Genomic DNA, 55944 nt, shown 5'->3' with positions numbered 1-55944 from the left:
CCCGTGCCCGAAGGCGTGCCGCCCGTGGTGCGCTTCTGCAACCCGGTCGAAGGCGACGTGAGCTGGGACGATCTGGTCAAGGGCGAGATCACCATCAACAACCGCGAGATCGACGACCTGATCATCCAGCGGCCCGATGGTGTGCCCACCTACAACTTCGCCGTGGTGGTCGACGACTGGGACATGACGATCACGCACGTTTTCCGCGGCGACGAACACATCAACAACACGCCGTGGCAGATCAACATCTTCCGCGCGCTCGGCGCGCCGCTGCCTGCGTTCGGCCATGTGCCCGTGATCCTTGGCGACGACGGCCAGAAGCTGTCGAAGCGCCGCGGCGCGGTCAGCGTCACGGCCTACGAGGAGAACGGCTACCTGCCCGAAGCCATGCTCAACTACCTTGCGCGTCTCGGATGGAGCCATGGCGACGAGGAGCTGTTCTCGCGCGAGCAGTTGGTGCAGTGGTTCGACGGCACGCACCTGTCGAAGAGCCCCGCGCAATGGGATGCGGCCAAGCTGAGCTGGGTCAACGCCCACTACATCAAGCAGATGGACAACGCGGCGCTGGCCGAACTGGTGGCGGTTCAGTTGCAAAAGCGCGGCATCGCGGCCGATGCGCGTCTGCCCGAGATCTGCGCGCTGTTCAAGGATCGTTGCGACACCACCGTCGCGCTCGCCGGCTGGGCCGCAGGCTTCTACGCCGACGTCACGGCGAGCGAGGCCGACCGCACGCAGCACCTCACCGATGCCGTGCGCCCCGCCGTGGCTGCACTGGCCGACAAGCTGGCCGACGTGGCATGGGACAAGCCCGCGATTGCCGCCGGCATCAAGGAAGTGCTGGCCGCGCAGGGCATCAAGATGCCCGTGCTCGCCATGCCGGTCCGCGTGCTGGTGCTCGGCACGCCCCAGACACCCTCGCTCGATGCGGTGCTCGCGCTGTTTTCTCGCGAAACTGTGTTGGCGCGCTTGAGAACGCTCTGAATTTCGGGCTATAATTCGAGGCTCGACGCGTAGGGCACTAGCTCAACGCATGGGGGTATAGCTCAGCTGGGAGAGCGCTTGCATGGCATGCAAGAGGTCATCGGTTCGATCCCGTTTACCTCCACCATCGAGTCGAGTCGGAAGTTTGTTCCAAGGTTTTGACCCTATCGTCTAGAGGCCTAGGACACCACCCTTTCACGGTGGCTACCGGGGTTCGAATCCCCGTAGGGTCGCCAAATTGGCTTCGGTCAACAAGGCACAAGTCGTCAGCACTTGGCTCCACAAGAGCGAACGTTGTCTACCAGGAGTGGTAGTTCAGTTGGTTAGAATACCGGCCTGTCACGCCGGGGGTCGCGGGTTCGAGTCCCGTCCACTCCGCCAATAAAATCAACGGGTTGCAGCAGAAATGCCGCAACCCGTTTTTCGTTGTCCGTGACGTGGGAACACTTATGGGAACACTTGACCTTGGGTGGCGGTGTCCAATGTCTACGTGCGTCATCTAGTGCGGGCGTGGCCGCCACCGCACCACATCTGACATTTTGAGAGGAGCTACCGTGGAAATTGAGCGAGTCGTCGATAGCAACGGTCGTATGGAGATGTGGGCCTATGAATGGGATATGGCACACACCCCTGCTCGCAAGGCGGATCGCCGTTTCATCGGATATGAGCAACCCGTGCGGTCGGCTCTTGAGGAGTCTGCCGTGGTGCGGGAGGCCATCTGTTGGTCGTATGGACGCACGCTCGGCAACATCACGGTTTCGAATGAGCAACTGCTCGGCACCTTCCCGGGAGCGGAAGGTGACGACGCTGAATTGCGTTGCGACATCGTGGGCGCGGGAAAGATGCGAAACGGCAAGGACCGCTGGTGGTGCCGCACGCATCAACGTCACTGGGGCACGAAGGCCGACATCACCGACGCTGCGGCGAATGGTGGGACGCGGTGCTCGAACCATTCCCAGCCCATGTCCTATATCGTCGATCCCCCACATCTGAATATCCAGGACCATGCGGAAGTCGGAATCTGGTGTTCGATGCCGCCCGCGCTCTCACATGTCGGAGCCGCGCAGAAGCGCCGCCCGAAAATTCATGTTCACGTGCGAAACGAACCGGGCAAGGACAAGGTGATTGACCGTGACTTCAAGGCGCTCTCTCTGCATTACAACTCGTCCACCAGCCTGTTCGGCAGCACCGAGATCACCAAGGTTCACCTGACACCGCCATCAGCGCTTGAATTCGTGCTGGCCCTTGAGGCAGGCAGGAGCATGGGGTGTATTAGCTGCAGGGACTGCGGCTACCCACACCTTGACCTTGGTACGTTCGCGCGAACGGAGCATTCGAAACATCTGTGCGGAAACTGCGGCCGCGACAACACGTGGAGCAAGGTCCCCATTGCTTCGACGCCGCTTAAGCCGCTGCACGATCAGTTCAGCAAAGCCGACCAGTACGATGACGTGACATCGACGATCAGCTTGGATGACTACGCCGGGCTTCCTTTTCAAATCTGGGCATCGACTCCAGCCGTCCTTTGGACGGCGCAACGCGCTCAAGAGCGCGGCATCCATGTGCATGTGTACAAGGACGGTAAATACCTTATCGATAACACCTTCGGCACTGTCATCTACCAAGGCAAGCCGCTCGAGCGAAAGATGCTGCTTGAGATGATGGTAGCCAACACCATGAATTAAGTCGCCACGGGAACGCCGCCAGCATGCTGCGTCAACGCCCGACAGGGCAATGGGGACAGGAGCGCGGCGGGTCAAAGAGGCGGGTAACTTGCCCAAGCGGAAGGCAAAGCAAAAAACCTGTCATGCAGCCTGGATGAAGGGCGAGTCCGCACTCTCGGCGTAAGCAATGGGATGGACGCCCCCACCCGTGACGGCATCAACGTGCCAAAGTGGAAGTGTCACCAACCACTTGAACCGAGAGGGGCGTCCACCATGAAGATTACGACTGTTGGCATCGACTTGGCAAAGAACGTGTTCCAGGTCCACGGGGTCGATGAGCATGACAAGGCCGTGCTGAGAAAGCAGCTCCGGCGCGATCAGATGGCCACGTTCTTCGTCAATCTGCCGCCGTGCGTCATCGGCATCGAAGCGTGCAGCAGCGCCCACCACTGGGCGCGCAAGCTCGTGGCGATGGGCCATACCGTGCGGCTGAAGGCGCCGCAGTTCGTCAAGCCTTACGTCAAGACCAACAAGAACGATGCCGCCGATGCGGAAGCCATCTGCGAGGCTGTGGGTCGGCCCAACATGCGCTTTGTGCCGGTGAAGAATGTCGAGCAGCAAGCGGTGCTCGCCCTCCACCGTGTACGCCAGGGCTTCGTCAGGGCGCGCACGGCTCAAGCCAATCAGATCCGCGGCCTGCTCGGCGAGTTCGGCGTCATCATCCCGCAGGGCATCGGCTACATCGCCGCGCGTGTTCCGGGGTTGATCGAAGACGCTGCCAATGAACTGCCTGGCGCGTTCCGGCTGCTGGTGCAACGCCTGCTCGATCACCTCAAGGAGCTGGACCGTCAGGTCGACGAACTCGAGGCGAAGATCCAGGCTTGGCACCGCGGCAGTGAGCTCAGTCGCAAGCTTGCTCAGGTTCCGGGGATCGGGCCGATCACTGCCAGCGCGCTGGTCGCGTCGATCGGCGACGCCAAGAACTTCGACAGCGGTCGCCAGGTGGCAGCGTGGCTAGGCCTCGTGCCGAAGCAGCATTCCTCGGGCGGCAAAGCCAACCTGCTGGGCATGAGCAAGCGAGGCGACACCTACCTTCGAACGCTGCTGATACATGGCGCGCGCTCGGTGATCTATCGAGTCAGCCAGAAGGCTGAGTCGTGCGGCTGGATCGCCTCCGTGGTGAACCGGCGCAACAAGAATGTGGCAGCAGTGGCGTTGGCGAACAAGAATGCCCGGATCGTATGGGCGCTTCTGGCGCACGATCGGCACTTCGACGCCGGCTATGTGCGCCAGGTGGCACCGGTCTAGAACGTAACACCGACATCAACACTCAGGGAGAACAACCACCGATTGCTCAGGCGATCATGAAGTGATGGCAAGACAGGTCAGACCGTGGTTGGCAAAGCCCGCGCCGGACGAGGCACACAAAGTGCGTGTAAGCGATCGAGGCGTCAACCAGCTCATCCCATCAGGGACCGCGGCCCAAAGCTGCAACCAGAGTCCGAATGTACGGGTGCAATCTTTACCTTCGAGTCGTCACCATTGAGAGCTTGGCAAAGGGGGCGTCCATGTACGTCCGGTGGTCCCGTCTTGACGGGAGCGGCGATGAGGTGTTCGCTGCGGCGATCGCCCAACGGCGCGGTAGGAGTTCTTCGATCAAACTGGTCGGCTGCGTCTGGTTCCGCTCGAGCAGGTCGCGCAAATAGGCGTGCGGCTCCGCGCGCTTGAAATGGCGAGCCACAGCCGCACCTGTCCTATGGATGAACCACATTGCCCTTTCTGATTGGACTGAGTTCGAGCCCACCCTGCGCCGGGAGCTCGCAGGCATGGGCCACCACTGGCTTGTCACTGTGCGCAACTTCGAGCGGGTGGGTTTCGAGGGCGGCAGGGACGTCGACCGCTTCAAACGAGCGTTGAAGAACGGCACCGATCGGACCAAGAAGAGCGACTTGTGGAATGAACCCGAGCACGACTTCGACCATGACCGCAACCGAAGTGGGAAGAAGCCGGACGAGGTGATCTATGCCTTCACGATCGATCTCGCGCAGACGCCCTACAAGGTGCTGCATAAGTCCGGAATCCAAGATGTGGCGGACTCGAACACCCTCAACGAGGGAAGCGCGATCATCGTTTACGATTTCTCTCAGCTTGAGCGTAAGTCCGAGAACGAGTATTGGTTCAAGACTTCGCCGAAGCAGGCCGCACTGTTGATCTTCACAGTCGAGGAGCGCGAATCCGACGAAGATGCAGAAGCCCGCGAAGAGGATCGCGATGAGTGATGAGGCCGGCATCGATCACGCTGGCGATAAGGCGGCTCTCCAGAGGGGTCAGACGGCTCGCGCGAGGCGATCGCCGTGAGCCAAGCCTTGCCCGGCCGATTGCCGACAGCAAATGTCGGCTATGCCTCATACGTCTTCACCCTGGTCGAAAAGGCCGCCACCAACAACCGAGCGAATCGCCGGCCAAATTCGGGCTGCCTTGTCTGACCCTTGCCAAACGTGCCCATGGACCTCCAGCCCTACACCACCCGCCTTGAAAAATTCTTCAACGAAGTCGCCGTCGTCCAGCACTACCAACGACTCTCCGCGAACGTCGCCAAACAGACCATTGTCGACCTGCAGGCGCGAGATGAAGATTTGGCTGGGCTAGACGCCGAGGCCCGAGAGATCCTTGGGAGCAGCGCGCACCTGTTCTCCTTTTACAGCCCATACACGGGAGCTATCCATCCCTATTCCCACAAGAGGCTGAACCTCAAAGACACGGCAAGGCTCGTTCACCTTCATAAAAACAAGCAATATCAATGGCTGCTAGTCGAGGCCTACGAGCTGTTTGAGGACTTCGTGGTCTCGCTGTATGAACTCGTCCGAGGCGAGTCCGCCTACTTCCGGCTGAGCAAGGATGGGAACGCGACCATGCCCCCGGCCGAGCTTAAGAAGAAAGTGCCTCAGATCATCGACATGTTTCGGAAGAAACTTTCCGAACTCGCCAAGATCGAAATCGAAAACCGGAGTAGCACCAACCTTCGGCTGCACACCTGCATGTCTGAGAAATTTCGGCATGTCATCGTCCATAAGAACGGGAAGGCCGGCGATGCTGAAGCGATGGCCGATGAAATTCTCAAGCGGGCGAATTTGGCGAGCGACAAGGCGCGGGAGCCCGCGGCCAGGGCCAAGATTGCCAACTACGTCGGTATCGGCGACGTGGCGGGCGTGATCGTTTTAGTCGAGCAGCCAGTCTTCAGAGGAGGCGGGGTAGCCATGGACATTAACAGGCACGAGAACCTGGTGAATTCGTTGATGGCGCATGCCCTAGTCATGTCGCAATGCCTGGTCAACCACATCGGGAAGGCATAGTTCCGTACCTCTCAGCCCGTCGTCTTCCCAACGTGTCGCATAGACGGGCGTGTGGCGCTCCTGTCTCTTTGACCTGCTGGCCGAGCCCGGAAGGGAAGACGACGCCTCGCACGTCCGCGCTCGTCTGATGGAGTGTCGCGCCGCGGCGGCTTAAAAAGGTAAGAACGCGAGAAGGTCGCGATCAAGCGGCTCGAAGCTGGACCGGCAAGGCTCATGGCGAAATCGGCCGCACGAACTTTCACGCCGCGGAGCGCTTGACCGCCGCGATGCCAGCAAGTGGAACCCGCCTACGGCGCCACAGGGGCCACCAAGGCAACCTCAACCGGTTCCAGGTGGTCTAGCAGAGCCGACGGGCCGTGGTTTGCGTATTTGTCCCAGAACATATCGGGCTGCAGGTACCTGAGTCCTGCAAAGACAAACGAAGAGGGATCCACAAACACATCCGCGGACTTGTGCTCGGGATGGGCTTCGCGAAACGCGCAGTAATATGAGACGCGCGCCTCTACGTCTGCGTAGCGGGCCGGTAGGCCGAGCGACGATATATGCGTAAAGTGTTCGTCGTACAAGATGGCGAGCGAAGAGAGCCCCGCGCGCGAATACCAATTACCTCGCAAGATCAGGCGGTCAATTGTCTTGGCGTCAATACGAGGTCCATGCCGGCGAACCATGGCGAACAGCTGGTCAGCAATCAAGTTTCCCTCATGCGTCCCTCGCATCAGGTTGCCAAGCTTGATGGCTTCGTCGATAACCGCGTTTAGGCCAGCTTGCCCAAGTCCATCAGCGCAAGACGCAAGTGCATCCGCTAGAAGCAGCATCATCCGCCTGTCGCCAACGGCGGTAGCCGCGTGCATCGCATCACGCAAACTCAGCGCAAGCTGCGAGCTTCCCTCCCAGCGGGCGATGCTTTTTAGCTCCCCCTCGAGTCCAGCCCTGATAGTCTGCACCTCCGACACCCATTCGGTCCAGACTTCCTGATCTGTCAGCAACGGGCTACCGGTCACCCTTTGCGCAAGCAACCAGTCCTGCAACCACAGGTACCAAGCCTCCTTGGTGGCGACATCGACTCGAACCATGATGAACGGGTACCTGCAAGCGTCCGCGTACTCCAGGTACTTCCGCTCGATGATGAACTTGACTGCTCCATCGCGTCTCTCAACTTGGTCCGAAGACTTGATCTGGACCTTCAAGATATCCCCAGTCAAACCGTGTTCGGTCATCTCGAACTCGGCGTCGATGCCGAAATCTTCGCTTAACTCTCGCGACAGCCAATGCGGGTGCTCTTCGACATGGGCTAGCAGCCACTTGTGTCCTTGCGATCCGGTCTTTTGACTCGAGCTTCTGTTAGCCATGCCAAGACTTTAGCGCGGTGACCAGAAAGCCGTCCAAGGTTTTCGCCTTGCAAGGCGTCCGGTGAAACTGCGAGGCGTTCGACGTGCCGCTAGATGCTTTCACTTTGCCGATGGACAATTTTTCCAATCGTGAAGCAATGCTTCTGAATGAACTGCTTTTTGGGAAAGCGTTGCGAGTCGGGGTTGTCGCACTGTAGCCACCAGGCGCCGGCGTCGCGGAAGATGCGGCGTATAAGTAGCTGGCCTTCGTAGTTCACCGCATAGGCCTGTGCATCGACCAAGTCCTGGTCGGACACGTTGATAACCACGAGATCCCCCTTGGAGATCGTGGGCTGCATGCCATCGTCCGGACATTCGATCGCGAGCAGCTTCTCGCTGCTGTACCTCCGTGACGCAAGCCAGTCTCGCCTGAAGGCGATGAAGCTGGCTGCAGGCAGGAGGGGTTTGATCGAAAATCCCTTGTTGTTCGCTCGTAGTTCCAACTCTACGCAGGGAATGCGGACGTAGTCCTGCTGGGGTGATTCAACGTTTCCAAGGGAGCTCGAAGCCTCCAGCACCTCCTGCAATTCTGTCGCAAGCCGAGGGCTGAACTGGGACAGGTCCACCCCAAGACCGCGTGCGAACCGACATCCCGCCTTGAGGTTTATTGCGCGACGACCGTGCAGGTATTGCCAAACCATCGAACCGGAACCCAGCTTGTGTTTTTCGCCGAACGCGCGTTGGGACATGAGTGCGCGCTGGTTGAATAGCGCACTCAGGAGTTCCGCTTCATGTTCCTCTACTGCCATGAAGCAATGCTATTGCATTTCACATAGTTTTGGCAAATTGAAAAGCAGTGCTATTATGCGGGTATGGTCACCTCTGCACGTGGATCTCGCTGCCGCACTTGGCATCGTGCGCTGAGTGCCACTGTGCGCCCACGGCCTAGCAATCTTGAGCGTCGCGATGGCACCGTCTGATCGACGCATCGAACTCAGCGCGCTCGAGGCCGCACTCAAGTCGATCGCGCCTTCGACGGAACAAGTCGTCTGGTTGAATCCGGCGGACGGGGTTACCGGTCGCAACTTCGAATACGCCGATCTGCTCAAGGGGAGCGAGCTGGGGCGGCGCGTGGGTGCCGTTGTTGAAAAAGACGGTAGTCCGCTTGTCTACGTTGCTAGCGTGCCCGAGAACGCACAGAACGTGGGTCGCGAGCTGGCCCAGTTGCTCGGCAACCGTGGCGAAACAGCCGTCCTGCTTGATGTTCACCATGCGGCTGACAGCCGGAAGGTGATTGCGAGGGCGTGGCCATGCATGCTTGATGCCCAAAAGCCATTGCAGCTTGATCTGAGCAATCCCATTGATGCGCGGTCGGTGCTGGGTGATCTGCAGGAAGGGCTCTGGGGCGCGGGAAATGCCTATCAGGAACAGCGACTTCGCGATTTGCTAGTTGATAGCGTCGACACGGTGTCGAAGGCGTTCTTGAACGCTACCACTGCCGCTTGGCGCTCAAAGGGACGTGGACAAGAGGTTCTTGCGCTCGTTGGTCGTGCCTTGTTCACCCGTTTCTTGTTGGATAGGGGAATCCTGGCGCAGAACACGGCCCCGGCGCTTTGGAAGCTTCTTGGACAAGACGGCGCGGCAGCGTTCAACTCTGCCGAGCAGGCGGCGGCTATGTGCCAATGGCTGGACCAGACGTTCAATGGCGAGTTCATGCCACTGCCCGCGAAGGCGGGCTATCAATCCTATTTTTCCGAACTCCTTCGGCAGTCGCCAAAGGCACTGGCTCCCTTGGGGTGGATCGTCGGGCGAACGGACGCCGGCGGGCAGTTGCCACTATGGGAAAAGTTGGACTTCTCACACATTCCAGCAGGGACGCTGAGCGAGGTCTATGAAGACTACGCGCATCGAAAGGCGCCTAGGAACGCAAAGGAAACCAGCGTCCACTTCACGCCGCGTCACATTGCTCGGATGATGGTTCGGCAAGCTCTGGCAGGTCTGCCGCCGGACACGGCAGCCAATGCAAAGGTGTTGGACCCGGCGGTGGGAGCGGCCGTCTTTTTGTCTCTGACCTACCGGGAGCTGGCTCGCCACCGCGCGTTGCGTGACAACGGTGTTTGGCCCGACACGGAAGCACTTCGCGGGATTCTGTACAAGCAATTGCGCGGCATGGACATTAACGCAGATGCGTTGAACCTCGCGGCCTTGACGTTGTATCTCACCGCGATCGAGCTCGATGCCAATCCCGTTCCACCGGAGAAGCTGAAGTTCAAGAAGCGGCTGATTGGTTCCGTTCTTATCGATGTGGGTGCGCCCGACTCCAAAGACCCCGCTGCCGCGGACCTGGGAAGCCTGCGCAAGAAGTCGGGGATCGGATCCGACTTCGACATCGTGATTGGCAATCCTCCTTGGACTTCACTGGGTCGGAGGGACGAGGAAGACGGCGCCGACTCGGCAAATGGTGCTGCCGTCTCCGATGCGTTCGCTCTCGAAGTCGCGTCGGTGGCATCGAAGTGTGCTGCGCTTCGCGGCGTTGTGTTGGAGGAGCCGTATGCGCACCCTGATAAGGTGCCCGATATCGCTTTCGTATGGAAGGCCTCCGAATGGGCCAAGGAAGGCGGGATCATCTCGCTCATCGTTCACCAGCGGCTTTTGATCAAGCAGAGCAAGCCTTGGAGGCTTGCGCGTCGGGCCTTGTTCTCCAGCATCGAAGTTGACGGCATTCTGAATGCGGGGGAGTTCGCCAATCACGACAAGCTGATTTGGCCAGGCATTGAGTCGCCTTTCTGTGTTCTATTCGCACGAAACCGCAGGCCTCCGGTAGATCACCGCGCCCTGCTGCTCACGCTGGCCGTAGAGCCGACCCTTACGAAGCGGCGCCAGATCAGGATCGATCCACTGGCAACGATGCATGTCTCCATGGCGGATTTCGATGAGCATCCCGGCGGACTGGTGGTGCGAACGAAGGGCTGTGAACTTGATCGCGCCCTCCTGCAGCGTTGGGCTGCTCGGATGGCAATACCGCGGAATGCTCCTATCGATAACGACGCCCCCCGACGGCTGCCATTGACGACGATAGGAGCCTGCGTTGATCAGGTCGCAATCGGCCGGCCGAAGCGGGGATTCAAGACGGGCATCAAAGGAACCGCGCTGCCGGCTTGGTTCGCGGATCTTCCGCAAGGAACAAAGGAGATTGCGGGGAGAGGTGCCGAGCGAATCGCTGGCGCTGTCAACGCTTCGGATATTCATCTGAGCTTTGAACGTCGACCGGTCAAGTCTTCGCCGACTCTCCAGTGGTATCAGCCACCACTTCTGCTGCTGCGGCAAGCCGTCGGAACTCTCGGTTCGCTGGAGCGCTCGGCACTAGTCTTGCCATCTCCCGATGACATGCCAGTGATGTACCCCTTCGCATTCGTGGGCACCCCGCTCAAGCGCGACCTCGATGCACTTCTCTATGCGAAATACATCGCGGTGTGGGTCAACAGCTCTCTCTATAGCTACTTCCATACGTTGACGTCCACGCAGTTCTCCTTCGGCATCAAGGCTCTTCTCAGTGAGGAGATACTGGGAACGCCCGTCATGGACATGCATCAGGCCATCAAGGCGCGGTTAACGAGCAAATCGGAGATCAATCGCCTGTTCGATGGTTTGGCGCATCCTGCTGCCTCTCTACAGGCGGACATCGATGCATGGGTGCATGGAATCATCGGTTCTGACGCGAGCGAGCGTCAGCTGATCGAAGACACGTTGTCGGTCTGCTATCCAATCGGCAGGCCGCGGCAAAGTGGCAAGAGTTGGGTAAGTCCGTCCGGTGTTGAACGCTACGTCTCTCAACTCAAAAGGGAGTTGGAAAGCGCCGCCGACGTGATCGACGCGAATTCGCTGTGCGTCGTGCCCACCGGTGCCGCTTTGGCTGGCTGGCGATTTGTGACTTGGCGGCTCAATGAAGCTGTGTCGATTCGGGATGACGCTGTTCAACTCGCTGAGCTTGATGATGAATCGTTGCTTCAATTGATTCGCGAGAAGTATCCGCAGGGCGAGCTTTGGGCCCAGGCGCCAGGCGGCCGATTCGTCTACGGCCAGCTGGCGCTAAATCGCCTCTGGTTGCCGTCCAGGGCATGCCTGGCCGCTCAAGTGATGGTCGCGTGGGCCGATCAGTCCACCGAGTGAGCCCGGACTTCTGCTTCTTCCATCCACGGGATCCTCAGAAGGGCCCGATCAAATCGACGTTGAACAAGCGAGCGATCAGAGTGGTCATCGCGGCAATCCAGGATGCCTGGAATGACATCGAGACCTTCAATTACTGGAAGTCCAGTCCATTCGAGCTCAAGCACTACTTCGATGAAGATGAGCTCACTACGAAGCTGGCGGAGATCCTCAATGACAAACTGTCCAATGAAGGCGTTGGTGGTTTCCGCAAGGAGCTATTCCAGACAGTAGTACGTGATGGGAAGCAGTCCACCGCTACGCTCAGTAGCATCGATCAAATGCCCGACCTGACTTTTCGCATGATTCAGACTGCACCAGGCGAGGATCGAGACGAGTCGGCGCTCTTTGTCGAGGCGAAGTTGATTGACGCAACCAGCGGATGCCGACAGTATGTCGTGAATGGTTTACATCGATTTGTCTCGGGAAAATACGCGCCACGGATGACATTTGGTCTGATGCTGGGCTACGCCACCCCGGACTTCAAGGATATCTGTACGCATCTTTCCGACTACTACGTAAACGCTACCTCTTCTGAGGCTCTGCTTTGTGCCGCGGACGTAGCACCGAGCGATGTCCACGCCGACTGCTTCGCTACGGAACATTGCCGCGCAGTGCCTTGTGCTCCTGATTTTAAGGCGCTTCATCTCTGGGTGCTCAGAGCAACTCATTGATGACGGCGGATTCATCGAGCGGCTCTCAGCCTGCAGACGAATGCCGAAGCAAATCCGCCATTGAATTTTTGGATTCGTTCACTTCATTGAACCGCCGATTGAGTTCTTCGACTTGAGGGTGTGACTTGATCCCCTGAACGTTCAAGTAGGCAATCACAATGCCGTACTCGGCGCATGCCAGCAAGGCGTGCTTGACCTCATGGCTGTCTTCACCGTACATGCAAGTGAAATCGACTTTCCAGTGGTCGCTGCCATCGTCGCCTTGCACCTCGAGATGCCGGAAGACTGAAAGCGGATTTGGATGCGCACCGAAAGTGATGGAAGCGTCATACAGCCCTTGAACGTAGTCACCCATGTCCGCCTGAATGCTCTGCAGCTGCTTCGCGGTGTCCTTTACCGCGGAAGTGAAGGCCCTTCTGCAGGCGGTCCTTTCGGCATCTCCTTTGTCACGATCCATCCAGACTGACTGCAAGGTATCGTCTTTGGTGAGCAGGAACGCGTAGCACGCCGATTCCAGTGCAGCTCGTGCGAGGGGAAAGACGGACGACACGTGGCCGGAGATCGCCATCCGTACGGCGGCGAGGAAAGAAAAGTAGGCGTTCATGTTTAGAAACGCCGGAACCGTTTGCGCGTCCAGTGTGCCGGTCCACACCTCTCGAATCAACGTGTCCACGTCCTTTATGAGCTCGAAGAACTGCGGTGGCGATTGCTGGAACGTGCGTGTGCGTTCATCTGAGAACGCTAGGTAGTCGTCGATGCTCTTATCGATGAGAAATTGCATCTGGACCTTCCGATGTTCAATGCTTGAAGGAGCACATTTTCAGCCAATGCGCACGCGAGACGCTTGGGCCTCTCGATGGGCGTCACGGCGTACCGCCGTCGGGCTCGCGGGCGTTGCCCCGCGCCTCGTGCCGAGTCGCGGCCATGCGGCTTTGATCCCTGACGCCTCCGGCCGTCTCTGCGTTCCCGGCCTGCGCGCTCCGCTTGCCGATGGGGCAGGGGAGTGGGGGGGGCAGGCTTGCTGTTCCCTTTACCGTATCACGCCGTTCTCGTCGTCAAGGTCTGCGCGCACCTTGTGCGCTTGCGTCCTGGCGGCCGTCTTCGAACCCTGACCACTGCGTTGCGCCGTGCTGGTGCCGGTCTCGGGCAATCCCGCCCGATTCACGGAGCCGACCATGGCGCACGATTTCTTCTCTTTCGATTCTTCCGTTCTTCTGGTTCGCGATGTCGCGGGCGACTACCGGCCGGCCGAAGCCGGCGAGGTGCTGCAGGCCGCGCAGCGGCTTCTGGGGCAGCAGTTGCAGGGGCGCGAGGTGTTGTCATCGCCACAGGTGGTGCGCGATTTTCTTCGGGTCAAGCTCGGAGCGCTGGAGCACGAGGTGTTCGCGGTGCTGATGCTCGATGCGCAGAACCGGCTGATCGAATACGTCGAACTCTTCCGCGGCACAGTTAGCCAGGCATCGGTCTATCCACGGGAGGTGGTCAAGGAATCGCTGGCGCGCAATGCGGCGGCTCTGGTCCTGGTGCACAACCACCCCTCGGGGGTCACCGAGCCATCGCGGGCTGATGAACACCTGACGCAAATGCTGAAGGCTGCGCTAGCGCTGGTGGACGTGCGGGTGCTCGATCACCTGATCGTTGCTGGCAGCGACGTGCTGAGTTTTGCGGAGCGAGGGCTGCTGTGATGAAACGGGGGAGAAAGCCCCCGCTTGTTTGACGCGTCGCGCGCCGTTCCCTGTCTATGCAACTTGCTTCTGAAGCGTCTTCGCTGTGTAGGCAAGCCAAGCGCCGACGAGTCCGACAAAGACCCAAGCCGCGAACCCCTCAGGGCTCTCTGGTATCCACCATGTCGGCCAATCCGGATACAGCTTTGCGAGCGTGAGTTCTTGATCGATGCCCGCACGATTGAACGCACGCGTGGCGCGGTTGAAGGCACGTCCCAGTCGCAGTCCCAAGCCTATGGCTCCGCCCGCGGCGCTGAACATGGCCCATCCCAGCCATCGAGCAGCGCTCAAGTTTCGCAGTAGCAGACCCATCAACCAATCCATCCCCTGATGCTACCAAGACCATTCCCAGCGCCGTGCGCCAATGAAGGGTGTCGTCAAGGAAGGAGCGTGCTTTCGGCGGTCTTCTTTCCCGCTGTGATCACGTGATCGGTTGCATGTCGATGACGCCTTAGAAAAGGTCGCCCTGCGCTGGGGGCGGCTTTGCTGAAGGCGGCGGCTTCGGCAGCTTGGGCGGAGCAGGAGGCTTGGCAACCTTTGGCACTCGCGGAGCCTTCGGCGCCGGGAAGCCTTTGAACGGCCCCGGCCACTGACGGAAGTATGCGGGTGCTTCGCTTAAGGGGCACGACATCCACCGGTCATACTCTTCCGGCTCCAAGAACACCGGCATCCGCTTCTCTTTGCCCCGCGCATGAAACTGCCTGTAGAACGGATGGTCATCGTCACGCTGCGCCAGCAGCCGGAGACTGCGAATGGCACGATCTTCGTGTCGCTGGAGGACGAAACCGGCGTGGTGCAGGTCATCTGCTGGAAAAGCCTGCGCGAGCGTCAGCGCAACGAGTTACTGCGTTCGCGGCTGCTGGCGGTCAAAGGCGTGTGGCAACGCGAAGGCGAGGTCCGCAATCTCATTGCCAGTCACCTCGAAGACCTGACGCCTCTGTTGGGCCGTCTTGCCAACTCTGCGCCAAGCAGAGACTTCAGATAGCCATCAGCGTCGAACATCACGCTAGACATGTCCCGTTCCATGCACCGTTTCAGAATCGCCACGGTTCCGCAAAGCATTCGAACATGCTCGATGCAAGCCCGGGCTCAGCCGCCGTGGCACTTCTTGAACTTGAGACCCGAGCCGCAGGGGCATGGGTCGTTGCGCCCCACCTTCGCAGTCTGGCGGGCGATGGGCGCACCTTTGGCTGCGAACGGATTGGCTCTGGCGCCCTCACGCAGCCTGCGTTGAGGGGGAGGTCCCTTCTGACGAATTTCGGCGATGAGGCGGTTCTGATCGGCGAGTTGGGCCTGCATAGGCGGTGGCGCCCCCTCGATGAGGGGCTCGAGCCGCCGCATCTGCAATTCCGCCTCGTCGAACTCACCGCTATAGGCCAGTATCACTGCGTACAAGCTGCGCGCATCAAGCAGCTTGCCGACCATGGAATGCCGCTGGATGAACGGCAGGACAAAGTCCTCCATGATGTTGCGAGCGCCCAGGAAATCCTTCACCCATACGAAGTCATCAGCCACGTCGAGTCCCGCTCGCACGTAGGAATCGATGGCGCCAGCGATCTCGTAGAACCGCATCGCTTGAGTCCGCGCGTGCGGCATTCTCCGCTTGGTCTCTTTACCAATCATCGCCAGGAGCTCCAGTGCATCCGCGAGATGTTTAACGTCATCAATGTCGAGTGATGGCGTTTTTATCGCCTTCCAGAGTTCTGGCTGCTTGAGGCCGATCACCTCATCCGGGGAAATGCCGAGCACCCCGTAATACTCATCGATGACGCCGGAAACGACCGCCTCGGCGATACGGTGGGAGCCTATAAAAAAGAGAGCCGCTGCGGCGTTGTATGCCAGTATGCGTTGGTGGCCCTTTAGATCGGGCATGTCGCGGGACGCTTGCTCAAGCGCGGCCATCACGCCGTCTTCGTCGCGTAGCACGCCCGCGAGGTTCATGCGCTTCATCCAGAGCCGGGCTCTGTGCGTGGGAGAGAAGCCGAACTGTTCAACGACGCGCTCACATGCCGCAAGCCACTCCGCCACCTTGTCGGCTCGCTCCCGCACTCCGTGCTTGAGCGCCGAGAAGATCAAACCGTCGTAGGCCCAGAACTGCTGCTCGGGCTCCAAAGCACCCGAGGCCAACGCTTGCTCCAGGGCCAACGAAACTTCAGGGATGACGCCCATCTCATGGAAGATCTCCTCCCCGATCAGCTCTATCAGAGGCTCAAGATGATTGAGTGCGGACAGCAGCCTCGCCCAGAAGACGATTCGACCGAAATCGCGATGCTCCTGCAGGGATTGCAAGATGATCTCGGACAACTCTCGCAGCGCCCGTGCCTTGAACTCTGGCACTTCGTTGGATCGCAACTTGCCGAGGGTACGAACAGCATCGTGAATGCGCGCACGATCGCCTCCGACACTTTGTGCCAAACCCAGTGTCTTGAGCTGCCTCACTATGCTGGCGGCGCTCGCTTCATCCATGTCCAGGCACCGCGTCAGAAGCGTGAGCATCTCCGCTCGGGATAGCGGAACGTCAGAGAAGCAAAGGGCGCAGGCTGCCTGCTGCTGTTGAAGCGGCAAGCCATCGAAGGCTCGCTCCAGGATCACCTCCTGGGCAGTGACTGCGCCGTGGAGGCCTGCTTCTAGCGACTGCACGAACTCGTCAATGCTGCCGTCGTGCTCCAACGCGGCCAAGCGCGCAGCGCTTTGCACGAACAACGGATAGCCTCCCGTCAGGACCCGCAGGCGCTCCATTCCTTCGATCGTGCCGGTGCAACCGAGCGCCGCGGCTTCGGCAGCCACATCCTCGACAGACCAGCCGCGAAGGTCCTCGCGCTGAATGCCCTGCAATGCTTCCAGCTCGGCAACCGTGCGCCCGGGGTGGCAGAGCAGCACCAGACGGATACTCGATGTATTCCTTGCGACCTGGTCCAAAGCGGTCGATGGCAAGGCGTGGGCGTTGTCGATCACCAGGATGGGGGAGCTGCCTTTCTCCTGCAATGCCTGGTCCAAGGCGCGAAGCGATTCAAGGCCGCTGGCGCCGGGAAGCAGAACCTTCTCCAGAGCCACTGCGCCTGCTAGTTGGGCGGCGCATTCCCGCACCAGAGCCGATGGCAGGGCTGCGGGAGCAGTGTCTCCCGCGTCGTAGTAGGCGCATGCACTTCCGGAATGCGCGGCAGTCTGTGCCGCCCATGACGTCTTGCCTGCCCCCGAAAAGCCGCAGACGACCCGCACGTGCTCCGTCGCTTCAATCGCCGGCTCACCCTGGTGCGGCCTGTAGTGAAGCAACAGCTCGGGGAAGTCGTGCAACTGGCGTGCGAACTGCTCGAAGAGGGCCGGCAGGCTTTCCGCGAGAAACTGATGATCGCCGTAGGGCTCGGTGCCGCTGGACGCAAGCGCGACGTTTGCAGCCAGCTTCCAAACCAGCGTCTCGGCCGCGATTGTTCGCAGCGGCAACTGTTCTGCAGCTGCCGTGCACCAAGCGACCGCACTCGTGATGTCTCGCCACGCAGGCGGTAGGCCTGGAGCTTGAGGTCCGATGCGGCCCCCGGGCCATTCCAACGAAACGTAGCTCAGGTCGCGCTCGGCAAGCGCGCGCGCCAACGCTTCACCGGGTGGTTGGTTCGAGACAACGACAAACTGTGCATCACCGGCTCTTCGGCCCGAGCTGTGCTCCTGTCGCAACGTGGCAAATCGCTCCAATGCGCCCTCAATGTCGGATTGGATCAATGGACGGTTCCGCGTCTTGACTTGCACATAGACCGTCAGAGATGGGAACTGCAGTTCGATGTCTTCGTCCAGCTCGACTCTGATAGCCCTGAGGTCCGAGCCTTGAGCGGCAAGCAGGCAACCAGCGGCGAAGAGGTGCTGGTACATGAAGCCTCGATGAACGGCTTCGATCCTGACAAGCTGGGCTGGATCCAGAATGACCATAGGGGAGAGGCGGGAAGTGAAGTTGAAACTTGTAACAGTATTTCATGTTCCGACCTTGCCAATGCGTGCCAATTTCTAGGGAAGGCCGAGGCGTCCCGGCGCAAGGCGCCGTCAGGCTCTTGTGCGCGGCACCACGCCGGGCATACCCGTCCTGGCCATTTGGCTTCGATCCTTGACGCACTCCAGGGGACTGGCTAAAGCCAGTCCCCGCCGCGCAGGCTTGGCGCCCCTCGATACCGCCGACCAGGCGACACCTGATCGGCCAGCGCATGTCGTCGATGCGCGCTGCGCGCGCTTGTTCACTTCAAGCTAGGCGTGCCTGCGGCACGCAGGGGCGCTCGCCGCGCGGCGGTGGGTTCGTCGCTCCCCTGGCCGTTGGCTGGGTTTCCGTCTTTCCTCTCCTTCATCGCTGATGCCGCGACCGTAGCCGCCGGTGCCTGGCCGTCAAGGCGCGCAGGGCCGTGTCCTCGCCTGCGGCTGCGGGCCGCACCAACCCTGCGCTTTCTTCCTTGACGGCCAGTCCCCGCCGGCCCGGTTTTTTCGCGGGCGATGAACTCAGGAAAGACGGCGGCAACGGCGACCAGCCCAGGTCACTGCGCCGAACCCACCGAAGCCAACGCCGGGCTCCGAATCTTGGAATCCGGCTGGAGTGGGAAACCACAGGAGAGCCGCGCATGCAGACACCGACACCTTGAACCCCTTCTCTTTTTCTTCCTTTTTCACTTTCAACGTCCCGGCAAGGGACAGGAGATTTCAATATGAACACCGCTACCCTTCACGAAACCACCGCCATCGCCGCTGCTGTCGCAGCCGTCACGGCTTCGCAGGAACTGCTGCTGATTCCGCTGTCTAAGCTGCGGCCTTCCAGCCGCAACGTGCGCAAGAGCGGCGGCACGTCGATTCCCGAACTCGCTGCCAGCATCGCCCGTGTGGGCTTGCTGCAAAACCTCAACGTGGTGCTGGCCGCCGATGGCGAGCACTACGAGGTCGTCGCCGGTCGCCGCCGCCTCGCCGCGCTCAAGCTGCTGGTCAAGCGGCGCAAGCTCGCCAAGGACTTCGAGGTGGCCTGCTTGCTGGGGTCTGATGCGGCGGCGCGCACCGTCAGCCTGACCGAGAACGTGCAGCGCGAGGCCATGCACCCGGCCGACCAGTTCGAAGCCTTCGCCGATCTGGTGGCCGAGGGACGGCCCATCGAGGACATTGCCGCCGACTTCGGCGTGACCCCTTTGGTGGTGCAGCGACGGTTGAAGCTCGCCAACGTCTCGCCGCGCCTGTTGGCCGACTACCGGGGTGACGCCGTCACGCTGGAGCAGTTGATGGCGCTTGCCATCACCGACGACCATGCGGCGCAGGAGGCGGCTTATTACGAGTCACCGCAGTGGCAGCGCAGCCCGGAGGCGCTGCGCGACCACCTTACGCATGAAGAGATCGACGCAGGCCGTGATGCGCTGGCGAAGTTTGTCAGCGTTCAGGCTTACGAACAGGCTGGCGGCGATGTGCGGCGCGACTTGTTCGCGGATGAGCAGAACGGCATCTTTCTCACGGACGGGGCGCTGCTGGACTCGCTGGCGAAAGACAGGCTCGCGCCGATGGCCGAGCAGGTGCAGGCAGAGGGCTGGGGTTGGGTGGACGTGGCCCCGCGAGCCACTTACGCCGACCTGCACCAGTTCCAGCGCATGCGCAGCAAGCGGCGAGAGCCGAGCAAGGCCGAGGCCAAGCGCATCGCCAAGCTGGAGGCACAGCAACGCAAGCTGCAAGACCGCCTCGACGACGAGAACGAAGACATGACGGACGTGCAGGCGCAGGCCATGCAGGACGAGATGGACGGCCTGGGCAACGAAGTCGAAGCCATCGAACGCACGCTGGTGGTCTATCCCCCGCGCACGATGGCGACGGCGGGGGCCGTGGTATCGCTCGACCACATGGGTGGTGTGATCGTGCATCGCGGGCTGCTGCGCGAGGAACAGGCCAAGGCGTTGCGGGAGCAGGAACGCGGCGGGAGCGGTGCGAATGACGATACGGAGAGCAGCGGTGCAGCCGAAGCGCAAGGCAAGCTGACCATTTCGGAGAAGCTGGTCAAGCGCCTGAGTGCCCATCGCACCGCCGCCCTGCAGGCCGAAGTTGCCCGGCATCCGCAAGTCGCGCTGGTCGCGGTGGCGCATCGCCTTGCATTGCGCGTCATTCATGACGCGCACTACGGATCGCCCCTCAACATCACCGCCAATCCACAAGACCGGCTGGAGCAGTACGCCCCGGACGTGGCCGAGGCACCGGCTGCGGTGGGCATGCGGCAGGTGCGGGAGGCTTGGGCGGAACGCCTGCCCAATGATTCGGATGCGCTGTTCACCGAGTTGCTGGCAATGCCACAGCAGGAGCTTCTGTCGCTGCTGGCGGTATGCGTGGGCTTCACGGTGACAGCCCTCGCTTCGCGTGAGGACGAAGCCCCAGCTGCTGCGCTGGCGCAAGCTGTGGGGCTGGACATGCATGCGTGGTGGACGCCGACGAGTGCAGGCTACTTCGATCACGTTTCCAAGGCCAAGGCACTGGAAGGAGTGCAGGTCTTCGCATCCGGTGAAGTGAACCGGCTCGGCAAGCTCAAGAAGGCGGATATCGCCAGCGAGGCCGAGCGGCTCGCGGCGGGTACGGGTTGGCTGCCTGCGATGTTCCGCGCCCAGGAGGCAACGGCGGTTGACGTTGCAGGCGCTGAACCGCTTGCCGAGGGGCAGGCTGATGCCGAAGCCCAAGAGGACGCGCACGCAGCGGCGTGATCCTCATGATTCCCCGGCCGCGAGGCCGGGGATCGAGAAATCGGCGCGACGCGCGCGGCAGGTCTGCCGCGCGCGCTTTGACTTCCGGAACACCATCCGATGCACAGCGTGGTGCTTTACGCCAGCGTTCGCTGCGGCGGGTTGGGGATGCCTGCCGGACACGGGAGCATCGAACAGCACCGGTCGCCCGCAATCCAGCGCGCTGATCGAGCTACATAACTCCACCCGGATACCCCATGAACCACCAAGGCGTCAGCGAGATATTCTTCGAAGAGTCCTACACCGTGCCGGCGGACCAGACAGCGAAGTCGCTCTTCTCGCGGCTTACTCACGGAAGCGGATATGCGGAGCGACTGATCGAGTGTCTTGCCACCGGGTACCTGGTGGCCGTGGTCGAATCCATTTGCATTCGCGAGATGCAGCAGCACGTCGATGCCGAAGCTGAAGTGGTGGTCGGCCGAACCATCCGCATCGACCACCGAGGGCCGATCCCGCCCGGGTCGCCCCTGCGGCTACGCGGATGGCTTGAGCGGCTGGGGGACCGGAGCGCGACGTTCCGCGTCCAGGCGCACGATGCGCACGAGGTCGTCTGCGAGGCCACCGTCACGCTGGTGGCGGTCCAGCGGGCACAGATGGAGTCGCGCATTGCGGAAAAGGTCTTGGCACTCCAGTGCCCTGGAAGCTAGGAAAGCGCGCCAAGCCGTATGGCGGATCGCGAGACAAGGCCCCAGCTTGCTGCACTCGTAGGTCGTGCGAGCCGTCCTGAGTGAGGTGGGCTACCGGTCCGCCATGACGACAGTCGCTCACAGAGAGCGCTCCGATGCGCATCTCCGTCCACGCCGCAAATGCCGATCCGCTGGCCAGCGCCAATGCGGTGGGATCGTTCTTCATTGTTGCGTTGTCGACCGACATGGACTTGGGCTGCGTCTGGGGTCCTGCCGAGAACGCTTTTGCAGCGGTGACCGCGCTGGGGCCATGCGTCCTTTCGCTACAGGATCACACCCACAGCGGCCTTGTATTTGTCGTGAATCCTGGCGAGGGCGCAGCGGCGCTGCACTTCGTTTCGCGCCGCCTCGGGCTTCTTCGCCGCAACCGTCCGGCCCGACAAATTTCCCCGACCTGCGGTCTTCCTCGCGAGGCAAATTTCTCGGCCCTCCCGGTCCTTCACTGCGTTGCGGCCCCTTCGCTTCGCTATGGGATGCGGCGCGCCCGGACCCTCACCCATCGGATCACGCCAAGGCCGCGATGGGCGCGACCTGGTCAACTTCAAAAGGACTTCATCATGGCCAACATCGGCACCTTCACCGCACAGAACGACAGCTACACCGGCACGGTTCGCACCCTGACGCTCAACGTCAAGGTCAAGATCGTGCCCAACGACAAGGAAAGCGAGAACGCTCCCGACTACCGCATCGTCGCCGGCAACTTCGAGATCGGCGCGGCGTGGAAGAAGCTCAGCCGGGCGGAGCGCCCCTACCTCTCGGTGACCCTGGATGACCCGTCGTTCCCGGCAACGATCTATGCCCGCCTGGTCGAAGCCGACGACGGCGCGCACAACCTGATCTGGTCGCGCAGCAAGGGCGACTGAGCGTCGCCCTCGGCGCCCCGCTTCGGCGGGGCGCTATTCCCTTGCGAGGCCGCTACTTCAACAGGTCGGGCAGGCAGTCGGCGAAGGTGGGCTGGATCTTGCGCATCGGCCTGGCGACGGCTTCGTCCCACGTCAGGACCGCCAGGGCCATGGCGGTCATCGTGAGAAGGCCATTGGAATTGCGCAGGATCTGCAGGGCCAGGTGGACCGGGAAACCCTCGGGCTGTCGGCGCAGCGGGTGGATGCCGCCATGCACGAAAGAGTTCAGGGAATGCCAGGACACGTCCTTGAAATGCGCCAGCATCTGATGCGCGGCCGCGGGCACGTTGGGTCCGACACGCTTGCCGATCTGCTCGATCATCTCGCTGGCCGAGGGGAGATTCTTCGCGGCCTGCTCGCTCTGGAGGGTCAGCGGCGCGCTGAGCTTTTCGATGGCCAGATCGCTGGCCGCGTATTGCAGCCACATGGCGCGGGTCAAGGCCTCGAACTGCAGCCGCATCAGGCCGACCGCCGACGAGGGCAGTCCCATCGCCATCAAGGCGCGCAGGCTGAGCCCATGTTCGAGCGCAACGGAACACATGCCGAAGGCAGCCTCGCCACGAGGAGAGGGATCGAACTCGGCGCCGTCGAGCAGGTGCAGAAGCGCTTCGTGCAGCTCGTCGGACCGACGGAGCATGACTTCCAGGGGATCGTCCGAGGTTTCTTGTTGGGGAGCTTCCATGCAGTCATCGTATTCGCTCGGTGCTGCTATTGAGCGTCAGCAGATCGGCACAGGCAGGCACCTGACTGGCGGCATTGCGGATGTCCCCAAATAAGCACACCCGAATCTGCGTCTGCTCGCCATTCCGCTTTTGCGACTTTGCGCTTTTACGGTTCGACGGCAAATCATGAAGGCGGGTTTGCGCTTCTACGGCTTTGTTGAATGCCGTATCGCCGGCTCTACGATTTTCCGCGCATCCGTCATTGAGGGTCCACGTCTTCGTGCGTCGCCGGCGACGCCGGCCGCGCTATCGTGCTGCGCATCGAGCCGCCTTGAGGCGTCTCGCCCCTTCGGGCTTTCATCGCTGACGCCCTTCGCGCCTGTCGGCGCTGCGCACTGCGTTTGCAGAAGCAGGGGCGAGGGGAGGGCTGGCTTGCTGTTCCCTGCACCGTATCACGCCGTTCTCGCCGTCAAGGTCTGCGCGTGCTGTGCACGCTGGCGTCCTGGCGGCCGTCTGTCGAACCCTGACGGCTGCGCTGCGACGTGCTGCTTCCGGTCTCGGGCAATCCCGCCCTGATTCCTTCCAAGGAGAAGACCATGACGAAGCTCATCACCGACGAACAACGCGTTCAGCTCTTGGCCAATGGCCGGCAGTCCCTCGAACAAGAAAACTTCGATCCCGCCCCGGTGGTCAAGCTGTTCACCCCGGACGCCGGGGCGACCTGGCTGCTGACCGAGACCGACCCGGACGATCACGACCATGCGTTCGGCCTTTGCGACCTGGGATTGGGGTTTCCCGAGCTGGGGTGGGTTAGCTTGGCAGAGATCGCGACTCTGCGCGGCCGGCTCGGACTTCCCGTTGAACGGGATCTGCACTTCGAAGCGCAGAAACCGTTGAGTGCGTTCGCGCGAGAGGCACGTCTCGCCGGGCGCATCGTGGTCTAGCAGCGGTGCATTGGCCGCCGGCGACGTTCGGCGGCCAATCTCGTCTTAACCTTCCTCCTTGGGCAGACGTGCTTCGGTTTCCAGCATCAGTTCGCCAGCGCTACGGCCCAACGCCCGCGCGATCTTCAGGATCATCGCCAAGGTCGGCATGTGCTCGCCGCGCTCGATCTTGCCCATGTGCGAACGCTCGATGCCGGCCCGGTGCGCCAGGGTTTCCTGGGCAACGCCATCCTCGGTGCGCAGGGCGCGCACCGTATCTCCAAAGGCCCGTGCCGGGCCTGCCTCAAACGTCGTCGCGCCGGTCGGCCGCCCGCGCTGTATTTCCTGCTTCTGCATGAACAGAAGCGTCTTGTTTCCAAGAAATTAAAACCACGTTATCTTTAACTCATGAGATAGTGCGCGGCTCGTGGCGCCGGATTTTCACTTGAATGAACGGTTTCATACCGCTCGGTAGCAAGCGTCTGTAGCGTCGCTGCTGGGACTTGCTTTATGCCCGCTGCGAATTAGTATTCAACTACCTCATGCAGAGACCATGACTTTCTTCACCGAAGAACAGCGAAACCAGCTGCTGGCCAATGGCGCGGCGCGGGCGCGCGGGGACGCCATTGATCCGCTACCGGTGGTCAAGCTCTACACCCTGGACGCTGGGGCCGCCTGGCTGCTGACTGAGCTCGATGCCGACGGGGACAAGGCTTTTGGCCTGTGCGATGCCGGTACCGGGAGTCCTGAGCTCGGGCAGGTGAGCCTTTCGGCCCTCGAAGGAGTCCGTGGGCCGCGGGGCATGCGCATCGTGGCCGATCCCCACTTCAAACCGCGCCAGACGCTCTCCGGCTACCTGGCCGACGCACAGCGCGACGGTTCGATCAACGATTGACGCGCTGTTGCAACGTCGCCGATCGCGCGACGAAGGGTCGCCGCGAAGGCGACCCTGCCTTCCCTCGCCTATGGCAGCTTTCCTCCTTTAAAGGAGGATTGCATGTTGAAACCCGACCCCGAAGACCTGCCCCGCGCGCCGTGGGGCGTGTCGGCCGCCTATCTCTACGTGTTGGACCTGGACGACTCGGGCGTTGCATGGGAGTACTTGCGCCGCCATCCGGACTACCGCGCGGATTGGGTGCGCCGCAAGCGCGTGGTGTCGTTTGCCCGCTGGGGGTTGCGATGTCGCCGAAGATCCCGACCTGGATGTGCGCCGTGCGCATCCGCTGTGGCTGTCGTCCCCTGACGGGTTGCTGCATGTGCGTGCTGCGCACGCGAACGATGCAGCGGCCCGCCGTTTCGATCTGTGGCGAATCCCCGGCCGCAAGCGCTTGGCGCTTGGCGGCCCCGACTTGTCGCTAACGGTCGACCTCAGTGCCCAGCGCATGCGCTTGTCGCTGTCAGGTGTCCTGGCTGACGGCACCGCCTACGCCAGTGCCGTACCGCTGACGCCGCAGCTACGCGGCCAACTCGACACGTTCAACGTGCAGGCGCTGGCCCTGGAAGGCCATGCGCCGCAGGTGGATCCCGCGCGGACTGTGACCCGCGCGGCGCTGCTGCATCTGCGCGCTTTGCAGGCGCTCGACGCCGCGCAGGCGGGCGCGTCGCATCGCGATACCGCTCAAGCCCTGTTCGGCCTCGAAGCCGTCGTCCTGCGCTGGCACGAGGATGGTGAATTACGCGCGCAGATACGTCACCTCCTGCGGCGTGCCGAGGCGCTCATGAACGGCGGCTACCTGGCGATGGCCGGTGTGCTGCATCTCCCAGCGAAGCAACCCGGAGACGACCCGGTGCGCTGAATCTCTCCCTGCCTTGATCGGGCTTGGTTCCCGAGACTGCCTCCATCAGGCCGCGAACGGTTTGCGGCCCATCGACAGCGATGGAGTGCGTCATGACAGTTGGCAGTTCTCTCCCTTCCCGCACGGCCGCTGCGGCTGCGCCGCAGCCTGCTGCGGTTCCGCCTGCGCCGGCCAATCCCGAGTTTCTGACCACCGACGAAGCCGGCGCGTTCCTGCGGCTGTCGCCGCGCACGCTGGAGAAGCAGCGCGTACTGGGCGGAGGCCCACGCTTCCGCAAGTTCGGCGCGCGGGTGGTCTACGCGGCCGCCGACCTGCGTGCCTGGGCCGACAGCCACACCTACGGCATGACCTCGGACCCTGGCTACGTGCAGCGCGACTCTGTTCGGTGAATGGCCGCACAGGGGACTCACGGCATGTCGAAGCGCCTAAGCGAACGCGAACAGCTCACACTGTTCCGCGCGCTGCCGCACGGTGACATGGCGCTGCGCGATTCGCAGGATCTGATGGCTTACCCGTTCTTCTCCCTGGCGAAGTCGCCGCGCATCGTGCCGATCCGCTTCGAGGCGGGCGGCATCTCGCTCACCGTCGAAGGCGTTCCCGAGCACGGCATCGCCACCATCTGGGATGCCGACGTGCTGATCTGGGCTGCCAGCCAGATCATCCAGGCGAAGAAAGAAGGCATCGCACCTTCGCGCCTGATGGTGGCCACGCCCTACGAGATCCTGCGCTTTGCGCAGCGGGGTACCGGCCGCAGCGACTACCTCGCACTGCGCGCCGCGTTGGACCGGCTGCAGTCCACCACCGTCGCCACGACGCTGCGCCAGCGCGAGCGCCCGAATGGCGGCAAGCGGGTGCATCGCTTCTCCTGGATCAACGAGTGGAAGGAATTCATCCGGCCCGATGGCCGCTCCGATGGCATCGAATTGATTCTGGCCGACTGGTTCTTCACCGGCGTGATGGACGAGGCGCTCGTGCTCACACTGGATCCCACGTATTTCCGGCTTTCCGGTGGCATCGAGCGCTGGCTGTACCGGCTGGTGCGCAAGCATGGCGGCCGGCAGCCCGGTGGATGGCGCTTCGAAATGCGCCACTTGTATTTGAAATCCGGCGCGCTCCAGCGCTCACGCGACTTCGCGGCGCACGTGCGCGCCCTCGCACTGCGCCAGGCGCTGCCGGGCTACCGGCTGTCCATCGAACGCAGCGGCGGCATTGAGTGGTTGGCCTTCCGCCCGTGCACAAGGAACGCATCGACCACCGACTTATCCACAGCTTCTGTTGAAGAACCTGTGGATGTCATGGGGACGGGCTCGGTGGATCACCGGCGCGGAACTCGGTGGATCACCGGCGCAACCATCGGTGGATCACCGGCGCCAAACACCCCGCAAGCCGCGCCCAGCAACGGTTTCGGGCCTCCCTAAACATCTAAAGGGATACATAAATGGAATTCACGCGCGCGCGAACCGAAGCTGCTCAAAAGTCGGGCAGTGCCTCGCCGGAAGCAGTCAGAACAGCCGAAATCCGCTTGCCAGAAAGACAAGACCGACCCGGCAAGGTGATCGCGCTGCTCAACCAGAAGGGCGGCGCGGGCAAGACCACGCTCGCCACCCACTTGGCCGGCGAGCTGGCGATGGCGGGAAGCCGCGTGACGCTGCTCGACGCCGATCCGCAAGGCTCAGCCCTCGACTGGGCACAACGACGGCTTCAGAACGGACAGGGACGGCTCTACGGCGTGTTCGGGCTGGCGAGGGACTCGCTGCACCAGGAAGCGCCGCAGATCGCCCTGGAGGCGGATTACGTTGTGATCGATGGACCACCCAGGGTCGCGTCCCTCGCGCGCTCCGCGCTGTTGGCCGCCGACCTGGTGCTGATCCCCGTGCAGCCCAGTGCCTACGACGTGTGGGCCAGCCATGAGATGGTGACGCTCATTGCCGAGGCCCGGGTGTTCAGGCCGCAGCTCCGCGCGGCCTTCGTGATCAACCGGCGCGTGGTCGGCACGGTGATCGGCCGAGAAGCACGCGCCGCGCTGGCCGACCAGCCGTTTGCCGCGCTGCACGCTGAAGTCTCGCAGCGCATCGTGTTTGCCGACAGCGTGGCCGCAGGCCGGCTCGCATGCGAAGCCGCGCCGAAGTGCGCCGCCGCGCGCGAAATCGCGGCACTGGCGCAGGCAGTGCAGGAGATGCTGCAGTGACGGCATCAGCGTCATCTGCAGCGCCGAAGCGGGCACCCATCGGCGGTAAGCCTGCTGTTGACCCGGCCTCGACGTGGGTGCGACAGGCCGACGCACCGGAGGTTGCCGCCAAGACGTCGATCTACACCGCCCGCCTCACCATCGACGTGACGCCGGCGCTGCGGGGCCGCATCAAGGTGATCGCGTTCGAACGCGGTGTCACTGCGGCCGAGATGTTGCGCGAGCTGCTGGATCGCGAGTACGGTGGAGGTCAGCCATGACGCAGTTGCTGCCCATCGCCGTGCAGGCTCGGCCACACGCAGTGCTGCCGCCACGGCCTGTCCCCATGCGGGTCTCGCTCGCCTTCGTCGAGCATCGCGTTAACGTCTGGCTGCGCTTTGGCCAGCCCGTGCGCGAGACGGTGCTGGACCGCTGGCGGCGCGTGGCGACTTTTATGCCGAGTGCGGTGTGCTGCCGCGTGAAGTGGATTGGCAATGACTACGGTACGGCGCTCTGGCAGCTCATGGTGCTGCAGGCGCCGATGCCGTTCGATGGCGCGCAACGAATCGCCGGCGTAGCGCCCGGCGCGCGCATCCTGCTGCGCGCCGATGGCGAGCCGCAGGTCAAGGCTGTGCTCGCAGCGATCGACGCCATCGAGGCGCTGGGCATCGATCCGGCCGCGGTTGCCGTCACGTACTGGCGCACGGTCGGCAACCGGCTTGGAGCGCGCCAGCCGCTGCCGGACTACACCAGCGAGCGGCATGCGGCGCATCTTGCGCGAGGAGTATTGAGATGAGCCGGCGCGTGCTCTTCGCCGGGATGGGCATCGGCCTGGCTGCACTGTGCACGCCGGACTTCATAACGATGTCGGCGCATGAGCGGGTCTTCGTGGTCTACAACCCGACGGACAGCGTGCCGCGCGGCTGGTACCGGGTCGGCAGCATCGGCAACGCAGCCTCGCTGCACGTCGGCAGCATCGTGCTGGCGCGGCTTCCCACCGACGTAGCCGCGTTCGCAGGACAGCGCGGCTACCTTCCGAACGGCGTGCCGATACTCAAACGCGTCGGTGCCCTCGCGCCGCAATCGGTGTGCGTTGGGGAGCAGACTGTGCGCGTCGACGGCGCAGTGGTGGCGATTGCACGAACGCATGATGGCGCGCGCCGGCCGCTGCAAACTTGGCCTCAATGCCGGCCCCTCGCTGCGGGTGAGCTATTTCTGCTCAGCGACACGAACCCGGCTTCCTTCGACAGCCGTTACTTCGGTCCCATCGCCGCGTCCGCCGTGCTGGGCACCGCGCGGCCACTGTGGACCTGGAGCGCGTCATGAGGTTTGCTCTATCACGTCAGCAAACATGCCCTCGAAGTGCAACTGGGCATGCGCCCACGCTGCACTCCGTCGTGCAGGGGGGCCGCCGCCAGCGTGCAGCGCGCGCTGCACCGCCGCTGCCTTTCGGGCAGCGTTGCGCACGCGGTGCGCGGCTGGCGGCAAGTCGGAGGCGGGAGCGGATGCGGAAGGCGGAGACGGAGGGCCAGATAAAAGGGGTTGCACGTCGCGCCCCTCCAACCCAGTCTGCACGTGGGTTTGCGGCGGCACCGCAAGGGGTCTTGAGTGTGCCGCGCAGAGGCTGGAACCTGCATGGCCGCGGCCTCTGCCGCGTGCCGTTTGCGACACGCTGCGCCACTGTGCGCTGGAGTCTTCATGGCTCGCAATGACGAGGATCGATTTCGCATCAAGCCCGCGGCGCCGAAGTCGCGTGGTAGGCCGCGCTCGCAGCGCTTCGTTTCGCAGGTTCTCAAGCAAGTGTCGAAGGCCGGCTCGACGTCCTCAGGCAAGCGCCTTGGCAGAGCCGCCAACACTTTCGGACGCGGCCGCGTTGCGGCCTCGATGGCCGGCCAGCGCTTGGGACCGAACGCGCGGCGCATGGTCATCAAGTCCCGCTTCGTTCTGCTTCGGGGTGCCAGCCCGAACTCGGTGGCCGTGCACCTGCGCTACATCGAGCGCGACGGTGTCACCCGTGACGGGCAGAAGGGCCAGGCCTACGGCGCCGACGCCGAAGCGGCCGATCTCAAGGCCTTCACGGAACGCGGTCTGAATGACCGCCACCAGTTCCGCTTCATCGTCTCGGCCGAGGATGGCGAGGAACTGGAGGACCTGAAGGGCTTCACGCGCCAGCTGATGCACCGCATGGAGATCGACCTGGAGACCCGACTGGACTGGGTGGCCGTGGACCATTGGGACACAGACAATCCGCACACTCACATCGTGCTGAACGGCCGTACGGGCGGGCCTGCCAGCGGCAGGGAAGATCTCGTGATCGCTCCCGACTACATGGCTCACGGCATGCGCCTGCGCGCCAGCGAGATCGCTACCGAATGGCTGGGACCGCGCACCGAGGCAGAAATCCGCAGGAGCCTGCTGCGGGAGGTCGACCAGCAGCGGCTCACCAGCCTGGACCGGGCGCTGATCCGGCAAGCTGGTGCCGATGGCATCGATCTGACGGGGCCTCCGCAAGACCGGCAGCGTCAGAATGCTCTGCGCGCACGGCTGCAGCGGCTCGAAGGCATGGGCCTGGCCGAGAGGAGCAACGCGAACCGATGGAAGCTCCAGCCCGGGATGGCGGCCACGCTCGACGCAATGGGCAAGCGCGAGGATGCGCTGGAGACGGTGCGCCGTGCGCTCAAGGGGCAGCGGCGGGAATGCGTGGTCGAGGAGCGGCCGGCTTCCCCCGTTATCGGTCGAATCGCGGGCAAAGGCCTCGCCGACGAACTGCACGACCGCGGCTACCTAGTGGTCGATGGCGTCGACGGACGGGCGCACTACGTAAAGATCCCCGTCGGCACTGACTTGACAGGCATGCCACTGGGGGGCATCGCGGAGGTGAGACCGGCGGGCGGGAAGCGGGCGGTGGACCGCAACATTGCTGGCATCGCGCGTGAAGGTCTGTACCGTACCGCTGACCATCTCATGCGGCTTCGACATGAAGGCAACCCCGCCCCACAGACTGCGGTTGATGTGCATGTGCGGCGACTCGAAGCTTTGCGCCGTTCTGGAGTTGTGGAGCGCATGGCTGATGGTGTCTGGCGAGTTCCGCCTGACCTCTTGTCACGCGCGCTAATACATGATGCACGACTAGCCGGCGGTGTCATCTTGGAATTGCGTTCGCACCTGACAATTGAACAACAAGTGCGTGCCCAAGGCGCGACTTGGCTGGACCATCAAATCGTCGGTAGTGGAAGGGAGTTATCGCAAAATGGTTTTGGGGCTCAAGTGCGCGGTGCGTTGCGGGATCGGATGAATTTCCTTGTTGAGCAGGGCTTGGCTGAGCGACGCGGCCCACGTGTGGTTTGGGCGCGCAATCTACTGTCCACCTTGCGGGACCGGGAACTGACCGAGAGGGGCAAGGTGGTTCAACACGAGACTGGTCGAGTCCATCGCCTGTTGCACGACGGCGAGCGGGTAACTGGCATATACCGTCGCTCAGTTCAGCTTGTCAGTGGCCGCTTCGCAATGCTCGACGACGGCATCGGGTTCAGTCTGGTGCCGTGGAGACCTGTGATTGAAAATCGCCTGGGCCAACAAGTATCGGGTATCGTGCGCAGCAACTCGATATCGTTGAAGCTCGAACGACAGCAGGGAGTCGCTGTGTGATTTTCATGGAACTTTGTACGATTCCTCATGGTCGATGAGGATGGCACGCCTTCACATTGCCTTCACACAACTACTGTGCTGTCGGCCGGAACCTGCTGGCGCACGCGTTGTCGCGGTCGAGCAGCGCGATGGGATAAGCCCACAGTTGCGACAACGTCACGCTCCTCTGTCCTGCGAGCGGATGATCGGGCTTCATGGTGGCTAACACCGCCGCCAGTTGCCTGTGTTCGACACTCATTCCCTTGATGGCGGATCGACTGTACGTGCGACCAATGTCCGCATCGCTGTGGAGTACGGCCGCAGGAACTTAGCGTCTCCGCACTTCGTTTGCCCTCCAGGGGATCGACTGGACAGCCAGTCCCTGTCCCTCTACGTTTGGCGCCCCTGCAATGCAGCCCAACAGGTTGCGCCTGATCGGCCAGCAGCCAGCCATCTAGGCGTGCCGTGGTCTCGTTTAATCGCTGTGATCGAGCCGCTGTACCCCACAAGCGGACGCGTCGACCGACTGCCGATGGGCGTTTCCAGGATGTCGCGCATGTACTGCCTCCAGCAGTGGTACGGCCTGGCCGACGAGGCGCTGGAAGACGCGCTGTATGACAGCCAAGCGCTGCGCGACTTCGTGGGCATCGACCTGTCGCGCGAGTCGGTGCCTGACGCCACCACGCTGCTGGAGTTCAGGCGACTGCTGCTGGACAATGACCCCACCAAGGCGCTATTCGATGAGATCAACGCTCATCTTGCCGAGCAAGGGCTTCTGATGTGCGCGGGCACCATCGTGGCCGCGACCATCATCGCGGCGCCCAGCTCGACCAAGAACGAGGGCAACACGCGCGATCCCGAGATGCATCAGACTAAGAAAGGAAATACCTGGCACTTCGGCATGAAAGGTGGTCGACCACATCTCATGCCGGCGAACTGCTCGTGAAGTTCGAAAGAATCAGGCTGGATGACAAGCTACGCCCACAGGAGACCGCGAGTATGCATTCGAAGGTCTGCTCACGGCCCCATTGCCGCCCTGTTTCGTGCCGTTGGTTGGCGCATGGCCGTGAGATTGCCTGACCTCGCATGAGTATTCCTCGATGGCGTGACACTGAGCTATGCGGAGAGTTCCGGCAAGATAGCAACTCCGCATGGACCATGCCCGCCGCGCGACGGACCCAATCTAAATGAGCAATATCACCGACGAAACCCTGCAGGATGGCCTGTCCGACAAAAGCCTCCTGCGTGAACGCAATTGGTCGCCCAGCGGCGCATCGAGCGACAGATCTACCGTCTCAAAACCCACTGCCTTTGCGCCCGAGATACGTACTGGATTGACGCCGCCGACGATCACCACGGCAACACCTGGCAGGTGTGCCGACGCTGCTGCCACGAGTCCGATCGGACCGGTGCCGGTGACGTAGACAGCGCTTCCGGGGCCAACCCGCCGTAACCACTCCGTGGTAGCCGTTCGGCAGGATGTCAGAGAGACAGGTGAGGTCTCGAATCGTTTCCAGCGTCTGATCTCGGCCGGAAACTTCAGAAGATTGAAGTCTGCATACGGGACCATCACGTATTCTGCTTGACCCCCCAATCCAACCACCCATGTCGACGTATCCATCCCGGGCAGATGGTCGAGCGCAACCGACGACGTGTCCGGCAGGATCAGTCGTGTCCACACCAAAAGCACGCGCCGTTGTCGCGCAAGCACGCGAAAGTGATGCTGAAACGATAGGCCTGTTCGCGGGCGAAGCCCGCGCCTCCGTAGGCGGACGAGCGTTCTACTGAGTTCAGACCGGTGACGCAAGGACGTCGATGCGCGGGCGCTCCGCAAGGGCGCGCTCCATCGCGGCGATCCGCGTCTTGTCGATTTCAAGCTGCCTGGCAGTGAAGACCGTGGTCCACGTCGATCCGTCGATGCTCCAGGTGCCGCTTGGTATTTCTTCGATGATGCAGAAGACGCGCGGGCCGCTCGCGTCACCATTCGACCCGTCGGCCTCAAGAACAGCGTCCGTGAGTTCGCGGGCCATGCCGTCGATTCGCACTTGGTCCATGAATCCGACCATCACCCGCACGTTGATACGGTAGATGTTCTGTGTGATAGGCTTGCCGCCAGCGCTCACGCTTTGCCGCGGTCGCTCGTCCAGATAAGCCCAGGCGACCGATGCCGAGGCGGCGTTCGCTTCGATTGCTTCCCATTTGAGGGCTTTCTTCCACAGGGTGCTTTCGAGCTTCTTGAGCGCGGGTGCGCTCAGTGCACCTTGCGGGTAGATTACATCGATCAATGGCATGTTCAACTCCTGGCATGTCCGTCCGGACCGACGGTAGTGGCGTCGCGGTGCGCGACAGGTCAAATCCTAGGTGGACTGGGCCGCAGCCACTTGCGTGTCCGTGCAATCAGAATTGCCTGTCAGTGCAGTGAAGCTACCCCGGATCGGCATATCAACGACTTACTAGCGACCCCGATGAACATTTCGACAACATCTTAGGTGTGCGCTCGATCGGGTGCTGCGCCATGTCCGTGCTCATGCGGGCATCGCGAATTGCGGCGCGTCATCTTTTGCGAGCTCGGATCTACGGAATATCGGCCGCGAGTGCTGCGTGCTCGTGAACCGCGCGACGATGCGAGACTTCGTAACGACTGACTACGCGGCCCGTCGATCATCTTGCAAAACTGCTGGCGTGGCACCATCCGCTCCATCGTGGCCAGAGTGCACCAGTCGAGTTGGTTTGCGGTCGCCTTCGTGCAGCGTGTTCTGATCGGCCGTTGTGGCGAGCGTCTGTTGCTTCATATCCCGAATCGATGGATGCGCTGCACCTACCTGGCCTTGATCACCTCTGCCCCAATAGACCGACCTCGGCGACCTCCGTCCTGCGGATTTTCCCTGATCTTCGCGGTGAGTCAAGCCGGCCTTCCCGGCAGCCGTGCTCGACGCGCGTCACAAGACCTATTGTTCAGCTACGGCTTGGCGAATGAGCTTCACCAAGCCGACGCGGTGGAGAAGGGCTCCACCCGAACAACCCATTTCTTGCCATAGGAGACACTAGATGAAGCCGAAGACGAACGAGGAATATGTCCAGATTGACGAGGTTCAGTGGAAGCCGTTTCCGGCGGCCTTTTCGACTGGGGGTATTCGCTGGAAGCTGCTCAATGTTTCCCCTGGACAGGGTTCGTGGAGCGCAATCTTTGATTGCCCCGCGCACTCATCGTTTGCGGCGCACATTCACGCCGGTCCGGGCGAATACCTTCTCACAAAAGGAAAGATGGATGTTCGAGGGGGCGAGGCGAATGGTGGTGCCACCGCCATCGCGCCGGGCTATGGCTTCGAGTCATCTGGCGCCAGGCACGACAAGACGTCCTTTCCGATCGACAGCGAGTTCTACATGACATTCCTTGGGCCGCTAACCTTCATCAAACCGGACGGCAGTCCGATCGCGGTGGTCGGCTGGGAAGAGGTTCAAGGCGCCTGGGGTTGACCGTACAGCAGACGCGATGCTGGCTGCGTCGCAACTGCGTGACTCGCAAAACATTGTCCGACTCATGTTGGAGCCTTGCGCTCAAAGGAGAAGCTCCGTGCCTACCGTCATCACGTCAACCAAGAAAATGCCCGACACCCATCAGATTCTTGATCACCACCTTAAATCGTTTGCACAAGGCTTAGATGCGCTGGTGTCCGACTATTGCGACCAGTCGGTCGTTCAGCTTCCCGACCGAACTGTGCGAGGGCTGTCGGAGATTCGACAGTTCTTTTCAAACTTTCTCGAGTCCATCAAACCGGGATTCTGGGAAGCGTTCCAGATTCAACGGCAAGTGATCGAAGGCGATATTGCTTACTTGGTCTGGAATGCGAAGCCATTTGTCGTTCTGGCGACCGACACCCTCTACGTTCGCGAGGGGAAGATCCTCATCCAAACATTCACATCTTTCTCGCAGTAGCCGCGCCCGTTCGCGGCTCGATTCGGTCGACCGCCATGGGCGCGATTCAAAGCAATCGCTCTGCAACATGTCCAAGGGCGCACGCAGCTTCCGACCAGGCGCAGTGTCTGCGTCGAGTGAGGGAAAAACAAGTCCGGGTCAATGGCACCCCCATCGACGACGAACGCATTGGACAAGACCTTCACGGACATGATTCTGCAGAACCGTTGGAGCGAGGTCGAGGTCAACGCTCGACCTCTGGGGCGCGCAGCCTCGCCGTGTTCTCGTCTGCGAACTTCCGGGCGACCCTTGGCTGGGTGGCCCAGCCCGACTGCCGAGTTTCTACCCTATGGTCTCGCGGTCACTTCCCCTGTGAACGAGTTGGATTTCACTTTGGGAACATGTCAAGACGAAGCATTGAAGATATGCTGAGTGCGCGGGCACCGTCGAGCGCCCTAGGGACCGGAGACAAATATGATTGAGCCCGATGCCACTTCTGCAGCCCTCGCCAGCTGGACCACCCGAGGCATTCATCGAGCTGACGTCACGGACGCGTGGCAGGCTGCGCTGACTGACAACTATGGGCCGTGGCAGGTGCACCGGACGGTTGGTCCACAGTTCACGGCAAGTGTGAAGAATCGAGATTTCCGCGGACTTCGCGTCGTGGAGTGCGTCTGCGATCCATGCACTGGAAGGCGGTTGCCGCAGCTGATCGCGAAGGACGACCAAGCGTACATCGGCGTCCAGATCACGAAGGCAGGGAGCGAGAAGTTTCACTTCGGCAGCGATGTGGTCGGTGTTGGACCGGGCGACTTGCTCATCTGGACTAGCAACCAACCGATGGAATTCACCGTCATCGAGAAGCTCCACAAGGTGTCGCTCGTTCTTCCATGGACTGCCGTCCAGGATCGGCTGCCCAGAGGTGCGCGGTTCAACGGGACCATGATCGACAGTCGCCGCGGGATCGGGGCCGTCCTCTTCGGACACGTGGCGACCCTCGCGGAGCAAATGGACCTTCTGGGCGATACGGATCAAGCCGCTGTGCGCCGAGCGACGCTCGAACTTCTCACCGCGGCGATGAATCATCGCGTCGATGCCCCGCCTCAGGGACTGGCGATGAGATACTTGAAACAGCTTCAAGACTACGTTCTTTTGAACTTGCAGGACGAGAACATGACGCCAACTAGCATTGCGGCAGCCAACCGCATGTCGCCGCGGTACGTGCACATGCTCTTTGCTCAGACCGGGGCTAGCGTTTCTTCTTGGATCAAGGCGCAGAGGCTCGCCCGCTGCAGCGAAGACCTGCGCAGTCGGGCGTACCGGGATGCCGGCGTGGCCGAGATTGCCTACGCATGGGGCTTCAGCGACCCAACGCACTTCAGTCGCGCATTCAAGCAGCAGTTCGGCATGAATCCTCGTGAGTACCGAGAGCGCGCACGCTCCGACACAATGAAGTGACAAACTCCGACAGGCCCGGGCTCCCGGTTACATCTGCCCCGCTATTAATAGTGACTACCGATTCACCGCGTGGTGGGCGAACGGCCTCAATGTCCTGCCACTCCGTTGCGCTCCCGGGGAATGACTTCGTGGGGGCACACCCAATACTCTGGCAGCAATGGTCAAGGAATACGACCCTCTCCATCGCGCCCACTAATGCAACCACTTCACTAGAGCCAAGGCAAGAATGACGTTTAAGACCGAATCACATCTCGGCGTTAGCCTAGAACCGCCGGCTGCCACGCGGGGCTTCGTCCTCAATCATTCGATGCTGAGGGTCAGGGACCCAGTCATTTCTCTCGCGTTTTATTGCGAAATCATGGGCATGCGGGTCCTGCATAAGCTCGATTTCCAGGAGATGAAGTTTTCGCTCTATTTTTTGGGATACCTGCCCGACGACAACGAAGTGCCTGAAGACGATGGCGATCGCACGGTGTGGACCTTCTCACAGCGTGGAATTCTCGAACTCACACACAACTGGGGAACCGAGAGCGATCCAATCTTTCGCTATCACGATGGCAACGCCCATCCCCAAGGATTCGGCCACATTTGCGTCTCGGTGCCCGATCTCGACGCCGCCATAGCCTGGTTCGACCAGCATGCTGCTCCCTACGTCAAACGACCCAACCAAGGCAAGATGAAGGACGTCGCTTTCGTCAAGGACCCGGATGGCTATTGGATTGAGATCGTCGAGCCGGCCCGCTTGAAGAGGTTGGGTGCTGCCCCAGCTTCATGAGCTGCATGTTGGCTGTTGACGCTGGCCGCAAATGTTTCAGGAAAGGAAGGGTGATGCCGACTGAACATTGATTATGGTGAGTAACCTCCCCGTGCGAACTGAAGCCGCGCGGGACAGAGCAAACCGCAGACCTTCGATCTCCTGGGCTTCACGCATCGCTGCGGCGAGACTAGGAAGGGCTAATTCATGGTGCTGCGGCTGACCGGTGCCAAACGCCTGGGCGCCCAACTGCAGACTGTCAAGATCGAACTCAGGCGGCGCGTGCACCACGCCATCCCCGAGCAGGGGCGAGTACGCTGCCCAGCAAGTTACAACCCAATGGCGGCCGCTGGCGCCGCGGAGGAAGTCTGATTTCCGGTGAGGGTGTTTGGCTACGGCGTCCAGGGCCAAGCCGCCGTGTACTCGGCTCCGTTCGCAATATGTTCAACCTCGCCGACTGAGGGGCGAACATCGATGCAACCGTCCGGTACGATGGCGATGTCGCCTGCATTGTGGTCGGATAGCGCACTCGCGCAGATGCACTGGAAACTCGCCTGCAACTCGGAGCGAGCAATTTCTTCCCGATATTGCCCTGTGGCGCCTGCAATGCCTAACGCCTCCTGTGCAGCACAATTTGCCGACTTGGATTTCGCTCGCACTCTCTTGGGTCATTGATGGCTGAGGGCCGATTGAATTATTCTTGGATCATGGACGTGTCGGCGCTTCGCGTCGCCGGGCTCTCGGGCGCTGCCCCGTGCCGGCGATGTCGTCAAGGCCATCCGGCATCCATCCCTCACGCAGCCGCCTGGTTCAATCGGCCAACAGCCAGCCATCTAGGCGTGCCGTCGGCACGCAGGAGCGCTCGCCGCGCGGCGTTGGTTTCATCCCCTGGCCCTTAAGCAACGACGCGGCCTCCAAGCTGATCTGGCTGGGGCTCCGCAACATCACCGCCGACTGGGGGCGAGCGCCCATGGACTGGAAGGCGGCGAGGAGCCAGTTCGCCTTTGGTCACGGCCCAATGTCGGTTACATGGAAATCGGCTCACAAGGCTTGCAGGAACGCCAGCAGTTCCCGGTTGACCGCCAAGGGTTGCTCCTGCTGAATCCAGTGCCCGCAATTCGGAATAATGATCGATCCGCGCAGGTCCATGAGAACCTCTGGCGCGCGAGCGATCGCCTGCTGACTCCAGATGGTGACAATGTCGCGATCACCGCCGATGTAAAGCGCTGGTACTTCGATCGGCTTGCCTTGATGCTGACCGAGAATCTCCCAATCTAGATCTGAGTTCCGGTAGTAATTCAGCGGACCGGTTAGGCCACTATATTCAAGTTCTGCCAGACAGACGTCTAGGATGTCTTCGCTGAGCCAAGCCGGCAGCTTCTCTGGTTGCTCGAGTAGCGCATTGAAGGTTCCGGATCGAGGCACGGACATGACGGCACGAACAAAATCGCGGAGCATATCCTCGGGCAACCTTGTTAAGTCCACACCTGCAAGCTCTGGAGGCAAGGGCCGGTCAGCAGATAGAGTGTAAAACGCACTCGTCAGCCAACTCCGCAGATCCCGCTCTGCTTCACGCGCCGCGATATCGCCGGGGAGGGAGAAATATTCGTGATAGAACATCGAGTCAGGACCAGCCAGCTGGCGGTTCGCCACGCTCGGCCGCAATTCGCCGAAGGGGTTACCCGGTAGACAAGCCAAGCCACGCGCGCCGAACGGAACACTAAGCCCGACCACTGCGCGAAATATATCTGGTCGCGTCCACGCTGCGGTCCAAGCCACCGGCGCTCCTAGGTCGTGGCCGACGATAACTGCGCTCGATTCACCCAGAGCCTCGACCACGCCGACGCAGTCTGCAACCAGTTCTGTGATTCGGTATGCGACGGCTTCAGCGGGCTTGGACGATCTCCCGTAGCCCCGCATATCCATGGCGACCGCGCGATATCCTGCCGCCGCTAACGCGTCGAGTTGGTGTCGCCAAGAGTACGACGATTCGGGGAATCCGTGACACAACAGCACCATCGGCCCTGACGATCCGGCAATCTTCAGGCGAATGCGCTGGCCATTGGATTGAACACTTCTCGATTCCCAGTCAGCTATAGACATAGTCCACTCTCCAATTAACTCTAGATGCGCCAAGCAGCTTTGTACTTGTTCGCATCTGCTCAATGAAATTCCTCCCCAGACCCATACGCCCGGGGAGCGAAGCAGCCAAACGATTGGACCCTTGAGCCCCCACTACAATGTCAAGCGACGAATGTGGACGGCATGGAAGGGCCACAATGCGCATCCGAAGCGCGCCGCAAGCCAAGCATCTCGACACCGCGCTTGCGCAGCAACTCTGAGTCACTAGTCAGAGCGCGTTGCAGACACTCGTCGATGTAGGCCTCGTCACTCTGCAGGCGCGACAGATCGACGCGCCAGCCCATGCCAGCCATCAGCCATTTAAAGGAGACCAGATTGAGGAAGCGGGTGCTTCCTTCCGGGTCTCTGGTGTGTGCCGCATTCATAGGTAAAACAGCTGCTAGTGCCGATCACTAGTTGGACGGTGCGCGGCTGGGCTATGGAACGATGATGATCTTGGCATCACGTTCTGGATCGGCCAATCGGGCAAAGGCGTCCGGTACCCCGTCGAGTCCTACATGGCTGGTGATAAGCGCACCGACCTGCAATCGGCCGGAAACGATATGCGAGAACGCCTCTGCGAATTCCTCGATCGTGTAGGCGATACTGAAGGCCAGATCAACCTCCTTCATGATGGCGAACGTGGGGTAGAAGGTGTCCAGTTCCATGCAAAGGCCAGCTACAACGATCTTGGAACACGGAGGGGCACCGGCCAGAATCTTCTGGATAATGCCGGGTACGCCGACGCACTCGAAGATGATTGAAGGGCGAAATGAAAACGCTGGGAACATCGGCGTTTGGCGACCAAAGCGCGTTGGGTCCGGAGCGGCGGCGACAGATCGCCACGAGTCGTAGGGCGACGTTTCGCGTGGGTCGACCACAATGTCGGCCCCAAGAGCGGCGGCCATCGCACGACGCGATGGCGAAAAATCCGCCGCGACGATCGGGCCAACGCCGCGCATCTTGAGCACGGCAATAACTGCCAGCCCGATGGGGCCACAACCAATGACGATCGGCACGTCATCGGATCCCAGCCCACCCCGATTGACGGCATGCAAGGCCACCGCGAGCGGCTCGGCCAAGGTAGCCATGTCACTGGGCACGTCGTCGGGCACCGGCATGAGGAGATCTTCCGACAGCACCATGTATTCGGCAAATCCGCCAGGCGTGTCCAAGCCGCCAAATCCGAGTGTCACCGGCTGCGGTCGGAGGAGGAAGGGTGCCGAGACGACGCGCGTGCCGACCTTTTGTGCCCCACGACTTCCCGGCCCGTGCTCAACCACCTCTGCACAGAATTCGTGACCAAGAACTACTGGCTTGCTGGGATCGAAGAGCTCTATGCCTGCCACCTCGCGTGCACTAGCGAGCAATTTTCCGCCGTGCGCAACACAGTGCAGGTCGCTCCCACAAATTCCGCACGCCAGAGTCTTGACGAGGACCTCGCCCGATCCGGGTTGAGGAATTGGTGCGTCGGCCATCGCAAGGCCTCCGCCTTGCATGACAACAGCGCGCATCGTCATTTTTGACTCCTTTCGACGGCATAATGGGCCGAGCCACCCTTCAGGTACTGAACGGCATCGAGGCCCTGAGCCTTTGCACACGTCTTGATCAGGTTTTGAAATGTGATGGCATCGAGAACTGAGATGAACTTGCCTTCTTCATCGAAGTGCACGTTTCCGCCGAAGACGATGAAGAAGACGACCGTATCCTCGGTGTTGGTTTCCGGGACGCAGAAGGTGTGCATCGACGAGGAGGGCTCGTACAGGTAGGAGCCCGGGGTCTGCACCTGGTCCGGATATTCCTTGTAGAACCAGCTGCCCTTCAGCGTATATCCGTGGACGGCGCCCGTGTGCAGGTGGGACGGCACCACAATCCCGGGCGCAAAGATGCCGATTACTGCCGAAACCCCGGCTTCGGGATCGGCCAACAGCGGCTGGAAGTGAATCCCCGGTCCTAGCGCGTCTTTCATGACCGGGATGTCCTTGACGTTGAGCGTTAGAAGCTCGTCCTGCGGAAGCGTGAAGACGGGTGCCTTGAATGCAGCGTGGGTGGTCATTGAATTCTCCTGTGGTTGTAAATTTCGGTGTGACTTGAATCGGTTTGTAGTGCACGAGCGCTAGTTCGGTTCCACCGCGCTCGAGGGAAATCATGACAGGGCATGGTTTCTCCGACTTGCCTTTGAGCGAAGTTTGCTTAGCATTTGACGACTATGACGGATCTGATCCGGGGCTTGGCGTTGCTCCACTTTGCAAACTTGGTGTCGACTCTCGGTGGCGACGCCGACTCCCTTTTGCGAGCGCACGGCGTCGATCCAGACGCGGCAGGTAGCTATGAGCGGTTCGTCACCTACAGGGGCTTCGCCGAAGTTATCGGTTCGGCGGCGGTTGAACTTGATTGCCCCGACTTCGGTATGCGTCTCGGCCGCAAGCAGGGGATCGAAATCCTCGGTCCCGTCGCGCTCCTGATTCGCCATTCCGAGACCGTCGCCCACGCACTTGACAGGGTGTCGCGATATCTATATTTCTGCGCGCCGCCTGATACCACTTTGCTCACCCGTGGATCGCGATCGGCAGAATTCACCTTCGGAATCGCCCGGCGGCAAATTGCGTATCGGGATCAGATGGTCGAAAAGAGCCTCAGTATCGCGATGGATGCCTTCCGACTTATGCTCGGCGAAGGTTTTGTGCCGCTTCGTGTCACCTTTCAGCATCGTCGCATCTCGGCTTCCGAGAGGTATAGCGACGTGTTCGGCTGCCCAGTCCAGTTCGGAAGCGATGTGAACTCTATTCATCTGCCCAGCGGCGCGCTGAATGAACCAATCCGCGGGAGGGACGCGATGGTGCTCTCATTGGCAGAAAACTACCTCGCCCAGACCGGCCCCACTTTTTCCCTGAGCCATCACGTTGAGGAAATGATCCATCGGCTTTTGAACCTGAACCGAGCCACCCTCGTAGAGGTCGCAGACGAGATGGCCGTTCATCCTCGTGTACTTCAGCGCAGACTTGCCGAATCAGACACGTCATTCGAGGAAATCTTGGACGACGTGCGGCGCGCCCTAGCCTGGCAGCTGTCGACGACGGGCATGCAGATTTCGCAAATCGCGGCAAAGCTCGGATATTCCGAACAGAGCAGCTACGCTCGAGCTTGCCGGCGTTGGTACGGCGAATCACCCCGGCAACTGATCGAGCGCCGTCGGAACCTGACCGACGCAAGTGGAACCGCCCAGAGATTTGAGAACGCGCTACCTTTTTGAGTAGGCGAATGCTGCATTGTTAGGGTGGCGGAACGGTGAAGCGGTATCGTCCTCGCGTGTATGTCCAACGGCTCGACGCATGCCAAAGCGCATCGCCCCGGATCACCTGAGGATCTCACGCAGCCAGACGGCGCACTGGCTTGACGCGCTCAACGGCCAAGTCACGTTCACCCAATGGCTCCGCGTCGTAGTTCAAATCGGAGGTCTCGGCGCAAGCGCGACTGCCGCTTGGCCGCCGCTGTCCTTCGTGTCGGCACTCTTCCGTGCGCCGCAACATGTGCACTTGTGCACGAGGTTGCCGTTGAGGCTATCCGTACGCGCAGCGCCGCGTGGCGACCCCCAATCACGGGCCTGCGCCATGGGCTGAGCTACGAGCTACTTGCCCGTCTCGGGCAGTGTCCTCGCTGCCGAATAGCAAGCGCAAAGCCTCTTGTGACACGGGACGATTAGGCCTCGTGCGACACCGAAGGTCCCTTGAACCGCTTGGGTCCTGCGACCACGGCAGATAGAAAGAGATCGATCGAGAGTTCGATCATCTGCTGCTTGTCGAGACCGCTGTCCGTTCTCGGAGTGCGGCCCGCCAGTATGAGCGCCGCAACACCGTGTTCCATAGACCAAGCTGCGTGCGAAAGATACTGCAATTGGCCCTTGGCCCAGCCGCTCTCGAGCGCCAATTCGAAGATCGAATCTGAAAAATAGGAGTACGACACATTGCTCACTGCCTCGACATCACCTCGGAAAAACTCCTGCAGCAATCGCGGCCCCGTCATCAGATCGAACAAGCCGGCGTGCAACTCCGCGTAGCGCACGTAGCTCAGCATCATTTCACGGGCCCTGGCCAGCGCGTCAAGATTCATTGCCGAGATCTTCACGCGTTGCTCAGCCAACTCCTTGAATCCGCTGGACGCGATGGCAGCCAGCAATTCTTCCTTTCCCGTGAAGTGGCGCGATGGCGCTGCTTCAGACACTCCGAGTCGTCTTGCCAGCGCGCGCAGGCTCAGTTCGCTCGCACCGTTTTCCTCGAACATCTTGCGCCCCTCCTCGACGAGCGCGTTGCGCAGGCCGCCGCGCTCGTAGGCGGGCTCGCTGAGTTGCGGGGGCAGCGCACGGGGCTTTTTGGAGCCAACGCGGGGAGTCGCTCGTGGGGGTGTTCTGGGCAGCTTGATGGACATGGCGATACGGTTTTCAACGTGATCGATCTTACAAGCGACATCTTTCGGTGCCTGCTTCAAACATAGGTGTTAACACTGATAACAGAATCTGTTAACATCGTTATCATTGCTTTCATACAAGGAGAAAGTATGAGCCCAGTTGCATATGAAAAGGATGGCGCCGTTGGCATCGTCACCCTGGCGAAGCCACCCCACAACCTGATTGACAACGCGATGCTGCAGGCGCTTGCGGCCGCGTACGAACAAGCCGTCGGCGAAGGTTGTCGCGCTATCCTGCTGCGCAGTTCCATGCGTCACTTCTGCGCGGGTGCCGACCTCAACCTGCTTCCTGTTGAACGCTGGAGTCAGAGCGAGCTGGCTCGCCTCTGGGCCTTGTTGGAAGACGTGCCTGTGCCTACTGTCGCAGCGGTCCATGGCGCCGCGCTTGGCGGTGGCTTCGAACTGGCGTTGATGTGCGACATGATCGTTGCAGCGGACACCGCGACCTTCGGAATGGCGGAAGCCTCACTCGGCCTGTTGCCACTGCTCGGCGGCGTTCAGCGTGTGGTGCAACGCGCCGGCGTGGCTCGCGCCAAGGAGATGGCGATGTTCGGGCGTCGCCACGATGCGCGTGCGCTGGAACGTTGGGGCGTGATCAATCTCGTCGCGGCGGAGGCCGAGTTGGCTGCCGCGTCGCTCTCGTGGGCACGACAACTGGCAGCGGGTGCCACGGTGGCGTTCCGCAGCATCAAGACGGTGGCGAATCTGGCGGCACGAGGGGGCATCGCAGCAGGCGATGCACGACAGGAGGAAGTCAACACGGTGATGTGGAACAGCCGCGACCAGAAGAGGGGCCTCGATGCCTTCGCCGCGACTGGGCCGGGCTCCGCAGTATTCGAGGGGAACTGAGATGAGCGCCGCCCCACTCGAAGGCCTGCGCGTGGTCGACTTCACGCGCGTGCTGTCCGGACCGAGTTGCACCAAGACGCTGCGCGACTTGGGCGCCGAAGTGACCAAGATCGAGCCACCCGCCGGTGACCTGGGCCGCGCAGGTGTACCGCATGTCGGCACGATGTCGATGTACTACGCGCAGCAGAACGCCGGCAAGCGCAACATCAGCCTGGACCTCAATTGGCCTGAGGCGCGCGAAATCGTCGGGGACATGTGCCGTAGTGCCGACGTCATCGTCGAGAACTTTCGCCCGGGGACGCTGGCACGCTTTGGCTTTGGCTACGACGACGTGGTGAAAATCAATCCAAAAATCGTCTATGTTTCGATCAGCGGGTACGGACAGACGGGACCTTGGCGTAATCGACCGGCATTCGCACCGACAGTCCACGCCGAGACCGGACTCACAGACATTCTGCAGAAACATTACGAAGGCGCAATGGTCGAACCGCGCAATGATGCCTGCAGCCATGCTGACGTGTACACCGGACTGCAAGGCGTCATCGCCGTGCTGGCCGCCCTTCGGCATCGCGAGCGCACCGGTGAAGGCCAGTACGTGGATGTGTGCATGGCCGCCACGATGCTCTCCGTCAACGAACGCGCCGGCGCCCTGTTGACAGGTCTGGATGTCAAGGACGAACCCTACGCATTGAGCGCAAATGAGTCGCCCCTGTTCGAGCTGCCAGATGGGCGAAAGCTGACTATCGCTTCGAGCCCAGTGGCTTCGCCGATGTTTCTCAAGTACTGCTCGATGATGCGTCGGACCGATCTCTTCACGGACCCGCGATTCGCATCAGCGACCCAGCGCAAGGCAAACCTTGAGAGCCTGATGGCCGAAGTCAAGGCGTGGATCCTGACTTTCACCGATCTGGATCTGCTGCAGGCGCAAGTGAGTGAGGCAGGTCTTGCGATCGGCATCGTGCGCAGCACGCAGGATCTGGCTGAATCGGAGTGGGCCAAGGACTGGGGAGCGATCGTCAACGTGGACGATCGCGACGGCGGCACGGTGCGCATGCCTGGCCCGCCCTGGCGCTTTGGAAGCTCCGAGTTGCCGGCACCTGGCGTGCCCTACTTCCAAGGAGAGAGCAACAGTGCGGTCCTGGGCGAACTCGGGCTCACGGAGGAACGCATCGAGGCGCTCCGCACGCAAGGGGTACTGCGCAGCCGTCGCAGTCTCAGCGGTGCGTTCGACTGAAGGTGAGTCGAGCCATGCGCGAAATAGACCTTACCCACGACGCCTCGGCCACAAGCTGGATACAGAGCGCGAATTCGGACGACACCGACTTCCCGATTCAGAATCTGCCCTTTGGCGTCTTCCGGCGATCGGGCAGCGATGAGCCTTTGCGCGGGGGCGTCGCTATCGGCGACCAGGTGCTGGATTTGGCAACGCTGAGCCAAGCAGCGGACCGGGACGGCCTCGATGGCATCGCACTGCAAGCGGCAAAGGCATGTGCGGCCCCGGCACTCAACGACTTCTTGGCGATGGGACCGGCCGCGTGGCGCGCGCTGCGCCACGCGCTCTTCCGATTGCTCCGGCAAGATGGCAAGAGCGACATCGATGCGATTCGTCAAAGCCTCTGCCCGATGGCCGCCGCCGAACTCGCGCTACCGGCACGCATCGGCGACTACACAGACTTCTACACCTCAATCCACCACGCTCGAGCCATCAGCGCCCTGCTCGCGCCGAAGGGAGAACTGCCGAGAAACTTCCAGTGGGTGCCCACCGCGTACCACGGCCGCGTTTCCTCGATCGGCGTCGCGGGCCAGACCTTCCGACGTCCGCATGGACAAGTCCTTCAGGAAGGTGGCGTCACTCCGGAATATAGGCCTTGCCAGCGACTCGACTACGAACTCGAACTCGGTCTCTACATCGGTGTCGGCAATGCTCCCGGCGAACGCGTCGCGCTGTCCTCCGCGGAAGACCATGCCTTTGGCATCTGCTTGCTCAACGACTGGTCGGCACGCGACATCCAGGCATGGGAGATGACGCCGCTCGGGCCCTTCCATGCCAAGAACTTCGCCACGACGGTGTCTCCCTGGATCGTCACCCTGGATGCGCTTGCCCCCTATCGAGAACCCTGGACGCGTTCCGCCTCGGATCCCCAGCCCCTGCCCTATCTGCAAGATGACGGAAACCGGGCGGCTGGCGCGCTGGACATTCGCCTGGAAGTCCTGATTGAGACCGATCGAATGCGCTCCGGCGAACGGCCGCCCCAGACCCTGTCGCGCACGACGTTCGCTCACCACTACTGGTCGATGGGTCAGATGATTGCGCATCACACGGCGGGTGGCTGCAACCTGCAGGCGGGCGACCTGCTGGGTAGCGGCACGATCTCAGGCCCTAGCCGGGCAGAGGCCGGCGCACTGATCGAACTGGCGCTGGCCGGACAGATGCCTGTCCAACTGAGCAACGGCGAAAGCCGCAGCTTTCTCGAGGATGGCGACTCGGTCATCTTCCGCGGCTGGTGCGAGCGCAAAGGCTTCCGGCGCATCGGCTTCGGCGTCAATCATGGCCGGGTGTTGCCGGCCCGACCGTAGCGTCGTCGCGCGCTCCGCCTTGTTGAGAACACCCCAAAGGAGACAACCATGAAGTTCGTTTGCAAACTCGGCCGTCACTTCCTGACCGCCTGCATCGTCGCTGCCGCGACGCTGCCACCGGTCACCATCGTTCACGCGCAGGTTCCATCATCTCGACCACTCGTGATACGCGTTGCCTACCCGGCCGGTGGACCCGCTGATGTGGCAGCGCGCAAGATTCAGGTACCTCTGCAGGCCGCACTTGGAAAACCGGTCATCATCGAGAATCTGCCTGGTGCCGGCGGTTCGATCGCAGCGAACAACGTGCTGACCGCGGCGCCGGACGGGCAAACGTTGCTCGTGACGACAGGCAATGACATGATCCTGTCGCCGCTTGCCTTGTCGCAGGTGAAGTACAAGCCCGAACAGTACCGCCTGCTCGCCACCATTCTGCCGACCGACTTCACGCTGGTCACGAGCGCCGATCATGCGTTTTCCGGCATTGACGCCCTCATCGAGCGGGCTCGCAAGAGCGATCAGAAGGAACTGACGATCGGTAGTTGGGGGCACGGTTCGGCACCCTACCTGGTGGGGGCGGATTTCAGCGCATCGACGAACGCACACGTCCTGGACGTTCCGTACAAGGGCGCGGCCCCCGTGATTCAGGCCCTGCTGAGCCGAGAGATCGATATGGCGTTCGTGCCGCTGGCGCCCAACGTACTGGAGCTCATCCGCACCGGCAAGATCAATGCGATCGGCGTCGCGAACACCAAGCGCAATCCTTATCTGCCGAAGGTGCCGACGCTGAGCGAGGGCAAGTACCTCAAGAACTTCGTCTACAGCGCCTGGGCCGCGGTCTTCGTGCCCGCGTCCGTTCCCGAGCCAGTCGCCGCATCACTGCACAAGAGCCTGGCGGAAATAACGGGGAGTAGCGATTTCCAGAGCTTTCTCAAGGACTCGGCCGCACTGCCCGTAGAGCCGATGACTCCTGTGCAGTCCGCCGCGTTCTACCAGGCCGAAATCGACAAGTTCCGGCGTATCGCGAAGGCCGTGAAGCTCGAGCCGCAATGACATATCCGTCATCGACCCGTGCGTGACCTGACTGGACACGTATGACCACAACTTCACCAAAACGGTTGCACGCATGCATGACGACATCAGCCGAAATGATCGAGGGAACGCCCACCGAAAATTCGGTCATTGTCGGTGGTTGCCACGGACTGATCGTCGTTCCTTCTGCGCAGATGACGGACTACTATCGGGCACAGGGTTCGGTTGCTGCAGTGGGCCTCCTTCTCCTGTTTCTGGTGCTGGCGTCTTTGTCATAGCGTTCGCGGCAACGCGCTCACCCCCGGCATCCGAGCCCATGAACATGAAGTTCTTGTGGCCCAGAGAAGTCACCCCGGTTGTCTGAACTTTCCCCGATCTATAGGTGGACTTCAGGGGGCCAACGGTGCAGAGTTGGCCACGGCGGTAGTCGGCGCTTGCGACGAATCGACCGGCGCGGTGAGCAACTCGGGGCGCACCAGGGATTTCATCTTTCGCGGCCAGCTTCAGTGTCGGCAGGCTGGCGAAGTGGGCTCCGTCGGGCGTGAGCCGATCAAGGTTGGAGTTGGGACGATACGCAGGCGTACCAAGCCAGGTAGTCGGCAATGCCGGCGCGCGCGGCGCTCGCGCTGTCATAGGCTTTGAGGCACAGGCGCTCGTACCGCATGATTCGCCAAACGCGCTCCACGAAGTCGTTGTCGCGCCGGGCACCGCGACGCATTGGCGTCGCGTTTTAAGCGGGTAGGGGCGTCGCGGGCACCCCTCGGTCGCGCCGGTAAGTCCCAGCGTTTGAATTCCTCCGCGGTTCGAAGAAAAGAAGCCCATGGCAGCCTCGATGCCGCTGTCGGCGAGCTGCACCCCAGTGAGTTTGAGGAAAATTTCGGCGCCAGCTACCATCGCGAAATGCGTGAGATCGTTGCTATCGCCTAGATGACCTAGAGGGAACATCCGCCCCTTTAGCTCGCTCAGACCAGCCCCCAACGAGAGGTCAAACCGGGTATAGATTCCCCGGCGCACAGCGTCCGCATCCACGCTCTCCGGCGTGATCACGCCCGCCGGGGTCGGGGAGTAGACCGCGAAGCCTGCGCGCTGGATCGGTAAGCCCCCACGCATTGACGGCGGCCCACCGTTGATTTCGAGCGAAGCCGCTGTCTTGCCCCTCTTCCAGGCTTCGGCCAGGACCGTAGAGCAGATTGCTGTTCGGCGAATATGGCCAGCAGCCATCGTGGCTCATTTCAACGATCTTGTGCCACGCCCACAAGGACCTAGGCAACTTAGCAGTCTTCGAAGCTTCCAAGGCACGCGGGGACAGTGCGTTGAAGCTGATGCCGAGCGGAAGCATCAGCCCTTTTGCGAACCGTTGGTCCTGACGTTCATGCCCCACTCGTCGTGGCGGTAGTCCGCACTTGCGATGCCGAAAATTGTGTCGACCATGAGCAGCGCGTGATGGCCGGCGGCATCGATCGTACGATGCGCGGCAGCAATGTCAAAATTCACCCCGGTGGAAGAGGGCATCGATGAGGTGCATGGCGAGGTTGCTCCTGCGGATAAGCTGGCGCTGGTCGAGCTCCTCCAGAAGGAAGGCCACGTGGTGGCGATGGCCGGCGACGGCATCAACGATGCGCCGGCGCTCGCCAGGGCCGATGTCTAGCGCAGCGCTCCGCATAACCGAAGTCGACAGTACACACACGCTCACCCGACTCGGCTTCCTGCATCACATCGAAGACACCGGACGATATCGTCTAGGAATGGCGACGCTCGCCTTGGCGCGAACGACCTTCGACCGCCTGGAAGTCTCGTTGTGCAGGACGCAGACGGCTTTGCTTTTCTGAGCTCCATCGCTCCATCGGCCCGCAAGCGCTCTTCGAATATGCCCGCTTCCACGCACCGCTGCGAATCGGGGTGGCCGACGGAAACGCGCAACCCAAACTTTCGGAGTGCTTGGTACGCTATCTGAGAAAGTCTGTACCGAGCAGATAGTCTACTGTTCGATTGAGGTGAGTGCCTAGCAGCTCGCACGCGAGTTCCGTCTTCCGTTCAACAACCGCTTTCGCTAACTCTTCATGCTCGCTGTTGAGGTCACGCTCACGGTTCGCATGCAGCAACGATAGCCATCGATATCTCTCACTGTGTGTGAAAAGAAGGTCGCGGGCCCGGAGTAGCCAATCGCTGCCGCAAGCATCGATAAGCGCGCGATGAAACTCAGAATGCGCGTCAGTGACCGCTAGTACATCTTCTGCCTCGGCCGGCCCAAGAATCGACAAACGCTTAAGGCGGTGAAGCGCAGACATGATTCTGCTCTCCCACTCTACATTGCCCAATTCGATCGCCTTTCGCAGACAAATCCCTTCCAGTTCGACTCGCGCACCTGCGAGATCAATGAACTCGCTAGCAGATACGGGCGCGACGCGGAAGCCCCGCTGCGGCTCCGCGACAACTAGCCCCTCCGCGGATAGCCGCGACAAGGCCTCTCGGATGACCCCAGAGCTCACGGAGAGCGCATCACCGAGATCGGCGATCTTCAACTTATCGTCGGGCGCATACCGACCTTTAAGCAAATCGGCTCGCAAGACCTGATATATCGAATGAGTGATGCTGCTGTTGCTTGGTGAGATACCCATATCTTTGTCCGCGCCGAATTAGAAACTATGCTGCCGTGCCGATGCTGACCCAAAGGAGAAAGCTGACGCCATGCTGGACGACTGCTCGTCACGCGAGGCGCCCTCGCGAGAGGGCCTCAGATGGTGCTCAGGAAGGGACTGTGGCCGTCATCGATGTCGTTGCTTATGGCATCCGTACTCCAAGCCCGCTTCAGGATGATCATGCGCGGCCAGCCGACATAGGCGCCCGGCTGCCAAAGTCGGATCCCGGTAGCGGGTGAGCGCACAAAAGGCCCATCACCAAGACCCTGCATCGCCTCACTCCTTCGAAAAAATATAGGATATCCTATGCGTTTATCGATATTATATCACAATGTCGTACAAATGGCGGAGAAGGGCGATAAGGTGGAACTTTTCGGGCTTCAGAGTGGCGCGCAGCATGGACTGGGTGTCTCAATGGGAGGCGAAGATTCGCGTGTCCTACGGGAGGATGGTCCAGACTTTCCGAGCCGCCTCGGTCCCAGTCGCCTCCACGGCTTGGGTAGCTCGGCACGCGAACTGTTTGCCTCGGGTACACGTGCGCTTCGAGTTCAAACGGCTGTCGCCGCCATCTTTCAGAAGGTGTGGCGGATTTGCATCGGGCTGAACTATCGTGACTACCCGGGCGAGAGCGGGTTCAGGGTTTCCGAGTATCCATCGGTGTTCTCACGCCTTGGTTTCCTAAGCGCCGGAGACGGCGTGACGATCATTCGTGCCACTAATCCCGAGCAATTCGACGGAAAGGGCGACCTGGTTGCCATTTTGGGCGAAAGCCGGCGCCACTTCTCGGGTGACGCAGTCTTGTTACACATTTCGGGCTATTCGATTTTCAACGAAGCCTCTGCGCGTCATGTCCAATGCGCGAACGCCACAAATAGGCGCTTGGCACGAACGTCGATGGCGCTTGCGCATTGGGCATGCGGCATATCTCACAACCGCAGCTGCTTTTCCGGAAGGAGCTCGCGGGCCCCTAATCGCGCCAGGCGAGCATTTCAAAGACGCCTTTTCCGGAGCGGAACAGATCCCCACGCGCAGAGTCACTCCTTAAAACTAGCCTAGACCAGAAGGGCGAGAAATGAGCAAACTTGGCCGGAATGAGCTGGAGACGAGTAGCGCTTTCCGTGTTGAGAACGTAGTCCTTCAATATGCTGACCAGCATTGCCGAGTCGATCAAAAAACCTCGAATTCAGACTCATTATCCTGCGCAGAAACGATGGCTGGTGAAAAAGCAGAAGAGAAAGAAAGTGATGACCCCAATGCATATTGGTACTGCTCACCCGAAGAAGCACTCATCGTTGGAAGCTGCTGTGGTCTGGTCTTGATTCCCGTCGGCGATTTTGATGGATATCTGGCTGGTCAGGTCTTTATGGCCAAGCTCTCAATCTGCATTCTTGCAATCGTGCTGTTAGGACTGTCTATCTTCTGAGTCGAGAGGGTAGCCAAGTCTCAGTGCTGGCATTTCGTTCTGCTTCCGCAGCGAACCAAAAATTCTGTTTAGATCTCGGGATAACCGCGAAGCGACTCAATGGCTTTTAACCGGCCGATTTTATAGATTTCCCTACGGAATCGGCGGGGATTCTTTGGATTTTTCGTTGTTATAAGTCGCTGCATTCATCAGTACTCTCATCGTGCTTTGAAGATGATTTGTAAGGAGATCCACAGCTAGCCGAGCATCCCTTGCTATTGTCGCTGCCGCAATTCCTTCGTGCTCCGCCCCGATGTTTCGTTCACTGGGTGTAACAGGCAACGCAATCGCTCTGAATCGCTCGCTCTGAATATAGAGCATTTCCCGCATTCTCAAAAACCAAATATTTTGACATGCGCGAACGAGCGCTTGATGAAACAATGCATGCGATTGAACCCATTCCGGAGATGCATTTACTGGACGAGAGCCTTTCTCCTCTTTCGCGCGGCGCAATGCATGAAGCGCTGAAACGATATCAGATTCCCATCGTATGTCGCCATGTAAGATTGCATCGCGTAGACACATCGATTCAATGGCTATTCGTGCCTCGGTCAGTTGTTCGAATTCTGCTAGCTTTAGCGGGGCAGTTCTAAAGCCTTTTTGTGGCTCTGCGATGACAAGCCCGTCTGCAATCAGTCGAGAAAGCACCTCTCTTACAAGACTTGGGCTTGCACCGGTGTATTCGCTGATGTCCGAAATCTTTAGTTTCTGATCCGGTTTAAAAACTCCCGCCACGACATCTTTTTTTAGACGGCGGTATATTCCTTCGGTTAACGTTTCGCTCAGGGCAGACTTCATTCGGCGACTATATTGAGCTCAGAACCTGCCCTCGGGCTCTCACGTTTCCCCGATGAACCGAATTTTGTAGAGGTACGGTGCATCCCGGCGCTACGAGCGGGGGCAGCACGTAGGGGCGGCAAAATCCAGACTCGCCGAAGAGCAGCTCAACTACGATGCGCCTGGTCTACCGCGGGACGCCGGCGGCGGATATGTCTGGCAGATCAACATCGCGGAAGGCATGATCGTACTGATCTAGGATTGAGAGTGCGTAGTGGGTTAACGTAGGTCAACGGTTAGACCGGCCCCACGGCACTGCATTGTGGTCGATCTGACGGTGAAAGGCTACACGTGCAGCGACCTGACGGTGACTCTGTCGGCGCTTCCGCTGCAGGCAGTCGCCAGCATGGCTCTGATTGGTCAGCGGCGCTTCCAGATCGCCTGCTCGGATCACATGGGCTTAGATCGCTGAACGGGTCGCTCAGTACGCGAATTGAGGCCCCCGGGTCTTGGACATGCGTCGGTGCCGCTATACCTAGGTCTATGCGCGACCATTTGCCGATGCTGCTGACCGCTCCACGGAAATGCTTTCGCGTTTCGGCTGGCGCTGAGGCGAGGAGGGCAGGGCGCGCGGGGACTCTGTGCAGGCAGTGGCCGAGTGCTCTTGCGGGTGCGATTTTGTCCCGTGCCCCCATCAACATGACTCAAGGCAGGAACCGGATACGGTAATGCCGCCCCCGCACGGAGCTATGAGTGGACGGGCGACCTCACCAGGCCCGACCGCGCCGTTGCGCTGGGTGGCGAGGCGGGCACCATCGATCACCACCGAGGGGGCTGGACAGCACGAGAGGCCTGGCTGCGTACACCCTCATACGTTCGACATGGCGAGCTGGCGACCTCGTAAAACAGGAGTTCATGGGCCGCATCCACAAACCTGTTGAAAAAATAAATTTTTCTGTGTAATATCGATAACAGGCTGGCGCAACCGAGCATCGTCCGACGCTGGATGAGTGGGAGGTGACCGTTGGTCGAGGTCTGGCGGCTTGACCCTTTGGGTCAATCCTCGTAATCCAACACGCCCAGGAGACAAAAGTGTTAATCCATCATCCGCTCACTCCGGTCAAGAAAATTTCAGCATGTTTGAAGGCGGTCATATTCAGTCTGATCGCAATGGCTTTCTCTCTGCCGCAATACAGCGCTGGTAGCGAGCAATATCCGTCAAAGCCAATAGTGATCAAGGTGGCGTTTCCGGCCGGAGGTGGAATAGACGGAGTCGTCAGGCAAATTCTCGCAGCGCTTCAAAGTTCGCTTGGTCAACCCGTCGTAGTTGAAAACCTTCCGGGCGTAGGTGGTGCTATTGGCGCCATGAACGTCGCGAGAGCGTCGTCGGACGGATACACGCTGCTTGCCCACGCGAACGATCTGATTCTCGCGCCACTTGTGTTGTCATCCGCCCAATACAAGGCGAGCGACTTTAGGTTGATTACCCCATTAGCTCGCAGCGACTTCATTCTTGTAGCTCGGCCAGGGCTTGCAGGAAAAAAGCTCAAAGACTTAGTTGAGATGAGTAAAACAGCGCAGGGAGGGCTATCCATTGCGCACCAAGGTCTTGGATCTCTATCGCATTTAGCCAGTGAGGATTTTGCATCGTTCGCCGGAATGCGAATCACAGGAGTGCCCTATAAGGGAGGGGCGCCAATCATTCAGGATCTTCTTGGGAACCATGTGGACTTAGCCTTTTTGCCTATTGCAGCCAACAGCGTTTCTATGATCAAAGAAGGCCGGATCGTTCCTGTCGGCCTAGCTGCATCGCAACGCAACGCCGAGATTCCCGACGTCGTAACTCTCGCGGAGGGGCGTGATCGCACGTTTGAATACGCCTCCTGGAGTGTGATTATGGTGAAGCGGGATGTGCCTGAGAACGTTGCCGAAAGGCTAAACATCGCTATTCGCAAGGCGATCGAAACGCCTGAATTCCAGAGATTTGCCAAAGATAGTGCCGCCAAGCCATTCGGTATGTCGCTGAAAGAAGCTGATGTCTTTTACGCATCAGCTATCAAGCAGTACGCAGATATGGCGGTCAAGTTCAAATTGCAGCCGCAGTGATCTCTAGAAGCGCGGTCTTTGCCGAAAGAAATTTTTGTAGCTCGGAGTGCACCGCGGCTGGCTCCAAATTTTATGTGACCCAAAGTATCTAACGTATGACAGAAAGAGGCGGAATTGTGAATGATTTGATTAAGCATAGTGTTGACGGCCCAGTTTCCATTTTGTCGATGGAAGCACGCCCGCACAATTTTATGAGTATTGCATTTTTGGACGCGGTACTGGATGGTTTGTCCGCAGCTGAGTCCGCAGGGTCACGAGCGGTCATTCTGCGCAGCGGTCTCAAGAATTTCTCTGCAGGCGCGGACGTCGACTATTTGAATGAAGTGCGAAGCGCCGCTATCGCGGGTCGCGCACATCCGTATGACCTTCCCGGC

At 61.0% G+C, this 55944-nt stretch carries 52 protein-coding genes, 3 tRNA genes and 6 pseudogenes (1 of these 61 only partly in view); 44 read left to right on the top strand and 17 right to left on the bottom strand.

What is annotated here, in order from left to right:
* The 8 genes from gltX to QTI05_RS00275 form a co-directional block, all read left to right on the top strand.
* Positions 1-981: the 3' portion of a glutamate--tRNA ligase gene (gene gltX / locus QTI05_RS00310; RefSeq protein WP_286542826.1), read on the top strand. It extends 408 nt beyond the left edge of the window; 981 of the gene's 1389 nt are visible here — the last part of the coding sequence; its start codon lies beyond the left edge, outside the window; the stop codon is at positions 979-981.
* A 51-nt stretch (positions 982-1032) separates the two neighbouring features.
* Positions 1033-1108: transfer RNA gene (locus QTI05_RS00305), tRNA-Ala, on the top strand.
* Positions 1109-1141: 33 nt separating this feature from the next.
* Positions 1142-1217: transfer RNA gene (locus tag QTI05_RS00300), tRNA-Glu, on the top strand.
* 68 nt (positions 1218-1285) lie between these two features.
* Positions 1286-1362, top strand: a tRNA-Asp gene (locus QTI05_RS00295).
* Between the two features lie 173 nt (positions 1363-1535).
* Positions 1536-2666, top strand: coding sequence for a hypothetical protein (locus QTI05_RS00290; protein WP_286622469.1), 1131 nt, complete (start codon positions 1536-1538; stop codon positions 2664-2666).
* A gap of 252 nt (positions 2667-2918) precedes the next feature.
* Positions 2919-3953, top strand: coding sequence for an IS110 family RNA-guided transposase (locus QTI05_RS00285; RefSeq protein ID WP_286622468.1), 1035 nt, complete (start codon positions 2919-2921; stop codon positions 3951-3953).
* Between the two features lie 452 nt (positions 3954-4405).
* A complete protein-coding gene (locus QTI05_RS00280; RefSeq protein WP_286622467.1) occupies positions 4406-4924 on the top strand; it encodes a hypothetical protein in 519 nt (172 codons plus the stop codon).
* Between the two features lie 225 nt (positions 4925-5149).
* Positions 5150-5998, top strand: coding sequence for a hypothetical protein (locus QTI05_RS00275; protein WP_286622466.1), 849 nt, complete (start codon positions 5150-5152; stop codon positions 5996-5998).
* A 287-nt stretch (positions 5999-6285) separates the two neighbouring features.
* Here QTI05_RS00275 and QTI05_RS00270 read toward each other — a convergent pair whose 3' ends face one another.
* Both QTI05_RS00270 and QTI05_RS00265 read right to left on the bottom strand, forming a co-directional pair.
* Positions 6286-7347, bottom strand: a complete 1062-nt coding sequence (locus QTI05_RS00270) for a DUF4365 domain-containing protein (protein WP_286622465.1) — start codon at positions 7345-7347, stop codon at positions 6286-6288.
* 89 nt (positions 7348-7436) lie between these two features.
* Positions 7437-8135 (bottom strand): S24 family peptidase, encoded by a 699-nt coding sequence (locus tag QTI05_RS00265; protein WP_286622463.1) that lies wholly within the window; start codon positions 8133-8135, stop codon positions 7437-7439.
* A gap of 157 nt (positions 8136-8292) precedes the next feature.
* Between QTI05_RS00265 and QTI05_RS00260 the strand changes: the two genes are divergently transcribed.
* Both QTI05_RS00260 and QTI05_RS00255 read left to right on the top strand, forming a co-directional pair.
* Positions 8293-11496 (top strand): N-6 DNA methylase, encoded by a 3204-nt coding sequence (locus QTI05_RS00260; protein WP_286622462.1) that lies wholly within the window; start codon positions 8293-8295, stop codon positions 11494-11496.
* Positions 11493-12206, top strand: a complete 714-nt coding sequence (locus QTI05_RS00255) for a hypothetical protein (RefSeq protein WP_286622460.1) — start codon at positions 11493-11495, stop codon at positions 12204-12206. The genes QTI05_RS00260 and QTI05_RS00255 overlap by 4 nt, the downstream gene beginning before the upstream one ends.
* A 25-nt stretch (positions 12207-12231) precedes the next feature.
* On the opposite strand, the gene QTI05_RS00250 is transcribed toward QTI05_RS00255, so the two are convergent.
* Positions 12232-12987, bottom strand: coding sequence for a hypothetical protein (locus QTI05_RS00250; RefSeq protein WP_286622459.1), 756 nt, complete (start codon positions 12985-12987; stop codon positions 12232-12234).
* Positions 12988-13381: 394 nt separating this feature from the next.
* On the opposite strand from QTI05_RS00250, the gene radC reads away from it, so the two are divergent.
* Together radC and QTI05_RS00240 are read left to right on the top strand one after the other, a co-directional pair.
* Complete coding sequence (gene radC, locus QTI05_RS00245; protein WP_286622458.1) at positions 13382-13891, top strand: RadC family protein; 510 nt, start codon at positions 13382-13384, stop codon at positions 13889-13891.
* A 664-nt stretch (positions 13892-14555) separates the two neighbouring features.
* A pseudogene (locus QTI05_RS00240) lies at positions 14556-14915 on the top strand (OB-fold nucleic acid binding domain-containing protein); the annotation flags it as partial.
* 104 nt (positions 14916-15019) lie between these two features.
* Here the strand turns inward: QTI05_RS00240 and QTI05_RS27815 are convergent.
* Positions 15020-17848, bottom strand: coding sequence for an SEC-C metal-binding domain-containing protein (locus tag QTI05_RS27815; RefSeq protein WP_353505937.1), 2829 nt, complete (start codon positions 17846-17848; stop codon positions 15020-15022).
* Positions 17849-18606: 758 nt separating this feature from the next.
* Between QTI05_RS27815 and QTI05_RS00230 the strand changes: the two genes are divergently transcribed.
* The 3 genes from QTI05_RS00230 (at position 18607) to QTI05_RS00220 (ending at position 22204) form a co-directional block, all read left to right on the top strand.
* On the top strand, positions 18607-20616 hold the full coding sequence (locus QTI05_RS00230; protein WP_286622456.1) for a ParB/RepB/Spo0J family partition protein: 2010 nt from the start codon (positions 18607-18609) through the stop codon (positions 20614-20616).
* A gap of 236 nt (positions 20617-20852) precedes the next feature.
* Positions 20853-21302: a thioesterase family protein gene (locus QTI05_RS00225; protein ID WP_286622455.1), complete on the top strand. Its 450-nt coding sequence runs from the start codon at positions 20853-20855 to the stop codon at positions 21300-21302.
* Positions 21303-21898: 596 nt separating this feature from the next.
* The gene (locus QTI05_RS00220) at positions 21899-22204 is read left to right on the top strand and encodes a DUF736 domain-containing protein (RefSeq protein ID WP_286623319.1); all 306 of its coding nucleotides are present in this window, start codon (positions 21899-21901) and stop codon (positions 22202-22204) included.
* Between the two features lie 52 nt (positions 22205-22256).
* Here QTI05_RS00220 and QTI05_RS00215 read toward each other — a convergent pair whose 3' ends face one another.
* The gene (locus tag QTI05_RS00215; protein ID WP_286622454.1) at positions 22257-22925 is read right to left on the bottom strand and encodes a DUF6988 family protein; all 669 of its coding nucleotides are present in this window, start codon (positions 22923-22925) and stop codon (positions 22257-22259) included.
* A gap of 576 nt (positions 22926-23501) precedes the next feature.
* Between QTI05_RS00215 and QTI05_RS00210 the strand changes: the two genes are divergently transcribed.
* Positions 23502-23849, top strand: coding sequence for a DUF2958 domain-containing protein (locus QTI05_RS00210; RefSeq protein ID WP_286622453.1), 348 nt, complete (start codon positions 23502-23504; stop codon positions 23847-23849).
* Positions 23850-23894: 45 nt separating this feature from the next.
* Here QTI05_RS00210 and QTI05_RS00205 read toward each other — a convergent pair whose 3' ends face one another.
* Entirely contained in the window at positions 23895-24185 is a 291-nt protein-coding gene (locus QTI05_RS00205; protein WP_286622452.1) for a helix-turn-helix domain-containing protein, read from the bottom strand.
* A 196-nt stretch (positions 24186-24381) separates the two neighbouring features.
* Here QTI05_RS00205 and QTI05_RS00200 point away from each other — a divergent pair, with 196 nt between their 5' ends.
* The 11 genes and pseudogenes from QTI05_RS00200 to QTI05_RS00150 form a co-directional block, all read left to right on the top strand.
* Complete coding sequence (locus QTI05_RS00200; protein WP_286622451.1) at positions 24382-24723, top strand: DUF2958 domain-containing protein; 342 nt, start codon at positions 24382-24384, stop codon at positions 24721-24723.
* A gap of 102 nt (positions 24724-24825) precedes the next feature.
* Positions 24826-25071 carry a transcriptional regulator domain-containing protein gene (locus QTI05_RS00195; RefSeq protein WP_286657771.1) on the top strand — a complete coding sequence of 82 codons (246 nt, stop codon included), beginning with the start codon at positions 24826-24828 and terminating at the stop codon, positions 25069-25071.
* A 13-nt stretch (positions 25072-25084) separates the two neighbouring features.
* Positions 25085-25624, top strand: a complete 540-nt coding sequence (locus QTI05_RS00190; RefSeq protein WP_286657811.1) for a DNA -binding domain-containing protein — start codon at positions 25085-25087, stop codon at positions 25622-25624.
* 92 nt (positions 25625-25716) lie between these two features.
* Positions 25717-26013 (top strand): helix-turn-helix transcriptional regulator, encoded by a 297-nt coding sequence (locus QTI05_RS00185; RefSeq protein WP_286622449.1) that lies wholly within the window; start codon positions 25717-25719, stop codon positions 26011-26013.
* Positions 26014-26877, top strand: a pseudogene (locus tag QTI05_RS00180) (replication initiator protein A); the annotation flags it as partial.
* A gap of 185 nt (positions 26878-27062) precedes the next feature.
* Positions 27063-27812, top strand: a complete 750-nt coding sequence (gene parA, locus QTI05_RS00175; protein WP_286622448.1) for a ParA family partition ATPase — start codon at positions 27063-27065, stop codon at positions 27810-27812.
* Positions 27809-28072, top strand: coding sequence for a ribbon-helix-helix protein (locus QTI05_RS00170; RefSeq protein WP_286622446.1), 264 nt, complete (start codon positions 27809-27811; stop codon positions 28070-28072). Before parA ends, QTI05_RS00170 begins: the two co-directional genes overlap by 4 nt.
* A complete protein-coding gene (locus tag QTI05_RS00165) occupies positions 28069-28587 on the top strand; it encodes a DUF2840 domain-containing protein (protein WP_286622445.1) in 519 nt (172 codons plus the stop codon). The genes QTI05_RS00170 and QTI05_RS00165 overlap by 4 nt, the downstream gene beginning before the upstream one ends.
* Positions 28584-29117, top strand: a complete 534-nt coding sequence (locus QTI05_RS00160; protein WP_286622444.1) for a S26 family signal peptidase — start codon at positions 28584-28586, stop codon at positions 29115-29117. Before QTI05_RS00165 ends, QTI05_RS00160 begins: the two co-directional genes overlap by 4 nt.
* A 372-nt stretch (positions 29118-29489) precedes the next feature.
* Positions 29490-31439 carry a DUF3363 domain-containing protein gene (locus QTI05_RS00155; protein ID WP_286622443.1) on the top strand — a complete coding sequence of 650 codons (1950 nt, stop codon included), beginning with the start codon at positions 29490-29492 and terminating at the stop codon, positions 31437-31439.
* A gap of 223 nt (positions 31440-31662) precedes the next feature.
* Positions 31663-32325, top strand: a pseudogene (locus QTI05_RS00150) (IS5 family transposase); the annotation flags it as partial.
* A 345-nt stretch (positions 32326-32670) separates the two neighbouring features.
* Here QTI05_RS00150 and QTI05_RS00145 read toward each other — a convergent pair.
* Both QTI05_RS00145 and QTI05_RS00140 read right to left on the bottom strand, forming a co-directional pair.
* Positions 32671-33040 (bottom strand): annotated as a pseudogene (locus QTI05_RS00145) (formaldehyde dehydrogenase, glutathione-independent); the annotation flags it as partial.
* A 168-nt stretch (positions 33041-33208) separates the two neighbouring features.
* Positions 33209-33709, bottom strand: a complete 501-nt coding sequence (locus QTI05_RS00140) for a tautomerase family protein (protein WP_286622442.1) — start codon at positions 33707-33709, stop codon at positions 33209-33211.
* A 757-nt stretch (positions 33710-34466) separates the two neighbouring features.
* On the opposite strand from QTI05_RS00140, the gene QTI05_RS00135 reads away from it, so the two are divergent.
* The 5 genes from QTI05_RS00135 (at position 34467) to QTI05_RS00115 (ending at position 37918) form a co-directional block, all read left to right on the top strand.
* Entirely contained in the window at positions 34467-34895 is a 429-nt protein-coding gene (locus QTI05_RS00135; RefSeq protein WP_286622441.1) for a cupin domain-containing protein, read from the top strand.
* A 97-nt stretch (positions 34896-34992) separates the two neighbouring features.
* A complete protein-coding gene (locus QTI05_RS00130; protein ID WP_286622439.1) occupies positions 34993-35355 on the top strand; it encodes a nuclear transport factor 2 family protein in 363 nt (120 codons plus the stop codon).
* A gap of 453 nt (positions 35356-35808) precedes the next feature.
* Positions 35809-36792: a helix-turn-helix domain-containing protein gene (locus QTI05_RS00125; RefSeq protein WP_286622438.1), complete on the top strand. Its 984-nt coding sequence runs from the start codon at positions 35809-35811 to the stop codon at positions 36790-36792.
* A 226-nt stretch (positions 36793-37018) separates the two neighbouring features.
* Positions 37019-37567, top strand: a complete 549-nt coding sequence (gene gloA, locus QTI05_RS00120; protein ID WP_286622436.1) for a lactoylglutathione lyase — start codon at positions 37019-37021, stop codon at positions 37565-37567.
* 186 nt (positions 37568-37753) lie between these two features.
* Complete coding sequence (locus QTI05_RS00115; protein WP_286657770.1) at positions 37754-37918, top strand: hypothetical protein; 165 nt, start codon at positions 37754-37756, stop codon at positions 37916-37918.
* Between the two features lie 669 nt (positions 37919-38587).
* On the opposite strand, the gene QTI05_RS00105 is transcribed toward QTI05_RS00115, so the two are convergent.
* The 4 genes from QTI05_RS00105 to QTI05_RS00090 all read right to left on the bottom strand — a co-directional run bounded on the left by QTI05_RS00105 (position 38588) and on the right by QTI05_RS00090 (position 41723).
* Positions 38588-39649 (bottom strand): alpha/beta fold hydrolase, encoded by a 1062-nt coding sequence (locus QTI05_RS00105; RefSeq protein ID WP_286622435.1) that lies wholly within the window; start codon positions 39647-39649, stop codon positions 38588-38590.
* A gap of 140 nt (positions 39650-39789) precedes the next feature.
* Positions 39790-40053: a hypothetical protein gene (locus QTI05_RS00100; protein WP_286622434.1), complete on the bottom strand. Its 264-nt coding sequence runs from the start codon at positions 40051-40053 to the stop codon at positions 39790-39792.
* 51 nt (positions 40054-40104) lie between these two features.
* Entirely contained in the window at positions 40105-41187 is a 1083-nt protein-coding gene (locus tag QTI05_RS00095) for a zinc-binding dehydrogenase (protein ID WP_286622433.1), read from the bottom strand.
* Positions 41184-41723, bottom strand: a complete 540-nt coding sequence (locus QTI05_RS00090; protein WP_286622432.1) for a 2,4'-dihydroxyacetophenone dioxygenase family protein — start codon at positions 41721-41723, stop codon at positions 41184-41186. Before QTI05_RS00090 ends, QTI05_RS00095 begins: the two co-directional genes overlap by 4 nt.
* A gap of 153 nt (positions 41724-41876) precedes the next feature.
* Between QTI05_RS00090 and QTI05_RS00085 the strand changes: the two genes are divergently transcribed.
* Positions 41877-42920 carry an AraC family transcriptional regulator gene (locus tag QTI05_RS00085; RefSeq protein ID WP_286622431.1) on the top strand — a complete coding sequence of 348 codons (1044 nt, stop codon included), beginning with the start codon at positions 41877-41879 and terminating at the stop codon, positions 42918-42920.
* Positions 42921-43366: 446 nt separating this feature from the next.
* Here the strand turns inward: QTI05_RS00085 and QTI05_RS00080 are convergent, their stop codons facing one another.
* A complete protein-coding gene (locus tag QTI05_RS00080; RefSeq protein ID WP_286622430.1) occupies positions 43367-44092 on the bottom strand; it encodes a TetR/AcrR family transcriptional regulator in 726 nt (241 codons plus the stop codon).
* A 129-nt stretch (positions 44093-44221) separates the two neighbouring features.
* Here QTI05_RS00080 and QTI05_RS00075 point away from each other — a divergent pair, with 129 nt between their 5' ends.
* Genes QTI05_RS00075 through QTI05_RS00055 form a run of 5 tightly spaced genes read left to right on the top strand, consistent with a single transcriptional unit; the run spans position 44222 to position 48864 of the window.
* Positions 44222-44980: an enoyl-CoA hydratase/isomerase family protein gene (locus QTI05_RS00075; RefSeq protein WP_286622429.1), complete on the top strand. Its 759-nt coding sequence runs from the start codon at positions 44222-44224 to the stop codon at positions 44978-44980.
* Position 44981: 1 nt separating this feature from the next.
* Positions 44982-46214, top strand: a complete 1233-nt coding sequence (locus QTI05_RS00070) for a CaiB/BaiF CoA transferase family protein (RefSeq protein ID WP_286622428.1) — start codon at positions 44982-44984, stop codon at positions 46212-46214.
* A 14-nt stretch (positions 46215-46228) separates the two neighbouring features.
* Entirely contained in the window at positions 46229-47557 is a 1329-nt protein-coding gene (gene fahA, locus QTI05_RS00065; protein ID WP_286622426.1) for a fumarylacetoacetase, read from the top strand.
* 48 nt (positions 47558-47605) lie between these two features.
* Positions 47606-48607 carry a tripartite tricarboxylate transporter substrate binding protein gene (locus QTI05_RS00060; RefSeq protein ID WP_286622425.1) on the top strand — a complete coding sequence of 334 codons (1002 nt, stop codon included), beginning with the start codon at positions 47606-47608 and terminating at the stop codon, positions 48605-48607.
* Between the two features lie 41 nt (positions 48608-48648).
* Entirely contained in the window at positions 48649-48864 is a 216-nt protein-coding gene (locus tag QTI05_RS00055; RefSeq protein ID WP_286623370.1) for a hypothetical protein, read from the top strand.
* 272 nt (positions 48865-49136) lie between these two features.
* Here the strand turns inward: QTI05_RS00055 and QTI05_RS00050 are convergent, their stop codons facing one another.
* Together QTI05_RS00050 and QTI05_RS00045 are read right to left on the bottom strand one after the other, a co-directional pair.
* On the bottom strand, positions 49137-49304 hold the full coding sequence (locus tag QTI05_RS00050) for an integrase core domain-containing protein (protein WP_286623317.1): 168 nt from the start codon (positions 49302-49304) through the stop codon (positions 49137-49139).
* A gap of 83 nt (positions 49305-49387) precedes the next feature.
* A pseudogene (locus tag QTI05_RS00045) lies at positions 49388-50110 on the bottom strand (serine--glyoxylate aminotransferase); the annotation flags it as partial.
* On the opposite strand from QTI05_RS00045, the pseudogene QTI05_RS00040 reads away from it, so the two are divergent.
* A pseudogene (locus QTI05_RS00040) lies at positions 50094-50231 on the top strand (HAD family hydrolase); the annotation flags it as partial. The pseudogenes QTI05_RS00045 and QTI05_RS00040 sit on opposite strands and share 17 nt — an antisense overlap.
* A gap of 301 nt (positions 50232-50532) precedes the next feature.
* On the opposite strand, the gene QTI05_RS00030 reads toward QTI05_RS00040, so the two are convergent.
* The gene (locus tag QTI05_RS00030; RefSeq protein WP_286622424.1) at positions 50533-51204 is read right to left on the bottom strand and encodes a GntR family transcriptional regulator; all 672 of its coding nucleotides are present in this window, start codon (positions 51202-51204) and stop codon (positions 50533-50535) included.
* 327 nt (positions 51205-51531) lie between these two features.
* Here QTI05_RS00030 and QTI05_RS27810 point away from each other — a divergent pair, with 327 nt between their 5' ends.
* Together QTI05_RS27810 and QTI05_RS00025 are read left to right on the top strand one after the other, a co-directional pair.
* Positions 51532-52281: a fumarylacetoacetate hydrolase family protein gene (locus QTI05_RS27810; RefSeq protein WP_353505936.1), complete on the top strand. Its 750-nt coding sequence runs from the start codon at positions 51532-51534 to the stop codon at positions 52279-52281.
* A 16-nt stretch (positions 52282-52297) separates the two neighbouring features.
* The gene (locus QTI05_RS00025; RefSeq protein ID WP_286622423.1) at positions 52298-52648 is read left to right on the top strand and encodes an MmpS family transport accessory protein; all 351 of its coding nucleotides are present in this window, start codon (positions 52298-52300) and stop codon (positions 52646-52648) included.
* A gap of 132 nt (positions 52649-52780) precedes the next feature.
* Here the strand turns inward: QTI05_RS00025 and QTI05_RS00020 are convergent, their stop codons facing one another.
* Positions 52781-53485, bottom strand: a complete 705-nt coding sequence (locus QTI05_RS00020; RefSeq protein ID WP_286622422.1) for a GntR family transcriptional regulator — start codon at positions 53483-53485, stop codon at positions 52781-52783.
* A gap of 301 nt (positions 53486-53786) precedes the next feature.
* On the opposite strand from QTI05_RS00020, the gene QTI05_RS00015 reads away from it, so the two are divergent.
* The 3 genes from QTI05_RS00015 to QTI05_RS00005 all read left to right on the top strand — a co-directional run.
* Entirely contained in the window at positions 53787-53936 is a 150-nt protein-coding gene (locus tag QTI05_RS00015; RefSeq protein WP_286657769.1) for a hypothetical protein, read from the top strand.
* Between the two features lie 620 nt (positions 53937-54556).
* Complete coding sequence (locus QTI05_RS00010) at positions 54557-55570, top strand: tripartite tricarboxylate transporter substrate binding protein (RefSeq protein WP_286622421.1); 1014 nt, start codon at positions 54557-54559, stop codon at positions 55568-55570.
* Between the two features lie 116 nt (positions 55571-55686).
* The coding region (locus tag QTI05_RS00005) for a Clp protease/crotonase-like domain-containing protein (RefSeq protein ID WP_506555335.1) at positions 55687-55944 on the top strand (258 nt) is incomplete at its 3' end.

It is taken from the genome of Variovorax fucosicus (assembly GCF_030316825.1).
Classification (GTDB): Bacteria; Pseudomonadota; Gammaproteobacteria; order Burkholderiales; family Burkholderiaceae_C; genus Variovorax; species Variovorax fucosicus.
This window is presented reverse-complemented; position numbering and strand designations above follow the sequence as displayed.

What these genes read in the sequence shown, in the direction of transcription:
- QTI05_RS00285 (WP_286622468.1), top strand. Translation starts at nt 2,919, where the DNA reads ATGAAGATTACGACTGTTGGCATCGACTTGGCAAAGAACGTGTTCCAG.
- QTI05_RS00280 (WP_286622467.1), top strand. Translation starts at nt 4,406, where the DNA reads ATGAACCACATTGCCCTTTCTGATTGGACTGAGTTCGAGCCCACCCTG.
- QTI05_RS00275 (WP_286622466.1), top strand. Translation starts at nt 5,150, where the DNA reads ATGGACCTCCAGCCCTACACCACCCGCCTTGAAAAATTCTTCAACGAA.
- QTI05_RS00270 (WP_286622465.1), bottom strand. Translation starts at nt 7,347, where the DNA reads ATGGCTAACAGAAGCTCGAGTCAAAAGACCGGATCGCAAGGACACAAG.
- QTI05_RS00265 (WP_286622463.1), bottom strand. Translation starts at nt 8,135, where the DNA reads ATGGCAGTAGAGGAACATGAAGCGGAACTCCTGAGTGCGCTATTCAAC.
- QTI05_RS00260 (WP_286622462.1), top strand. Translation starts at nt 8,293, where the DNA reads ATGGCACCGTCTGATCGACGCATCGAACTCAGCGCGCTCGAGGCCGCA.
- QTI05_RS00250 (WP_286622459.1), bottom strand. Translation starts at nt 12,987, where the DNA reads ATGCAATTTCTCATCGATAAGAGCATCGACGACTACCTAGCGTTCTCA.
- radC (WP_286622458.1), top strand. Translation starts at nt 13,382, where the DNA reads ATGGCGCACGATTTCTTCTCTTTCGATTCTTCCGTTCTTCTGGTTCGC.
- QTI05_RS27815 (WP_353505937.1), bottom strand. Translation starts at nt 17,848, where the DNA reads ATGGTCATTCTGGATCCAGCCCAGCTTGTCAGGATCGAAGCCGTTCAT.
- QTI05_RS00230 (WP_286622456.1), top strand. Translation starts at nt 18,607, where the DNA reads ATGAACACCGCTACCCTTCACGAAACCACCGCCATCGCCGCTGCTGTC.
- QTI05_RS00225 (WP_286622455.1), top strand. Translation starts at nt 20,853, where the DNA reads ATGAACCACCAAGGCGTCAGCGAGATATTCTTCGAAGAGTCCTACACC.
- QTI05_RS00220 (WP_286623319.1), top strand. Translation starts at nt 21,899, where the DNA reads ATGGCCAACATCGGCACCTTCACCGCACAGAACGACAGCTACACCGGC.
- QTI05_RS00215 (WP_286622454.1), bottom strand. Translation starts at nt 22,925, where the DNA reads ATGGAAGCTCCCCAACAAGAAACCTCGGACGATCCCCTGGAAGTCATG.
- QTI05_RS00210 (WP_286622453.1), top strand. Translation starts at nt 23,502, where the DNA reads ATGACGAAGCTCATCACCGACGAACAACGCGTTCAGCTCTTGGCCAAT.
- QTI05_RS00205 (WP_286622452.1), bottom strand. Translation starts at nt 24,185, where the DNA reads ATGCAGAAGCAGGAAATACAGCGCGGGCGGCCGACCGGCGCGACGACG.
- QTI05_RS00200 (WP_286622451.1), top strand. Translation starts at nt 24,382, where the DNA reads ATGACTTTCTTCACCGAAGAACAGCGAAACCAGCTGCTGGCCAATGGC.
- QTI05_RS00195 (WP_286657771.1), top strand. Translation starts at nt 24,826, where the DNA reads ATGTTGAAACCCGACCCCGAAGACCTGCCCCGCGCGCCGTGGGGCGTG.
- QTI05_RS00185 (WP_286622449.1), top strand. Translation starts at nt 25,717, where the DNA reads ATGACAGTTGGCAGTTCTCTCCCTTCCCGCACGGCCGCTGCGGCTGCG.
- parA (WP_286622448.1), top strand. Translation starts at nt 27,063, where the DNA reads ATGGAATTCACGCGCGCGCGAACCGAAGCTGCTCAAAAGTCGGGCAGT.
- QTI05_RS00165 (WP_286622445.1), top strand. Translation starts at nt 28,069, where the DNA reads ATGACGCAGTTGCTGCCCATCGCCGTGCAGGCTCGGCCACACGCAGTG.
- QTI05_RS00160 (WP_286622444.1), top strand. Translation starts at nt 28,584, where the DNA reads ATGAGCCGGCGCGTGCTCTTCGCCGGGATGGGCATCGGCCTGGCTGCA.
- QTI05_RS00155 (WP_286622443.1), top strand. Translation starts at nt 29,490, where the DNA reads ATGGCTCGCAATGACGAGGATCGATTTCGCATCAAGCCCGCGGCGCCG.
- QTI05_RS00140 (WP_286622442.1), bottom strand. Translation starts at nt 33,709, where the DNA reads ATGCCATTGATCGATGTAATCTACCCGCAAGGTGCACTGAGCGCACCC.
- QTI05_RS00135 (WP_286622441.1), top strand. Translation starts at nt 34,467, where the DNA reads ATGAAGCCGAAGACGAACGAGGAATATGTCCAGATTGACGAGGTTCAG.
- QTI05_RS00125 (WP_286622438.1), top strand. Translation starts at nt 35,809, where the DNA reads ATGATTGAGCCCGATGCCACTTCTGCAGCCCTCGCCAGCTGGACCACC.
- gloA (WP_286622436.1), top strand. Translation starts at nt 37,019, where the DNA reads ATGACGTTTAAGACCGAATCACATCTCGGCGTTAGCCTAGAACCGCCG.
- QTI05_RS00115 (WP_286657770.1), top strand. Translation starts at nt 37,754, where the DNA reads ATGGTGCTGCGGCTGACCGGTGCCAAACGCCTGGGCGCCCAACTGCAG.
- QTI05_RS00105 (WP_286622435.1), bottom strand. Translation starts at nt 39,649, where the DNA reads ATGTCTATAGCTGACTGGGAATCGAGAAGTGTTCAATCCAATGGCCAG.
- QTI05_RS00100 (WP_286622434.1), bottom strand. Translation starts at nt 40,053, where the DNA reads ATGAATGCGGCACACACCAGAGACCCGGAAGGAAGCACCCGCTTCCTC.
- QTI05_RS00095 (WP_286622433.1), bottom strand. Translation starts at nt 41,187, where the DNA reads ATGACGATGCGCGCTGTTGTCATGCAAGGCGGAGGCCTTGCGATGGCC.
- QTI05_RS00090 (WP_286622432.1), bottom strand. Translation starts at nt 41,723, where the DNA reads ATGACCACCCACGCTGCATTCAAGGCACCCGTCTTCACGCTTCCGCAG.
- QTI05_RS00085 (WP_286622431.1), top strand. Translation starts at nt 41,877, where the DNA reads ATGACGGATCTGATCCGGGGCTTGGCGTTGCTCCACTTTGCAAACTTG.
- QTI05_RS00080 (WP_286622430.1), bottom strand. Translation starts at nt 44,092, where the DNA reads ATGTCCATCAAGCTGCCCAGAACACCCCCACGAGCGACTCCCCGCGTT.
- QTI05_RS00075 (WP_286622429.1), top strand. Translation starts at nt 44,222, where the DNA reads ATGAGCCCAGTTGCATATGAAAAGGATGGCGCCGTTGGCATCGTCACC.
- QTI05_RS00070 (WP_286622428.1), top strand. Translation starts at nt 44,982, where the DNA reads ATGAGCGCCGCCCCACTCGAAGGCCTGCGCGTGGTCGACTTCACGCGC.
- fahA (WP_286622426.1), top strand. Translation starts at nt 46,229, where the DNA reads ATGCGCGAAATAGACCTTACCCACGACGCCTCGGCCACAAGCTGGATA.
- QTI05_RS00060 (WP_286622425.1), top strand. Translation starts at nt 47,606, where the DNA reads ATGAAGTTCGTTTGCAAACTCGGCCGTCACTTCCTGACCGCCTGCATC.
- QTI05_RS00055 (WP_286623370.1), top strand. Translation starts at nt 48,649, where the DNA reads ATGACCACAACTTCACCAAAACGGTTGCACGCATGCATGACGACATCA.
- QTI05_RS00050 (WP_286623317.1), bottom strand. Translation starts at nt 49,304, where the DNA reads ATGCGTCGCGGTGCCCGGCGCGACAACGACTTCGTGGAGCGCGTTTGG.
- QTI05_RS00030 (WP_286622424.1), bottom strand. Translation starts at nt 51,204, where the DNA reads ATGGGTATCTCACCAAGCAACAGCAGCATCACTCATTCGATATATCAG.
- QTI05_RS27810 (WP_353505936.1), top strand. Translation starts at nt 51,532, where the DNA reads ATGCGTTTATCGATATTATATCACAATGTCGTACAAATGGCGGAGAAG.
- QTI05_RS00025 (WP_286622423.1), top strand. Translation starts at nt 52,298, where the DNA reads ATGAGCAAACTTGGCCGGAATGAGCTGGAGACGAGTAGCGCTTTCCGT.
- QTI05_RS00020 (WP_286622422.1), bottom strand. Translation starts at nt 53,485, where the DNA reads ATGAAGTCTGCCCTGAGCGAAACGTTAACCGAAGGAATATACCGCCGT.